Below are 55,710 nucleotides of genomic sequence, written 5' to 3' on the forward strand. Positions count from 1 at the left end.
TTACCGGTGGAAATCGACATTTACTAAATCATTATAGGCCCTCTTATGACCACAGCTCTCGATGACAGACGAATGAACGATTTCTGGGTTTTCGGTTATGGCTCGCTGATGTGGCGACCGGGCTTTGCACATGTGGAAACGGTCCGCGCCCGCCTTTATGGTTATAGGCGCAGCCTGTGCATCTATTCGCACGTTCATCGAGGAACACCCGATCATCCGGGCCTGGTCCTCGGGCTCGATGCCGGCGGCTCCTGCCTTGGCATGGCTTTTCGTGTGCCGGGCGACATGACCGACGAAGTGATGACCTACCTGCGCGAACGTGAAATGTCGAACCAGGTCTATCACGAAAAGCACCTCCGCCTGCGCCTCGCCGACGGTCGCAGTGTTGATGCGGTCACCTATGTCGCCGACCGCCGCCACATCCAGTATGCAGGGTCGCTTTCAGCGGAGAATGCCGCGGCAATCGTCGCGTCGGCTCGCGGCGATTCCGGTGCCAATGTGGATTATGTCGCCAATACGCTCCAGCATCTGCGCAATATGCGTGTCCGCGATCACTGGCTGGAACACGTCAACGATCTCATTCACCGCAACATCAATGACCGTTCGACAATTTAAGCGCTGAAAGCGAGCGCTACGCTCCTCAAAAATTCCAGCGTTCGGTGCTCAGCCCTTGTTCTTGCCCGATGCAACCGCTACATCTCCGCCAATTGCCAAGGAGGCCTCCATGATCGCATTGTTCCGCACCATTGATCTGGCGCTTGATATCTACACCTATATCATTATTGCGAGTGCCATCTTCTCGTGGCTCTATGCGTTCAATGTCGTCAATTCCGGCAACCGGTTTGTGGCCTCAATCGGTGAGTTCCTCTACAAGGTAACGGAACCTGCTTTGCGGCCTATCCGCAATCTTCTGCCCAATCTTGGCGGCATCGATATTTCACCGATCATCCTGCTGCTGATTATCTTCTTCATCCGCCAGTTCATGTGGACGACGCTGCTGCCGCTTTTCCTTTAAGCGCATCAATAGAGCGGCTCCGCTTAAAACGGAGTCGCCGGAACCGCTCCATTTGTTTTTCCGCGCACCTTGTTCCGAAAACCGCTTCGCACTTTTCGGGATGCGCTCTGAAAACAATAGCGCCCGGACATTGCCGGGCGCTTTTGTCTAGACGGATCGAGAAGCTGCCGCTTACTTGTTCTTGGCGCGTTCGATAGCTTCGACGATGAACTTGCGTGCGTAATCTTCGTCGCCCCAGTCACCGATCTTGACCCACTTGCCGGGTTCCAGATCCTTGTAGTGCTCGAAGAAGTGCGCGATCTGCTTCAGAGTGATCTCCGGCATATCGGTATAGTCGTGGATCTTCTCGTAGCGGCGCGTCAGGTGCGGCGACGGCACAGCGATGATCTTCTCGTCCTTGCCGGAATTGTCTTCCATGACCAGAACGCCGATCGGGCGGACATTGATCACGCAGCCGGGAACCAGCGGACGGGTGTTGCAGACGAGGACGTCAATCGGATCGCCATCTTCCGAAAGCGTATGCGGCACGAAGCCGTAATTGCCCGGATAGGTCATTGGCGTATAAAGGAAGCGGTCGACGATGAGAGCGCCGGCCTTCTTGTCCATCTCGTACTTGATCGGCTGGCCGCCGACAGGCACTTCAATGATGACGTTGACGTCTTCAGGAGGATTGGAGCCGATGGAGATGGCATCAATATTCATGATGTGTCCTTTCGTGTCGGGCTCTGATAACGGGTTTCAAGGTTGCACGCAAGAAAAACGAAAGTTCTAGAAAACGCGGCGAATTGTCGTTCTCGCAACGCAATTGAACGTGATCAGGCCGTTAACATGCTGTGAGGGTTAAACGCCGAGTTCGTTCAGTCGTTGAACGGCTGTCGGCGGCATCGGGGGAGGATTGGGATCTCGGCTGGCGGCGATCAGGAATTCGTCGCAGGCCGTTTCCGTCGTTTCGATCAATCTCTTGAGGAATTCTTCTTTCGGCAGGCCTGGCGGAATGGGCGGCAGAATGCGGGCGCGAATGGTTCCTGGATAACGCAGGAACTTGCGGCGCGGCCAGTAGAGGCCTGCATTATGCGCGATCGGGACAACCGGAATATTGAGCGCTTCGTAGAGATGAACGATGCCGTACTTATATTGTGGCGGAGCGCCCGGCGCCCGGCGCGTGCCCTCGGGATAAATGAGAATCTGGCGCCCTTCCGCAATCGCCTTTTCCGCTCCCGTGGTGATGGAGTGCAACGCCTTGACGCGTGAACCGCGATCGACCGGGATCATCTGCATCTTGGCGATATACCAGCCGAAAAGCGGGATGCGCATCAGTTCCCGCTTCAGGATCAGCACCGGATCATCGAGATAGGGCAGGAAAGCATAGGTATCCCAGGCGGATTGGTGCTTCGGGGCGCAGATATAGGCACCTTCGGGGATATTCTCCAATCCGTCGACAACATAGTCGGTGCCGGCAATGTGCCTCTGCAGCCAGAGATTGACCCGCGCCCACAGCTTCGGCACGATCCAGGCCTTCTTGCGGGGCAACAGGAAATAAAAGGGCGTGTAGACGATCATCTGGACCAGCGTGCAGATATAAAACGCCGCATTGAACAGGATAGAGCGCAGGTAGAGAAGCATCAGTCGGCGGAGACCCTGGCTAAAGCATTTTCGTTCCCGGCTTCCGGAAAACGAACACGCGCGAATTCTGGACTTTCTTCAGAAAGCTTCGGCACCGATATATCAGGAAGATCGGGCATTTCCATCAGGAAATTGTAATCCGTACGAGAGATCAGCTCCCCGCCGTCGCGCTCTGCCTGGGCTGTGTTCCAAACAGCTCGCTCGTGCCAACACGCACGGCGGCGCCCAGATATTTCACATATTCGATGAAGAGCACGCGCAACGTATCGCCTTCAGCCACCCAGCTATGTTCGCGACGCTCCCCGCTCACCACCGGATAGGGGATGAATTCCACATCCTTCATGAGATAGGACATTTCCAGCGTGCTGCGCGGAATATGGTAGTTGTTGGTGACCAGGATTACGCGGCGATAATTATTGGTACGGATCCAGCGTTCGCTTTCCGCGGCATTGCCGACGGTGTTGAGCGCCGACCGGTCGAGATCGACGCAGCAGTCGAACAGGCTTTGATCGGCATGTGTGGTGCGCTGCAGCACCTTTTCGTTGGTCGACGGATGAACGCCGCTTATCAAAAGCCGCTTTCCACGCTTGTCTTTCAGAAGATCGACCGCAGCCTGAATTCGGGACTGGCCGCCGGTCAGAACGATGATCGCATCGGCAGGCTCATCGATAGACGGAGGCTGCATGCTGGTGACCTTCTCGCCGAACACAACGAATCCGACGAGGAACACCAGAAGAATGATAAACAGAATGATGGAAACAGGCTGGAAACGTCTGAACATGCGCATCATGACAGACCACAGGAAATTGCGGGATGCAACTGTAAAGGATTGCAGGGAAACGCTGTTCCGACGCCGGCGCCAGACGACATCCCCTGTACTAAGTCCGTTTGCTGTCTGCCTCTGTGCCACTGCATCGTTATTTGACCGGTGCCCGCCCGATAGCGCTCGCGGGATTCGCATATCATCTCTTCTTCCATCATAGCCAGCATTGCGGCGAGAAGTCGGAGAAGCAGCCGAAAATCGTGGCTTGAAAGCGCCCGTATCGGAAAAGGTCTTCATTCGGAGCGCACCCCCGGACCGTCCATAGTTGCAAGCTGGCGGATCACCGTCAGGCGGCTGGTCAGCATGGTCAGGAAACTGACCAGAATGATGATGACGGCAGCACCGATATAGCCGCTGCGTCCGATAGCGAAGTTGCCGAACATGGCCGCCGCCTGATCGCCTTCGGGCGTCGCCATATGGCTCGATGCCCACCAGGAAAAGATCAGGAACACCAGCATCGCAGCAGCTCCGCCGCACAGAGCTCCCTTCAATGCCGTGCGGAAGAAATGCCATTCGAACTCGCGCGCCACAAATTTCGATTCCGCGCCTATGAAATGCAGCACCTCGATAATATGTCCGTTGCCAGACATTGCGCCCCGCGTGGCAAAGATCACGGTTAAGACGGTCGCCGCGACCACAAGCGAGAGAACGCCCGTCCCCACGAACACCGTCGTATGCGCCATGGAGACAAGCCTGTCGACCCAGGTGCGATGATCATCGAAAGTCGCAGCCGGAATTGCGCGTGTGATTTCAGCGCGCATGGTTTCAAAATCAGGCGGTGCATTTTCGTCAATGGTAACGACGACAAGGCGCGGCACGGGCAGTTCATCGATATTCAGGCCGCTGCCGAGCCATGGTTCGAGCAGCCGCGCAGTCGCATCCTTATCGATGATGCTCGTGCCTTTGACGCCAGCAAAACCGCGGGCGATCTCGCTGGCCTGAGCCAGCGCCTTTTCCATATCCTGGCCATCGACTGGCCTGATCTGAATCGTGGCTTCACGCGCGATCTGGCTCTGCCAGGCTGCGGCCGAGGCGCGAACCAGCGTCACGCCTCCCATCGTCAGGCATGCCAGAAAGGTCATGATGGCGATCACGATGACAAGCGCGGTGCCCGTAACACTACCATCGGGCACAATCGGGCTCGGTCCCTGACGTTTCCGGCGCTTGCCGATACGGACAAGCAGCATGTCCTTGAGGTCTTCCAGGCGCACCCGGACATCATCGAGCTTACGTTGCAAGGCGTTCTTTGCATCAATCATAGATGTCGAGCCGCCCATGTTCGAGGATCATGCGCCGCGCATCGACCTGATCCATCAGGGAAAGGTCGTGTGTCGCGATAATGACGGCCGTGCCCGACCGGTTCAGCTCGGTGAAAAGGCGCAGGAGACGCTTTGCGAGCGGCGGGTCGACATTACCGGTCGGCTCGTCCGCCAGAAGCAGTTCCGGCTGATCGATAAGCGCCCGGGCAATTGCGGCACGCTGCTTTTCACCGCCGGAAAGAACCGGCGGCAGCACATTCATGCGATCGCCGAGCCCGACCCAGTGGAGAAGCTCTTCCACCTCGTGACGGTAGGTAGCCTCTTCCTTTCCACGCACCCGCAGCGGGAGCGCCACATTCTCATAGGTGGTCATATGGTCGAGCAGGCGAAAATCCTGAAACACGATGCCGATGCGACGGCGTAGAAGTGGAATCTCCGCATGATTGAGCCGCGCGACGTCCTTGCCGAAAATATTGATAAGGCCGCGCGTCGGCTTCAGCGCCATGAACAGAAGGCGCATGAGCGAAGTTTTTCCCGCCCCGGAAGGGCCGGTCAGAAACTGGAATGAACGCGGCGGAATATGGAAACTGACATCGCGCAGGATTTCAGGACCCATTCCATATCGCAGGCCGACATTCTCGAAACGTATCACCGGGCTGTTTCTCTTCAATTGTCCGCGCGTTTGAAGACGAACGGATGCATCGACATCAGATCGACCTTTATCCTCTATGGTTAATGTTGAGTTAAAAACCCGCCTCACAGGCTTCAAAAAAGCTCCGAACGAAGCTGCGCCCATGAAACGTTAACCATTACAGACGAGTATGCGGCACTGGTCGAAGGGGCGAAAAACGCAAAGGAAGATGACGTCATGATGGCGAAACGACCATCGGCAGCGCATATGTCGCGTACAGCTTCGCGCGAAAGCCGCCCGACCGCATGGTTTGCTTCGGATGCCGGCCCCGTCGAGGATGCCGAATTCGAAACCATCGTTCCGCCTTCACCTAAAAGGAAATACTGCTCCTCTGACATTGCAGAAAAGCCGTTCGTATCGCGCAACCTCGTGTCGGAAACAGGTTCGGCCAGCGAATGGCCGGGTTTCGGATATTGGGTCTTCGTCGCACTTTGCGCGACCACCGCTTTCTGGATGGCGGGCGGATACGCACTGCTCGCCGAAAAGCCCCTCGCCGGCGGACAGCCTATGCTGCCGCTGGTTTCGGCGCTTCAGCTTACCGATCTGAAAACCAGTGTCGGAATACACGACAAGGGTGATGTCTTGAGTGTCGGTGGCCGTATCCGAAACACCACATCCGAGGAACGCGCTGCGCCGCCGCTGATCGTCATGATCACCTATAGCGACGGCAGCAAACGCGAACGCCGCGTGGATTCGGGAAAAATGTTGCTGAAACCTGGCGGATATATCGACTTCGAGACGATGCTGCCTGCCCTGCGCGGTACAATCGAAAAAGTTGACGTTCGACTGGCGAACCGGGCTTAGCAGGCGCGGCCCATAAATCCCGGCCTGACGTGTTTGGCTACTGCCAGCAGCCGAGATTGCGACCCTTGAGATTGTGCGAGTCGATTTCGACCACAAGGCGCGGATCTTCACGCAGGAGAACCAGTGTCGTGCGCTGTTTGAGGTCTATCTTCTGCCAGCCAGTGCATTCAGTCGGCATCGGGGTGCTGTCGATCTTTACCTTTTCCGTCCAGGCTGTCGCCGTGCAGCCGGACAGAGCTGCAACGATCGGAACGACTTTGGCCGCTCCAGAAGCGAGCCTTTGCGCTTTCGTTCCACGATAAGTGTTCAAGGCTGACAACTCCAATCTGCCCCGCGAAATCACCTGCCAATCGCTCCTGCGCTGGCGAGGGTCGCCCGTTCGACCTCCTTGCTTATAACGTGCCATAGTCCCTTTCCGCAATATAGCGGGACGCGTTTGGCGGCTTTTTAAAAGTCCGATCGACCACTCTGACAATCCACCGAAACCGATGAGGAAGAGATATAAAAGCAAAATCGAATATAGGAAGAATAGCCTTCTTGTTTACTGAATTACCGGCGCGAATCCACAGGAAACAAACGCCATCCTTCAAGTTAAACATGGCTGTCGGAAGAAAAAGACGATTATATGCTTCATGCTAAATGATTCGCATGCGGCAGTTTCACTACACCAACCCTGGGGATTTCCATGCTGAATAAATTGTCGGCTGAATTTTTCGGAACATTCTGGCTTGTTTTCGGAGGCTGTGGCAGCGCAGTCCTCGCTGCGGCCTTCCCTGAACTGGGCATCGGCTTTCTTGGCGTAGCCTTCGCCTTCGGTCTGACGGTCCTTACGATGGCTTATGCCGTCGGCGGCATTTCCGGTGGCCATTTCAACCCCGCCGTCTCGTTGGGTCTCATGGTGGCGGGCCGTCTTCCGGCCAAGGACCTGATCCCTTATTGGGTTGCGCAGGTTCTGGGCGCCATCGCGGCTGCGGCCGTACTCTTCCTCATCGCTTCTGGCAAGGATGGCTTCACCGCCGGAGGATTTGCGTCGAACGGTTATGGTGAGCTTTCGCCAGGCGGCTACAGCATGATGGCAGCTCTGCTCATCGAAGTCGTCCTGACCGCCTTCTTCATCATCATCATTCTGGGGTCAACCTCTTCGCTGGCTCCGGCTGGCTTTGCCCCGATTGCCATCGGTCTCGGCCTGACCCTGATCCACCTGATTTCGATCCCGGTCACCAATACGTCGGTCAACCCGGCTCGCTCGACCGGCGTCGCTCTCTTTGCCGAAACGGCAGCCCTCGGTCAGCTCTGGCTGTTCTGGGTTGCACCGCTCGTCGGCGCCGCCATTGGCGCGATCATCTGGAAAGGCCTGCTCGGCAAGGATTGATCCGGAACGACAACCCGCGACAACAACAAGGAAAGGCCGGTTTCAACCGGCCTTTCCTGCTTTCAGGGCCGCGCCGAAATTATCTGGGGCAGCGGTTTACGAAATAGTTCACAAAAGGTGGTTCCGATCATGGGAAGGATGCTGTAAGTAACGTCCATCTTCTTGTTGTCACGCATTGTCCAACGCAAGGCCGCTTCGCACTTTTGTCGGAAATGCTTCAGATGTTATGAGCAATGTCCCCCACAAACGATGCTTCTTCCGCTGATCGTTACGCAGCGTTCCGGCATTCTGCCTTCAAAAAATATTGGGGCGCCCGTTTCCTGAGCGCTTTTGCGGTCCAGATCGTCAGTGTGTCGGTCGGCTGGCAGATTTACGATCTGACCCGCGACGCGTTCAATCTGGGCATGGTCGGGCTGGCGCAGTTTCTGCCATCTCTGCTGCTCGTTCTGGTAACCGGTGCCGCCGCCGACCGTTTCGGCAGACGCTTCATCATGGGCCTTTCGCTCATTCTGGAAAGCATCGTGACAGCATTGCTGCTCGGTCTGACGCTCGCAGGCCTTTTTGAGCCCCTTACCGTCTTTGCGGCACTGACACTTTTTGGCGTAGCGCGTGCATTTCTCGGCCCTTCTTCCGCATCGCTTGTTGTCAACCTCGTACCGACTGAGGATTTTGCCAACGCCGTTTCATGGAATTCATCCGCGTGGCAGGTGGCGACAATCGTCGGTCCGGTTGCGGGCGGCCTGCTTTACGGCATTTCGCCTGTGGCAGCCTACTCGGTCGCAACTGTCTTCCTGCTGATCGGTTCGGTCCTGATCTTCTCCATTCCAAAGCCCAGGCAGCACACACTTGCCGAGCAACGCTCGCTGACGAGCATGCTGGCTGGCTTTCGCTACATCTGGAAGGAAAAGATCGTCCTTGGCGCGATATCGCTCGACCTGTTCGCCGTTCTCCTCGGGGGAACAGTTGCCCTGCTGCCGATTTATGCGCGCGATATCCTTGATCTCGGTCCCTGGGGACTGGGACTGCTACGCTCCGCTCCGGGCATCGGCGCGGTTTTGACCGCCGTCTGGCTGGCCGGGCATCCGATCCGCGATCATGCTGGCCGCGTGATGTTCGTCTTTGTCGGCCTCTTCGGTTTCTTCAATATCATTTTCGGCGTTTCGACCCTGACATGGCTGTCTGTCGTTGCCTTGGCGCTTGCGGGCGCCGCTGACATGATCAGCGTCTATATCCGGGAAACGCTGATGCAGTTGTGGACGCCCGATCACGTGCGCGGTCGCGTCAATGCGGTGAATATGGTCTTTGTCGGCGCATCGAACGAACTGGGCGAGTTCCGCGCCGGTCTGATGGCTGCGGCTATCGGCGCAGTTCCCGCCGTTGTCATCGGCGGACTGGGATCGATCGCCGTTGCCGTTGCCTGGGCTGCAATGTTCCCGCAATTGCGCAAGGCCCGGCACCTGCAGGGGCGGACCTGATTATTCGAAACCCGATCCGGGATCGTCAGGACGCGGAGGCACCGCGATTCGCCTTGTCCATGCGATCCTCTATGGCGTTCCGGTCATCGTGCCGGATGCCGACCAGTTCGGCCACGCGCCACATCACGTCTGCCTCGACTTCGCTCACCTTACCGTCGGCGTAAACCATTTCCCACATCAGGCCGATCAGATCGAGACGGGCCTGATAGTCGAGCTGCCGCTTGAGAACAGACGTGAAATCCGACAGATCGATTGCTTCCTGGTCGGCCTTTTCGGCTGCACGGATCAGCCGCTTCAGACTGTCGCCCTTCAGACCATATTTCAGCGACAACATTGAAGAGAGCTTCTTGCGCTCGCTTTCACGCGTTTCACCGTCAGCATCCATGATGTGATACAGGAGAGCGGCGGCAGCCAGTCGCGGGTCGTCATTGGAAAATTTTTCATTCCGGTCACGAAAACCGCTGGCCGGAAGTTCCTTTAAAAAATCCAGAAGACGATCGAACATTCAACCTCGCTGCCATATTCACTGCTTGCCGCCATATCAGGGGGATATTTTTCTCAGCAAGTTTGAAGGTAACGGGCTGGATACGTCGCGCAAGGCGGTAAACGACCATACACAACCGTTTACCGTCCAAGAGTTGCGCTGCGTTGTTTTTCGGCAACGATTAGCGGGGAGGATCAGAAAAGACGCATTCCGCCCGGTGCCTTTTGCGCAGGTTTGCTTTCATCGACGCCCGGATCATCCACCACGATATGCGCGTGGTGTGGCTCTTCCTGTGGATCATCATCGCCCGCAGGATCATCGGCCACAGGCGGCTTCATCTCGTGGAGCTTAGGCGCCGGAGGCACTGAGGGCGCTTTGACCGGCTCGGCTGCAGGCACGATAACTTCGGCTTCCTCAACATCGCGGACGAAGGGCTTGTTTTCTGCCCCTGCGGTTGCAGCCATCGTGTCAGCCTTCTCAATCGGCTCGGCCAGAACAATCTGATTGGCCTGTCTCGCTTCGACCGGCCCCTTGATTTCAGGCTTTTCCTCTTCAATAGCCGGTGCCAGCTCCACGACAGGAACCTTCCACTCGAAACTGTTCAGCCGCCCAGTGACCGGCGATACAGGCGACCATTGTGCGGAGACATAACCATCGGCAGTCCATGCGGGGTCGCGCGGTGCCTTGACGGCACGCGCCAGCCATTCACGAACCTTGCCCTGATCGCCGGTTTCGGCTTCCTCGATGTCGGCGAGCAGAAGATAGGCACTCTCGCGCGGCGACGCGCGCAAAACCTGTTCGGCATTGTCGCGTGCAAGACGATAATCGCCCGCCTCATAAGCCGCACGTGCCAGAGCAAGACTGCCCTCGGCATTGTTGGAGCGCAGCGATACGAGATGCTTCGCACGCTTCAGGCGGTCCTGCGCCGTATCTCCGGACCGGGCATAGACATAAGTCGAAGCGATGTCAGGATGCGGGAAACGTTTCCACGCCGCTTCCAGAATTTTCGAGCCTTTCCGCACATCGCCATCGGCGAAAAGCGCGCGCGCGGCAACCACGGCAGCGGGCACCAGATCGGGCGCGAGCTTGTTCGCCTCCAGCGCCAGCGTCTTTGCCTGCGCATGATCCACGTCGACGACTGCCATCGCCTTGGCGGTCAAAAGCGCGGCGCGCTCCTTCTTCACCACATCCTTGCCATGGGCAAGCGCCTGCTTGCGCGCATCGACAAGCTTCAACGCGGCATCCCAGTCGCCCTCGGCGCAGAGCTGGCCCATCATCGCCGACGAAGCCCATTCGAGTTGTGGGGCTTGGGCGGCAGCTTCCGCGGCATAATGACGGGCGGCATCGCGAGCGCCCACGCGCTGGGCTTCGATATACAGTCCGCGCAAGCCCAGCAACCGTGTCTCGGGATCGTCCACCATCGCCTCGAAGCCCTTGCGGGCATCTTCCGTGCGCCCTTCCAGCATGGCGGTCTGCGCCTCAAGAAGCTTTATCAGCGGCTCCTGATCGGAACTCAGCAACTTGCCTGCCTGGTTGGTCATGCGGCGCGCTGCTTCCGCATCGCCGGCGCCAGCTGCGATCAATCCGGTCGAAAGCGACTGATAGCCCCGATCGCGCTTGCGCGCACGGAAATGCCGGCGCAACGTATAAGGCGACTGGATGATGCTCTTGATCAGCCACCACAGGATGAGAATGGCCGCGACAATGGCAACGATCCCCGCAACGGCGGTTATCAGCGGCACATTGTAGTGGTTGCCAGCAAAGGTGACATCAAGTTCGCCCGGACGGTCCGCGAGCCAGGCAAAGCCGAAGCCAAGGGCAGCAACGATGACGAGATAGAACAGAACCCGCAGCATCGGCTCGCCTCCTATTGACCGGAAGAGGCCGGAGCCCCGCCGGTTTCATCCGCAGACGCCTTGGGTTTCAGGCTGTCGGCGACGAGCCGCTGCACAAGTGCATCGGCATCACGCCTCGCCCGCATCTGGTCGGCAAATTCCTGCGAGGCTGCCTTGGCATCAGCGGGTAACTGTTCCCACTCGCTGAGCGCACGCTCCAGGTCGCCGGCCTGAAGCGCCGCTTCCATACGAGCGGTAATCGGGCCGACGCCCACGCCGCTGACATTGCCCGCAACCGGGCGTACGCTCACCAGGCCCTTTGCGCTGGCGACAAGCTGGTCCCAAATACCGGCATCGGAAGACAGCTTGTTCTCCGTCGCAACAATCCGGTTTGCGACGGCACCGAACCAAGCATTCAGGTCAGCGACGGTCGGAACCCCCTTATCCGCAAAGCTACGCAACCGTTCGATGGATCCCTCATCCGGCGCAATTGACGCATAGGTGTCCAGTTCAGCCTTGAACGAGCCGCCGCGATCAATCGCCATTTTCAATGCATTGGCCGCTATCAGCACCGTCGCGTCGGGCTGGCGAGAAGCCTGAGTGACCTTTTCCTGCAAGGAGGTCAGTTTCGATTCGAGCGATGAAATCGTGCCGGTGTTTCCCGTGACTCCGGCTGTCGCCTCATCGGCCCTGTTTTGCGCCGCTGAAAGCTTGCTCTCCAGTGCATCAAGCCGCTCGGTCAGGGCGGTGGTATCCGCTGCGGCTTGCTGTCCTGCTTCCTTTGGCAAGGCTGCCACTTGCTGCTGGAGATCGTCGAAGGAACCTGCGACTGCCTCCGCCTTGATTTCGGCTGCCTGCACATTCTTTTCCAGTGCCGCAAGCTGCGCACGGCTCGCATCGTCGAGCGGCGCAGGCGTCGGATTGCTCCGCAAATCGGCGATCTGCTGTTCCATATGCGCCAGCTGTTCCGCCGTCACTTTCGCGCCCGGAGAGGGAATGACATTACCCCATTGCAGCGCCAGCAAACCGCCAAGCGCGATAACACCACCCGCAACACCAGCCAGAAGATGCGACGCACCCGCACTGCCCTTTTGGACAGGCTGCTGGGTTTCTGGTTTCACACCTGAGGTAAAGGGCGGCTTGGCATAAGTGGAACTTTCCGGCTTTTCCGCTTTCGCGGTTTTTTCGGCGGATGTTGATTCCGTCTTGGGCGGCACCGGCTTTGCGGCTTCCGGCTTTGGGCTCCCGGATTCTGGAAAATTTCCCACCGGCTCCGCCTCTGGCGTCGCCTTCGCTGCTTCGTCAACCCGCTTCACATCCGATGGATCGAGATTGATCGTCACAGGATTACGGGCCGGTTTGGAATGTCGCGGAGTGCCGGATTTCGCCATGGATCCTCTCGAAAGTACCGATTGGTTGCCTCAGACTCTAGCAGATAAAATCGCCAGATGAAGGAAGGTTGCGCCAAAATGAGTCAAAGTTTGGCAAACAGCCGGAAAAGTCCTTCTTCATCCGGATGGTCTGCAACAAGCGCATTTGCCCGCCAGAGCGGCGGCAACCGGTCTGCTACACGGGCGGAAATGCACAGAAAACGCGTTTTCTCATCAAAAGGCGGTTCGATTTCGCGCATTGCTTCCACAAAGCTCGTCGCCGCAACGCCGGAATAAAGCATGACTGCGGCAAAAGGCGTATCACCCAGTGCATTTTGAAGCGCCGCGCTCGTATGGGCAATCGTCTCGCTATCATAGACATCAACGACATGCATATCGAGTTTAGCGGCCCGCATCTCATCTTCAAAAACCGGCTGGCGCACCCGCCCGGCGAGATAAAGAACGCGGGATCCTTCGGGAAGATCACGCTGCATGGTCGCCGCCAGGCGAACCGCATCGCCGCCGCCGTCGATCACTTGCCCGAATCCGGCCTTCCGTGCCGCCTGCGCTGTTCCCTGTCCGACAGCAAAGAGCGGCAGACTAAGGAACGGCTTCAGCCGTTCCATGTCTATATGGCGAAAGGCATTGGCGCTCGTCACTGTTAAAGCCGCGAACGGGCCATCGGGGAAAGCGAAGAGAAGCGCAACAGTTCGGCTCAGCGGAAGCAGAACGGGCTCATAGCCCCTCGACGTCAGTTTTGCGGCAGTCGCGGAGCCAGCCGGCTGTGGCCGCGTCACCAGAACGCGACCGAGCGAAATGGGTTGTTCCCGCCCCGGCAAGTCTACTCCCAACCTTCGAAAAACCGCGGACCGGCCTTGGCGCGCAGTTGCTCTGCGGCTTCGCTGCCCAGTGCGGCGGCATTCGATACCGCACCTTCCGCTCTTATCTCATGTGCCTCCGACCCGTCCGGCTTCAAGATCATGCCGTGGAATGAAACCATATCGCCATTGACTGTGGCAAGCCCGGCAATCGGCGTACGGCAGGAACCGTCAAGGGCAGCCAGAAATGCCCGTTCGCAGGCAAGGGCTATGCTTGTCTCGCGATGCGCGAGCGGCGCCAGCAGCGCATCGATGCGGGTATCCCCGATACGGGTTTCGATGCCGATGGCACCTTGTCCCGGCGCGGGCGGAAAGCTTTCCGGATCGGCCAGATCGGTAATGACATCGCCAAGGCCCAAACGTCGCAATCCGGCGCAGGCGAGAAACGTCCCGTCGACTTCCCCGGCTTCCAGCTTGCGCAAACGGGTATCGACATTTCCGCGGAAAATCACCACCTGAATGTCAGGACGAAGGCGGCGGATCAACGCCTGACGACGCAATGAGGACGATCCGACCGTCGCGCCCTGCGGCAAGTCGAGAAGACGGGAAGCCGTGCGGCCGATGAAGGCATCGCGCGGATCTTCACGCTCAAGGAAAACGGAAAGATGAAGACCATCGGGCAGAACCGTCGGCATATCCTTGGTCGAATGGACGGCAAGATCGATTCGAGCGTCCGTCAGCGCCTGCTCGATTTCTTCGGTAAAGAGCCCCTTGCCGCCGATTTCGGAAAGCGCGCGATCCTGAATGCGGTCGCCAGCCGTCGACATGGGAATGATTTCGATGGCCTCTTCCGGCAGATCATGCGCCTCCATCAGGCGGCGACGTGTCTCGTAAGCCTGGGCGAGAGCAAGCTTGCTGCCCCGCGTGCCTATCTTCAACGTGCCATTCTTCAAGGATGCTGTTTGCATATTGCGCCGTCCATGGTACCGGATTTTTCAATGAATTATGAGACAGGCAGGGTCTAACCGCAAATGCGCATTCTTGGAATAGAAACAAGTTGCGACGAAACAGCCGCCGCAATCGTCGAACGGGACGATCAGGGCGAAGGACGGATTCTGTCCAATGTGGTTCTGAGCCAGATCGCCGAGCATGAACCCTATGGCGGCGTGGTGCCGGAGATTGCCGCACGCGCCCATGTCGAAGCGCTGGACCGGCTGGTTGCCCGCGCGCTGGACGATGCCAACATGAAGCTTGCCGATGTCGATGCGATTGCGGCCACGGCGGGACCGGGGCTGATCGGCGGGCTGATCGTCGGGCTGATGACCGCCAAGGCATTGGCCATGGCGGCACAAAAGCCGTTTTATGCCGTCAATCATCTGGAGGGCCATGCCTTGACGGCGCGGCTGACTGACGGCTTGCCATTCCCCTATCTGTTGCTGCTCGTTTCCGGCGGCCACACGCAGATGGTGCTGGTACGCGGCATCGGCGACTATGAACGCCTTGGCACCACGATTGACGATGCGCTGGGCGAAGCTTTTGACAAGACAGCAAAGCTACTGGGTCTTCCTTATCCCGGTGGCCCCGCCGTGGAACGCATGGCGCTTGAGGGCGATCCGAAGCGATTCGCGCTGCCGCGCCCACTGAAAGGCGAAGCACGGCTTGATTTTTCCTTTTCCGGCCTCAAGACGGCGGTGCGCCAGACGGCCACCGAATTGGTGCCGCTGTCGGATCAGGACGTTGCCGACATCTGCGCCTCGTTTCAGGCGGCGGTCGCCGATACGCTGTCCGACCGGGTGGGTCGTTCGCTCGAACGTTTCAGAAATGAGTTTCCCGATTGTGAAACGCCGGCGCTTGTCGTTGCCGGTGGGGTTGCGGCTAACAAGACGTTGCGTGCTGCGCTCGAAAATCTTTGCGCCCGGCATGGTTTCAGCTTCATTGCCCCACCGCTTGATCTGTGCACCGACAATGCCGCGATGATCGCCTGGGCTGGTGCGGAACGGGCAGCAACCGAGGCTCCCGATTCGCTCAGTCTGGCACCGCGCTCGCGCTGGCCGCTTGACGAGAAGTCGGCGCCGGTGATTGGAACCGGACGACGTGGAGCGAAGGCATGAGCGGTCGGGGCATGAGCGGAAAAACTAGCAAGATCGCCATTCTGGGTGGCGGCGCCTGGGGCACAGCTCTGGCAACGATGACGTGCAGCAGCGGCCACGACACATGGCTTTATGCCCGCGACGACGAAACAGTCGAAGCCATCAATCAAACACACCGCAATCCGCGTTATCTGGGCGAGATCGAGCTTCCATCCGCTCTCAACGCAAGCACGGACGTCGCCGCTGTCGTCGAGGGCGCAGATGCCGTTCTGGCGGTCATTCCGGCACAAGCCATGCGCGGCGGGCTGGCGCAATTGAGCAGCCTCATTCCGCAAAGTGCACCTGTGGTGCTCTGCGCGAAGGGTATCGAGCGCAGTACGGGACGGCTGATGTCGGAAGTCGTGGCCGAAGTCCTGCCGGACCATCGGATTGCCGCGCTTTCCGGTCCGAGTTTTGCAACGGATGTCGCGCGCGGACTTCCAACCGCCGTAACCGTTGCCTGCGAGGATGCGGCAATCGCCGATCAGCTCGCAGCACTTTTGTCAGGCCCCGCTTTCCGGTGCTATTCGACAACAGATCTAAAGGGCGTCGAAATCGGCGGTGCCTTGAAAAATGTTCTGGCCATTGCCGCCGGCGCTGCCGTCGGGCGCGGCTTTGGCGCCAGCGCACAGGCCGCACTCGTCACGCGCGGGTTTGCCGAGCTGCGCCGGATCGGTCAGGCCATGGGGGCAAGACCTGAAACCATCATGGGGCTTTCCGGCCTCGGCGACCTGATGCTGACCTGCTCGTCTTGCCAGTCGCGAAATTATTCCTATGGGTTGGCGTTGGGACGCGGAGAAGACCTCACCAATCGTCCGCTCGCCGAAGGCGTGGCCACTGCGCCGATTGCTGCCGAATTATGCCGCAAGCACGCTATTTCCGCGCCCATCATCGATGCGACGGGTGCGCTGCTTGACGGTACGATCACCATTGACGAAGCCGTGACGGCTCTGCTCAATCGACCACTCAAGACCGAAGATTAGAGGACTAGACGATGCTTTTTGCCCTTCTGTGCAACGACAAGCCGGACCATCTGCAAGTGCGCCTCGATACGCGCCCTGCGCATCTCGACTATCTCAAGGGTCTTGGTGACGGGCTGAAGTTCGCAGGCCCCTTCCTCGGCGAAGATGGCAAGCCAAACGGCAGTCTGGTGGTTGTCGAAGCCGCTGACAAGGCGGCGGCAGAAAAGATCGCGGCCAACGATCCCTATGCACTGGCAGGTCTGTTCCAGGATGTGACCGTGCGTCCGTGGAATTGGGCGATCAACAATCCCGCCAACGCTTGAGGTTTGTGACTGATGGCTTACTGGCTGTTCAAATCCGAACCGTTCAAATGGTCATGGGAAATGCAGAAAGCTCGTGGCGAAAAAGGCGAGCAATGGGACGGTGTGCGCAATTATCAGGCGCGCAACAACATGCGCGCCATGAAACTGGGTGACAAAGGCTTCTTCTACCATTCCAATGAAGGGCTGGAAGTGGTCGGCATTGTCGAAGTTTGTGCTCTGGCACACCCCGACAGCACGACGGACGATCCCCGCTGGGAATGCGTGGATATCAAGGCTGTGCGCGACATGCCGAAGCCGGTAACGCTGAAGGACGTGAAAGCCAACCCGAAGCTCGAAAAGATGGCGCTCGTCACCTCGATGCGACTTTCGGTGCAGCCGGTGACGGAAGACGAATGGATCGAGGTCTGCCGCATGGGCGGGCTCGATGCTAAAGGCATCTGATGCTCAATCCGGCCCATAAAAGCGCGCGCGATTTCATTCTGGCCAATACGAGCCTGCAAGCGCCGCCGCATGTGCCGGAAATTCTTTTGCATCTGGCCGATGAAGCGCATGACCTCTGGCATAAGACAGAGGAAGAGCTTGCCACGATCGGCCTGCCGCCGCCCTTCTGGGCATTCGCCTGGGCCGGCGGTCAGGGTGTGGCGCGCTATATTCTGGACCATCCCGAAACGGTGAAGAACAAGTCCGTGCTCGATTTCGCATCGGGTTCGGGCCTTGTCGCGATTGCCGCCATGCAGGCAGGTGCATCAAGCGTGCTTGCTTCGGACATCGATCCTTTCGCGCTTCCCGCCATCGAGATCAATGCATTGGCCAATGGCGTGTCTGTTGCCCCATCTCTGGATGACCTCATCGGGCAGGATGGTGGCTGGGACGTGGTTCTGGCTGGCGATGTCTTTTACGAAAAGCCACTCGCCGGGCGGCTTATTCCCTGGTTCTCAGAGCTGGCTCAACGCGGTGCCCACATCATCGTCGGTGATCCGGGCCGCGCCTATCTGCCGAAGGAACGGTTGCAGCAGCTCGCCGTCTATACCGTTCCGGTGACGCGTGCGCTTGAAGATGCAGAAGTGAAGCGCACGACCGTCTGGGCATTTATTTAAGCGAAGCGCTTGGCACCCGCCACGCAGACGACAACCACCGCTGCGGTCGCGACCATGCCCATACTGACAGGTTCTCCCGCAATACCGGCGGCGAGCATGAGCCCAAAGAACGGCTGGAGAAGCTGCAACTGGCCGACAGTGGCAGCACCGCCTTGCGCCAGGCCGCGATACCAGAAGAAGAAGCCAATCAGCATGGAAAACAGAGAGACGTAGCCAAGGCTTATCCAGGCCGGTGTGCCGATGCCTGCCCATGTCTCAGGCCGCGTCATCACGCTTAGCGGCAGCATGACCGGCAGCGAAAACGCCAGCGCCCAGCAGATCACTTGCCAGCCGCCGAGCCTGCGCGAGAGTTGGGCTCCTTCCGCGTAGCCCAGGCCGCAAACGATAATTGCCGCAAGCATCAGCATATCGCCCAGAAGCGTGGACTGGCTTCCCTGTCCATAGGCGTAGGAAGCAACGATGAGACTTCCAACCACTGAAAACAGCCAGAACATCGGTCGCGGACGTTCGCCGCCGCGGAGGACAGCAAAAATTGCCGTGGCGAGCGGAAGCAGCCCGATAAATACAATCGCATGAGCAGAGGTCATATGCTGGAGCGCCAATCCAGTCAGAAGCGGAAAACCGACGACCACGCCAAGCGCTACCACAATCAACGAAATGGCGTCGTTGCGGCGGGGAAAGGGTTCGCGAAAAGCCAGCAGCAGCACCAGCCCCAGCACACCGGCAATCGTGGCGCGCGCCATTGTCAGGAATGTCGGATCGATATCGATCACCGCCAGCCGTGTTGCCGGCAGCGAGCCGGAAAAAATCAATACGCCCAAAAACCCGTTAATCCATCCAGCGGTCTTGCTCATTGTGTCTTTTCGGCTTTCTCTAAAATCGTATAAGGATTTACGAAACAATGCCGTGAAATCGTTCGAATAATCAGGGACAGTTTCCGGACAATTCTGATAAACTGTACTGGTACGAAGGGTAGTACAGATGATTTCGACGGGCCTGCTGCGCAGCCTCGAAGCTGTTGAAGCCGCCTATGCAGGCGGGGACATCGAACGTGGAGAACAAAGCGCCACAGTCGACAGGATGCCGCTCGTCGAAAAGGTGATGGGCATTATTCGCGGACGCATTACCGCAATGAGCCTCGCACCGGGCGCTCGGCTGCCCTCCATCCGGCGTCTGGCCGAAGCGATGAACGTGTCTAAATCCACCGTCGTCGAAGCTTATGACCGACTGGTGGCAGAAGGCATCATCCAGTCACGGCGCGGCGCGGGTTTCTATGTATCGGAGCGAGCGCGCCAGCCGTTTTCGCTCGCCGCCACTGCGCCGCACAAGGAGCGCCAGATTGATCCTTTCTGGGTCATGCGGCAATCGCTTGAGGCGGACGACACCACACTCAAACCGGGATGCGGCTGGCTGCCCGATGCGTGGCTTCCGCAGGACGCGATCCGCCGCGCGATGCGTGTGGTCGCCCGCGACGAGACAAGCAACCTCGCCACCTATGGCGAACCGCTCGGCTTCCGTCCCCTGCGCCAGCATCTGGCCCACCGGCTTGGCGAACAGGGCATTGACGTTTCGAGCGGAGAGATACTGCTGGCAGATTCCGGCACACACGCCATCGATCTCATCTGCCGCTACCTTCTGCAGCCGGGCGATACGGTTCTGGTGGACGACCCCTGTTATTTCAACTTTCAGGCCGTGCTCCTGACCCATCGCGTAAAGCTCGTCGGCGTAGCCTATACCCATACCGGCCCCGACCTCGAAGCCTTTGCCCAAGCCGCCGGCGAACATGCGCCGAAACTCTATATATCCAATGCCGGCCTGCATAACCCCACCGGCGGCTCGATGACACCGGCCACCGCGCACCGGCTTCTGAAGCTGGCTGAAGCGCAAGGCATCACACTGGTCGAAGATAATATCTTCGGCGACTTCCATCCTTCGCCTGCGCCGCTGCTGGCCGAGCTCGACGGATTCGATCGCGTCCTGCATATCGGCAGCTTCTCCAAGACGCTCTCTGCCGCTGCCCGTGTCGGCTATATCGCTGGACGCCGCGACTGGATCGAAGGGCTCACCGACCTCAAGCTCGCAACAAGCTTCGGCGGCAACGCATTGTCGCCGCAGATCGTGCATGCGCTCCTGACCGACGGCACCTATCGCCGCCATGTAGACAGCCTGCGCGCCAAGCTGGCCGACGCCATGACGCTGACTGCCAGCCGCCTGAAAGCCGAGGGCCTCACGCTTTGGACCGAACCGCAGGGCGGCATGTTCCTTTGGGCAAAATTGCCGGACGGTCTGGACTCTGGCCGGATTGCCCGGCATGCTCTGGAAAAGGGTGTGTTGCTGGCGCCAGGCGACGTCTTCAGCCCCTCTCGCACCGCGAGCGGCTTCCTGCGCTTCAACGTCGCGCAATCGCTGGAACCGTATGTTTTTGCGGTGCTGCGCGAGGCAATACGAGAGCTTGGCAGCAAAACCCACGGCTGAAATCGCCTCCAGCATTAGTGCTTCCTCATCGAAAACAATTTCAAGCAAAAGAGACACAGTCATCCGGACAGCTCCGGTTATACTCCTGCGACATGTCTTTGGAGGAGACATCGCGCATTGCATTGTCGGTCCGGCGTCGAATGACAGGATGACACGACGATCCAGCGCAGGGAGAACGGAGAGAGCAGGCAGTCGATGCGTTCGCGCCTGCTGGGAGGGAGTATCATTGAATACGCACCAGTCCGGGGCGGATGCGCTTTCGCGTCCCGAAGATGAAAAATTGTCTGTTACCGCCAATCTGGCTTACGGCTTCCAGCATGTGCTGACCATGTATGGCGGCATCGTCGCGGTTCCGCTGATCATCGGCCAGGCGGCCGGTCTAAGCCCGACCGAAATCGGCCTGCTGATTACCGCATCCCTGTTCGCAGGTGGCGTTGCAACCGTCCTGCAAACCATCGGGATACCTTTTTTCGGCTGCCAGCTGCCCCTGGTTCAGGGCGTCTCCTTTTCGGGCGTCGCAACCATGGTGGCCATTGTCACGTCGAGCCAGACGGGTGAGGCAGGCCTTCAGGTCGTGCTGGGAGCCGTCATCGCAGCTGCCGTGATCGGCCTTATCATCACGCCGATATTCTCGCGCATCACACGTTTCTTCCCGCCGCTCGTCACCGGCATCGTCATCACCACGATCGGCCTGACGCTGATGCCCGTTGCGGCGCGGTGGGCCATGGGCGGAGACAGCAACAGCCCTGAATTCGGCAGCATGGCCAATATCGGCCTTGCAGGCCTTACATTGGTCATCGTCCTCATCCTCAGCAAGATGGGCAATGCCACGATTTCGCGGCTTTCGATCCTGCTCGCCATGGTGATCGGAACGTTCATCGCCTGGGCGCTGGGCATGACGGACTTTTCCCGGGTAGGCGAAGGTTCGATGGTGGCGCTGCCTGAAATCTTTCACTTCGGCATGCCGGTGTTCAGCCTTGCGGCAACGTTCTCGATGTTCATCGTGATCATGGTTACGCTGGTCGAGACTTCCGCCGATATTCTGGCTGTCGGTGAAATCATCGGTACGAAAGTGGATTCGCGCCGCCTCGCCAATGGCCTGCGCGCGGACATGCTTTCAAGCATCCTGTCGCCGGTTGTGGGCTCCTTCACGCAGAGCGCTTTCGCGCAGAATGTCGGCCTTGTTGCGGTGACGGGCGTGAAAAGCCGTTACGTGGTGGCAACCGGCGGGCTGATCCTCATAACGCTCGGCCTCCTGCCAGTGATGGGCCGGGTGATTGCCTGTGTTCCACCGGCGGTTCTGGGCGGAGCAGGTATCGTGCTGTTCGGCACGGTGGCTGCAAGCGGCATCCGCACGCTTGCGAAGGTGGATTACGAGAACAATATCAATCTCATCATCGTGGCAACCTCCATCGGCTTCGGCATGATCCCGATTGCCGCGCCGCAGTTCTATCACCATTTTCCGACCTGGTTCGAAACCATCTTTCATTCCGGTATCAGCTCGGCAGCGTTGATGGCCATTGCGCTCAACCTGATGTTCAACGAGATCAAGCTTGGCAACAGCAACCAGATGTCGGTCTTTGCGGAAGGTACGGAGCGCATCATCCGCCACCACAACATCGCAGAGCTGCATGACGGGGATTATTTCCTGAACGGCAAGCTCTACGACGCCAATGGCAATGAGGTCAAAGTCACCGTAGCACATTGAAATGGTTATCTCAGGACACGGATTACGGTCCGGTCCGTCAGATGAGGCAGGAGGCGCGCCATATCGGCGCGCCTCAATGCTATGCAGCCTTCGGTGGGTGTATAGCCGGGCCGCGCCAGATGGAAGAAAATTGCGCTGCCGCATCCGCGGCGGCGCGGCGCGATGTTCCAATCCATGACGATGCAGACATCGTAGAGATCGTCGCGCCGCCACATATCCTCATGGCTTGCTGCATAGGGCAGCCTTACCGGTCGGTTGTAATTGGCATCGGACGGCGCATCGCACCACCCGTCGAGACGGCGGACGCGACCGAGCGGCAGCCGCGATGACGGCAGCAAACCCTTGTCGCCGCGGCGGTATCCATAGAGCAGCCGCATGGCTGCCAGAGGCGTTGCACCGTCACCTTCGCGCTTGAAAGCGCTGATACCCCCCTTGCCAAGAGCGCATTCCAGCACCAAATTGCCGGCAACAAGCAAGCCGCGAGTCTTGTGGCCCGGCTTGGCACGTACATCAATGACGCCAATTCCCCGGCTAATTCCGTATCTGGCCAAGCTCTGCCTCCGTGACATGCATGTTTCAAACCGTTGTCGGCGGGAGCAAAAACCTCTTTCGCGTTTCGCCGCTTCAACTTGCCTTCATTAAATGTCATAAAACACCAAGAGCCATTTAAATCAAAGAGTAACGAGGACAGGCATGACAGGCCGTACAATACTGATTGTGGACGATGACGAAGATCTCCGTTCCATCCTCGTCGAGCAGCTCGAGCTGTGCGAAGAATTCCAGATACTGCAGGAAGACAATGCCACGAAGGGCATCCAGACTGCGCGAAACGGCATTGTAGACCTCCTGATCATGGATGTCGGCCTGCCGGATATGGATGGCCGGGAAGCGGTAAAACTGCTGCGCAAGGGCGGTTTCAAGGCGCCGATCATCATGCTCACCGGTCACGATACGGAATCGGACACGATTCTCGGGCTCGAATCAGGCGCCAACGATTACGTCACCAAGCCCTTCAAATTCGCGGTGCTTCTGGCGCGCGTGCGCGCGCAGCTGCGCCAGCACGAGCAGAGCGAGGATGCGACCTTCATCGTCGGTCCCTATACGTTCAAGCCGGGCCAGAAACTGCTCATCGACGAGAAGGGCAGCAAGATTCGCCTCACCGAAAAGGAAGCGGCGATTATCAAGTACCTCTATCGCGCCGGCGACAAGGTCATCGGCCGCGATGTCCTGCTGGAAGAAGTGTGGGGCTACAATTCGGGCGTCACCACGCATACGCTGGAAACCCATGTCTATCGTCTGCGTCAGAAAATAGAAAAAGATCCGTCCAATGCGGCGCTTCTGGTCACAGAAAGCGGGGGATACAAGCTTGTCCCATGATGGACAGCGCCCGACGCAGGTGTATTGACGATCCATGGCGCTTGATGACGATATTCGCATTCTCGGCACGGTAGGCCTGTTCGAGTCTTTCACGGCCGAACAGCTGCGGTTGCTCGCCTTCGGTGCGGAACGGCTCGTTCTCAGGACCGGGCGCGAACTATTCCGTGAAGGACAAAGCGCCGACTGCGCCTATATCGTCGTGTCAGGCAATATTACCCTGTTTCACGAACAGGACGAGGGGCGGGTTGCCATCCGCCCCGTCGGTCCCGGCGCCATGATCGGTGAAATGGCGTTGATCGCGCAGACCTCGCGTCTTACCGGCGCAGTCGCCGAGGTGGAAACCGAGGTCATCCGCATCAGCCGCGCAATCTTCCGGCGCATCCTGGAAGAATATCCAGAAGCGGCAGCAGCCCTTCACTCCCATATCAGCCGCAATCTGCTCGAACTGATCGGCGAAATCGAAAAGGTCGCGCCGCGCCTGAACGGCGATTAAAGCTCGATCACCCTTTCCATACCGATAGCGTCAAGAAAAGTCTGGTCGTGGCTTACGACGACCAGCGCCCCCTCATAGGCATTGAGAGCGATTTCCAGCGCCTCGATGGAATCGAGGTCGAGATGATTTGTCGGTTCATCGAGGATCAGGAGTTCCGGAAACTCCGTACCGCCCAGAACGCAGGCAAGTGCTGCGCGCAGCAGTTCACCCCCGCTGAGGCTGCCAGCAAGACGTGAAGCACCTTCGCCCCGAAACGAAAAACGCGCCAGCGCAGCGCGAGCTTCGTTGTCGTTCGATCCCGGATTAAGACGGCGATAATTTTCATAAAGGGTTTGACCGCGATCCATCAGGCTCATTTGCTGGTCGAACATCGCGACCCGCGCCGGGCGCATGACGGTTCCAGCCACCGGCTGAATATCTCCCGTCATCAGCCGCAACAGGCTGGTCTTGCCTGCGCCGTTTGCCCCTGCGACGACCACTCGCTCAGCTCCCACGATCTTCAAGGACAGATTACGGATGACCGGTCGGTCAGCCTGAGGGCCACCAGAGACATTCTGCATATCCAGCATCACACGGCCGGAAGGCGGAACAGCGCCCGCTACATCGAAATGCATCGGCTTCACGCGCTCGACTTTTGCCTCGGCCTCCCGAAGCTGCTCGCTGGCTCGATTGGACTGTCGTTCCGCCAGTGCCGCGCCCCGGCTCTTCGACTGTTGCGCACGGTCTTCCCGTGCGTCGAGCAAAAGCTTGCTCATGCCTGCGTCAGCGCGCGACTTGTGACCGCGCGCGTCGCTGCGCGCCTGTCTTTCGGCTGCGGCCTGCGCCTTGCGTTCGACCTGCTTGACCTCGCGCCGCGCTGTGGCGAGATCGCGTGCCGCCGTCTCACGCTCCTCAGCCCTCTTCCCCTGATAGAAATCCCAGTTGCCGCCATAAAGCCGCAGCCCGTCGGGAGATAGTTCGGCTATCGCATCCATGGCTTGCAACAGCTCGCGGTCATGGCTGACCACAATAGCCGCGCCATGCCAGGCGGTGAGCAAGCCGACTACGGCCAAACGACCGGCGCGATCAAGATTATTGGTCGGTTCGTCCAGCAGAATCAGGTCGGGTTTATGAAAGATCAGCGCTGCGAGCGCCGCCCGCGTTTGCTGGCCTCCGCTCAAGGCTGAAAGTGGGGTGTCGGGAGCCATATCGGGCAGGCCAAGTCCCTGCAGTGCGTCCGTAAAGCGCTGCGGCAAGAGCCAGTCGGCTTCATCCAGATCGCTCTCGCTGGCCAAGCCCTGTTCGACACGTGCCAGAATGTCGAAGCCCGTTCGCACATCGAAAAGATCGGCCAGCGTCTCGGTATCACCACCGCCGACATTCTGCCGCAACATGCCGATGTTTCCGGTTGCGGTCACACTTCCGTTTGTCGGAGGCAGTATTCCACTCATGATACGCAACAGCGTCGATTTGCCGACGCCATTGCGCCCGACCAGACCGATTCGGCCTCCGGTTACACTGAGATTGATGGATTCAAAGAGAGTACGGCCATCAGCCGTGACGAAGGAAACATCCTGAAGTGTCAGAAGAGAAGACATAGCAAGCCATGGAAATGTTGAAAACACTGGTCATTTGAAACAGTGCTGCACAATCCATTGCTCTTGGCTCCTTGTCTTAACTCGCCCCTATATAGATGTTGCCATCCAATTAATCCAGATTGAATGTCGCAATGACCGGCACGTGATCGGACGGTCGGTCCCAGCCGCGCGCATCGCGGAGAATTTGCAGGCCTTGAATATGGCCCTCCAGATCAGCCGAACCCCAGACATGGTCGAGCCTGCGGCCACGATCCGATTCATCCCAGTCCTTGGCGCGATAGCTCCACCACGTATATATTTTCTGGTCTGCCGGAATCAGATGCCGCATCAAGTCGCTCCAGCCGCCCTTCACGCGCAGGTCTTCCAGCGTTTCGGTTTCGATCGGCGTATGGCTGACGATCTTCAAAAGCTGCTTGTGCGACCAGACATCGTTTTCGAGCGGAGCGATGTTGAGATCGCCAACGAGAACCGATGAATGCCCGTCCTGCCGGTCGGCAACGATAGCGCGCATTTCCTCGAGAAAAGCCAGCTTGTGCGCAAATTTCGGGTTGATCTGCGGGTCCGGTTCGTCACCACCGGCGGGTACATAGAAATTATGGATGCGAAGTTTCTTGCCACCCGCTTCGACCACCGCGCTCAAGTGCCGACAATCGCCCATATCGCAGAAACCGATCTTTTCTACGCTCGCCAGCGGACGCTTGGAAACCGTTGCCACGCCGTGATAGCCCTTCTGACCGCTGATCGCGATATGTTCATAGCCGAGAGCTCGGAAACCCTTCGACGGAAACAGGTTGTCAGGGCATTTCGTTTCCTGAAGACAAAGAACATCCGGCTGGTAATCGCGCAGAAACTGTTCGACCAGCGGCATGCGCAGGCGAACGGAATTGATGTTCCAGGTAGCAACGGAAAAAGCCATGAAGATAGGACTCGCAGCAACGAAAAAGATGCCGCGAACCTAATCATTTATCCGGTAAATGCAAACGGATTGCCTGTCACAAACTGACGGCTACTGACCTTTACGCTTCATGGCGATGCGCTGATAGTCGATTTTGAACATATCGTCGGTAAAACGCACGCCGCTGCGCACGTTGAAGATCATGACAGTGGTGTCGAGCTTTTGCGCGTCGGTGATGGTCCACTGCTTAAGCTCGTAGGATTTGGGGTCGAACATCATGGTGATTTTCGAATCGCCGAAGATCGACTTGTCGCCCAGCACCAGCGTGGTCATGTCCGGCTCCTGCTTCACATTCTGAAGTCGGCCGCCGCCAAGATCGATGCGGTCTGCCAGAAGCAGTTTCAGCGGCGTTTTGGAAAGCGGATAGAGGTCCCAGGTGTCCAGCTTACGATTGTTGATGACGACCGATTCACCATCGGAAATCACACGGATCGGAGAATTGTTGTAGTTGAAGCGAATCTTGCCCGGACGTTCGATATAGAAAGTACCACCCGTCTGCTCGCCCTTGGGGCCGAACTGCACGAATTCACCGGTCATTGTGCGAACCGATGAGAAATGATCGGCGATCTGCTGTGCAGCCGCGCCGCCGCCAGCGCCTTGTGCCAGCGCGGCGACCGGAGCCAGAATCAGCGACGTCATGCCAAGCCCGAGCGCTCCCATTCCCAGCACGGCTGCAAGACGGCCAGCTTTCGCGACGGCGGAGAAACGGGAGAACATCATCGACAAACTTTCTCTTTTCATCATTCTGTTAAACTACGCCACCAGTTGGGCGCGAGTATGGCGTCCGGCCATCACAGGGGCGATGAGATTTTGGCTGTGGCATGACGAAAATGGTGGGGTTCGAGAACCGGAGCGGAGTGTACTTGAGGTACATGAGCACCGGAAGCGCAGATCCACGCCATTTGCAGGCTGCCAGAGCCGAAATATCCCGCCCCTAGAAATCATCGTCACCGGTCGGCACCAAAATTTCACGCTTGCCTGCATGGTTGGCAGGGCCGACAATACCCTCCTCTTCCATACGTTCGATGATCGAGGCGGCCCGGTTATAGCCGATGCCAAGACGACGCTGGATATAGGAGGTCGAAGCCTTCTTGTCCCGCAACACCACGGCGACGGCCTGATCATAAGGATCGTCGGAATCCTCAAGGTTGCCGGTTCCAGCCGGGCCGCTGCCACCCTCGTCGTCGTCTTCATCCTCAGTGATCGCATCGAGATATTCCGGCACGCCCTGAAGCTTCAGATGCTGCACGATGCGTTCCACCTCGTCGTCACCGACGAAAGGCCCGTGCACGCGCTGGATGCGCCCGCCGCCTGCCATGAAGAGCATGTCGCCCTGGCCGAGAAGCTGTTCGGCGCCCTGCTCGCCCAGAATGGTGCGGCTGTCGATCTTCGACGTCACCTGGAAGGAAATGCGGGTCGGGAAATTCGCCTTGATCGTGCCGGTGATGACATCGACCGAAGGACGCTGGGTGGCCATGATGACGTGGATACCAGCCGCACGCGCCATCTGCGCCAGACGCTGCACTGCGCCTTCGATATCCTTGCCCGCGACCATCATCAGGTCGGCCATTTCGTCGATGATCACGACGATATAGGGCATTGGCGCCAGATCGAGCTCTTCCGTCTCGTAGATCGCCTCACCGGTATTGCGGTCGAAACCGGTCTGCACGGTGCGCGCGATCGGCTCACCCTTCTTCTGCGCAAGGCCAACACGCTGATTGAAGCCGTCAATATTGCGCACGCCGACCTTGGACATTTTCCGGTAGCGGTCCTCCATCTCGCGCACGGTCCATTTCAAGGCCACCACGGCCTTCTTCGGATCGGTCACGACCGGGGTCAGCAGATGCGGGATGCCGTCATAGACGGAAAGCTCCAGCATTTTCGGATCGATCATGATCAGGCGGCATTCCTGCGGCGTCATGCGGTAGAGCAGCGACAGGATCATGGTGTTGATCGCCACCGACTTACCCGAACCGGTCGTACCGGCCACGAGGACGTGGGGCATCTTCGCGATATCGGCAATCACCGGTTCGCCATTGATGGTCTTGCCAAGCGCCAGCGCCAGTTTCGCCTTCGACTGTTCGAAGTCGCGGCTTGCCAGCATTTCGCGCAAGTAAACCATTTCGCGCTTCGGGTTCGGCAGTTCGATGCCGATGGCGTTGCGACCCGGAATGACGGCCACACGCGCCGCGATCGCGCTCATGGAGCGGGCGATGTCGTCGGCAAGGCCGATGACGCGCGACGACTTGATGCCCGGTGCGGGTTCCAGCTCGTAAAGCGTGACCACCGGGCCGGGCTTCACATTGATGATTTCGCCGCGCACGCCGAAATCTTCCAGCACGCCTTCAAGCAGACGGGCATTCTGTTCCAGCGCATCCTTGGAAAGCGCCGGATCGCGCTGGACGAGCTTCGGTTCGGCAAGGAAATGCAGCGACGGCATTTCAAAAACGCCATTATCCTTGAGGAAGGATGGCTGTGCTTCACGCTGGGCACGCGGGCCAGGCTTCGGCGAAGGAGCGGCCTGTTCCACACGGGCCTTGCGGCTGCGGGGCGGCGGCGCATCGTGCCATTCCTGACCGGCGAGCGGCGCGCCGTCATCCATATCGTCCATATCGAAAGGCGGCTCATCATCGGCAGCGGCAGGTCCCCCGAAGCCGGGCTCACGACGCGGCGCGCCCCGTGTTTCGGCGTTGCGCCGCACAACGCGCATATCGTCGAAATCGTCCTCGCGGGGGCGGCGGCGGCCAAGTCCCGTCAGGCGCCTGAAATTCGCGGTCGTGGTCAGCGCCAGATGGGTGAGAGCCCCCATAAGCTGGAAACCACCGCCGGTTGATGCTTCATCGTCCTCGTCATCCGCAACAAAATCATCTTCGGCACCGCGACGGGCCGAGACTTGCGCAGGATTGACGATCCCTGTCCCGCGTCCGACGATGCCGCTGGCAAAGAGGCAGAGCCAGAAGGCCGGTACTGCGAGGATGAGCGCAATGCCCGATGCAACAGCACCTTGCGGGAAACTTCCTAGGAAAAGGCCGGGAAATTTCAGGATCATATCGCCGAAGACGCCACCGAGGCCAATCGGCATCGGCCAGCTTTCCGGCACGGCAAAGCAGCTGGCGATGGCCGCGAACAACAATGCGGCGCCGAGCCATGCGAAACTGCGCTTGGCCACGCGCCCGATGCCTCCGCGCGTCATCAGCAGCAGCGACCAGACAGCAAGCGGAAGCAGGGCCGGAACGCTCGCCAGTCCGAAAAACTGCATGGCAATGTCGGAGAACACGGCGCCCGGATACCCAAGCGCATTCGTTACCGGATTGTCGGTCGCATGGCTGAAACTCGGGTCAGCCACATTCCATGTCGCCAGCGCGCCAACAGCCATGCCGGTGAGCGCCAGAAGCCCCAGACCGAACAGGATATAGAACTGCCTGCGGAAGAGATTGGCCAGTTTCAGCCTGTCTTCCGTAATCCGCTCGTCACGCAGCGGGTATGAGGGCGAATATCCTTGCCGCATATAGCCTGTCCCGAACCGAATATCTTTGCTGGCCCGTGAGCGAAAATGCTTCGGGCACATTGAATCGGGCCGATCCTAATCGCCGGATGGTTAATTCCTCATTAACCATGCAAGGACCGCGAACAAATCCGGTGGACGAAATGAAAAAGGCGCGGTTTCCCGCGCCTTTTTCCGCTTGAGACAATCCCGTTCTATTGAACGGATTCGCCGTGCAAAGCGATGTCGAGGCCCTCGATCTCGGCCTGCTTGCTGGGCCGCAGGCCCATGATGGCCTTGACCACGTAGAGAATGATCGCGGTGGCAATCGCAGTGTAGACGATGGTGATGGCCGCGCCGAAGAACTGCTTGCTGATGGTCGCCCCTTCGCCCGCCGGGTTGATCGCTGCATCGGCAAAGAGTCCGGTCAAAACAGCACCGACGAAGCCGCCGACCCCATGGACGCCGAACGCATCGAGCGAATCGTCATAGCCGAGCGCGTGCTTGATCTTGACCGCCGCCACGTAGCAGACCGCACCGGCGACGACGCCGATGATGAGCGCCCCCGTCGGGTTGACGAAGCCGGCAGCTGGCGTGACGGCGACAAGGCCTGCAACGGCGCCCGAAATGATACCAAGCACGCTTGGCTTGCCTGCAACCGCCCATTCGACGAACATCCAGGCCAAAGCCGCACCGGCGGTCGCAACCTGCGTGTTGAGCATGGCAACGCCAGCGAGCGCATTGGCGCCGACAGCAGAGCCGGCATTGAAGCCGAACCAGCCAACCCACAGCAGAGCGGCACCGATGACCGACAGGACGAGATTATGCGGCGCCATGTTTGTATGGCCGTAACCATCGCGCTTGCCGATGATGAGCGCTGCAACCAGACCGGCTACACCGGCATTGATATGGACAACCGTCCCTCCCGCAAAATCAAGCACGCCATCCGACGCCATGAAGCCGCCGCCCCAGACCCAGTGCGCGACCGGGATATAGACGATGAACAGCCACAGAGTCAGGAAGACCAGCATGGAGGAAAACTTCATCCGCTCGGCAAAGGATCCGGCGATGAGCGCAGGCGTGATGACGGCAAAGGTCATCTGGAAGGTGATGAACACATATTCCGGAATGGTTCCCGTCAGCGATTGCATCGTGACGCCCGAGAAGAACGCCTTGGAAAGACCGCCAATATAGGAATTGAGCGAGCCGCCATCGGTGAAGGCCAGCGAATAGCCTGCGATCATCCACAGAATGGACATGAGACAGGTGATGGCAAAGCTCTGCATCACCGTGGACAGCACGTTCTTCTTGCGCACCATGCCGCCATAGAACAGCGCGAGACCCGGTATGGTCATCATCAACACAAGCGCGGTTGAGGTCAGCATCCACGCCGTATCGCCCGTATCGAGGGTTGGTGTTGGAGCGGCGTCCTGCGCCATTGCCGTCCCGGCCATGGCGACGAGCGCAGGCAAGGTAGCCAGAAGGGCCGTTTGCTTGTTTCTTCCTGTTATGAGCATCGAATATCTCCGTCGAAGGGCGGTTTCAAACGCGGCTGCGCTGGAAAGACCGGTTCAAACAGAGAGAAACAAAATTCATGCCAGTTGGCCGAAGCAGGCAAATTAACTGCAAATTTTATGCGATTCGCCACGCCGATTGCGGAAACGCCGGGCTATGGAAAAGTTGGAACGAATGCAGCTTCAAACCGAGTGATGCCTTAACTGGTTCATTCGATTCATTTTTACGCTTTGGCATCGGGGCAGCAGCCACTAATGAATGCCCTATATTTAATCACGCCTCCACCCTTCGATTAAAAAGTAATCACTTCTTTTCGTCATGAACGCGGATCAATCCCTCCTGCGCCACCGATGCGATCAGCAGGCCGTCGCGGGTATAAAGCGCACCACGGTTGAAGCCGCGCGCGCCGGAGGCGCTCGGCGTATCCTGCGTGTAGAGCAGCCAGTCATCAAGCCTGCATGGGCGATGGAACCACATGGCGTGATCCAGACTCGCCACCTGCATGTCGCGGTCGAAAATGAAACGGCCATGCGGGTGAAGTGATGTATCGAGGAGCGTCATGTCGGAGAGATAAGCGAGAATGGCTGCCTGCAATGCGCGATCATCTGGAACGAGCCCCCTCGCCCGCACCCATACATGCTGCACCGGCTCCAGCTTCTCGCGCGAGAAATAATGCGTGAGAGAGACCGGCTTGATTTCGATCGGACGCTCCCGCTCCCAATATTTGCGAACGCTGGGCGGAGCCATATCGAGGTATTTTTCCTTGATGTCATGATCGCCTATGAGCTGCTCCGGTTGCGGCAGTCCTTCCGGCATCGGCATCTGATGATCGAGCCCGTCTTCGTCGATCTGGAACGAAGCGGAGAGCGAGAAAATCGCCTTGCCGTGCTGCATGGCCAGAACGCGCCGCGTGCTGAAGCTGGAACCATCGCGGATGCGGTCCACCTCATAGACGATGGGAATCGCCGGATCGCCGGGCCGCACGAAATAGGCATGGAGCGAATGTACATGGCGTTCGGACTCGACAGTGCGTTGCGCGGCGATCAGTGCCTGTCCGATCACCTGTCCGCCGAACACCCGCTGCCAGCCGACCTGCGGACTGTTGCCACGGAACAGGTCCACCTCAAGTGTTTCCAGATCGAGGATGGAAAGAAGCTCACGCATTGCATCAGTCTGGGTGCCGATTTGGGTGTTAGCCGGGGCTCCAGCGGACTTTTCTTGATCGGTCATGGACAGCCTGTCTCCTGCAACCATATATATGCTTTGGGTTCTTGTTTGAGCCGGAGCATTGGAACCTGTCAAGAACTGCGCGGAAAAAGCCCTGTCGGCAGAGATCCGGACAGCGCGCTGCGGAAGTTCGTTTCGATATGCGCCGCGGCAAAATATCGGGTTCCCTGACCGGCGATATATGCCAAAACAGCGCTCGTGAGATGGATTCTCGAAAGGAAATGGTAAATGGCCGCCCCGAAGAAGCAGGAAGCAGCACGCAATAACGATGTGGTGATTGCAGGCGGCGGCTATGTCGGGCTTGTCACGGCGGTAGCGATCAAGTCGGCAGCACCACATCTTGTCCTGACCGTAATCGATGGCGCACCGGCGGGTGCCTGGAAAAATGACCCGCGCGCCTCCTCCATCGCCGCCGCTGCCTCACGCATGCTCGACCAGCTCGGCTGCTGGCAGGAAATTCTCCCCGAAGCACAACCCATAACGGAAATGGTCATCACGGATTCGCGCACTTCCGATCCCGTGCGCCCGGTGTTCCTTACCTTTGAAGGTGAAGTCGAGCCGGGCGAACCCTTTGCCCATATGGTGGAAAACCGCGTGCTCAACACGGCCCTGCACAACAAGGCGGAAGCACTGGGTATCACCTTCCTCGAAGCCACCAGCGTGGATAATTTCAATACGCTCCCCGAAGGGGTTACAGTCACGCTTTCCAACGGAGATACGCTCGAAACGCGGCTGCTGATCGCCGCAGATGGCGCACGCTCCCGCCTGCGCGATCTGGCTGGCATCAAGACGGTCAACTGGGATTACGGCCAATCCGGGATTGTCTGCAATGTCGCCCATGAACTGCCGCATGGCGGCCGCGCGGACGAGCATTTTCTTCCAGCCGGTCCCTTTGCCATCCTTCCGTTGAAGGGCAATCGCAGCTCACTCGTCTGGACCGAGCGCACGTCGGATGCCGAACGCCTCATTCGCGAAGACGACTTCGTATTCGAAGCGGAACTGGAACAGCGCTTCGGTCATCGTCTGGGCGCCCTTCGTGTCGAAGGCCCCCGTCGCGCCTTTCCGCTCGGCCTGACGCTGGCGCGTGAATTCGTGAAACCACGCTTCGTGCTGGTGGGCGATGCGGCGCACCGTATCCATCCTATTGCCGGTCAGGGCCTCAATCTCGGTTTCCGCGATGCTGCCGCGATTGCCGAAGTGGTGGTCGAAACAGACCGGCTCGGCCTCGACATTGGCTCATTTGCCGCGCTGGAGCGTTATCAGTCCTGGCGTCGTTTCGACACTGTACAGATGGGCGTGACGACGGATATCTTGACCCGGCTTTTCTCCAACGACCATCCGGCGGTCCGCTCGATCCGCGATATCGGCCTGGGTCTCGTCGACCGGGTGCCATCCCTGAAATCCTTCTTCATCAAGCAGGCAGCCGGTCTTTCCGGCGATACGCCGCGTCTGTTGAAGGGGCAGTCCATCTGAGCGCTGGACCCGCTCTGCGGATGCCCTATATCGGAAGCGGAAAACCCAACCGAGAGGAGAGCTTCCCATGGACAGAAAAGCAACGGCCGTCTGGCAAGGCACGCTGAAGGAAGGCAAGGGCACCCTCAACACGCAAAGCGGCGCGTTGAAGGATCTGCCCTATGATTTCAAGGCCCGTTTTCAGGATGAAAGCGGACGCTCGGGCACCAACCCGGAGGAACTTCTGGGCGCTGCGCACGCAGGCTGCTTCGCCATGCAGCTCTCGGCACTTTTGACCGAACACGGAACCCCGCCGGAAAAGCTGGAAGCGACTGCGGCGGTCACTGTCGGCCCCGCAGCTGGAGGCGGCTTTGAAATCAGCCGCAGCGCGCTGACGCTCAATGCCACGATCCCCGGCATCTCGACGGAGGATTTCGAGGCCCTCGCGAACAAGGCCAAGCAGTCCTGCCCGCTTTCGAAAGCCTTGGGCGCTATTGAAGTGACACTGGACGCAAAACTAGTCTGAACGACTTCACATCAGGGAAATGATGAGCGGGTGCAAGCCCGCTTTTCTATTCGGGCAGGTGGCAGACCGCCTCGATATTGTGGCCGTCCGGATCAATGACAAAGGCGGCATAATAGTCGGGATGATAGCCAGTGCGCAGGCCGGGCTTGCCATTGTCTGTACCACCGGCAGCGATAGCCGCTTCATAAAAGCGGTCGACCTCGGAGCGGGTCCCGGCCGAAAAAGCGACATGAAGCACGCCCTCAAGCTTCGCGCCCTTCTGCTTGCCAATCCAGAATTCGGGCTTGCCGTTACGGCCGTAGCCCACCCAATCGCCGAATTCCATGGCGCGGCTGATACCGAGCGGCGCCAGCGCCGCATCATAGAAAGCCCGCGACTTGGGCATGCTGGAAATGTTGAATCCGATATGATCGAGCATGATTGCCCTGTCTCCGATTATCTGTTCTCTCCAATGAGATATCGGCACTTCCATAAAGATCAAGCCTTGGCGAAGGCAGCCGGAGCCCCGATAATGAAAAAGGGGAAGATACAGATCTTCCCCTTTTTCAAAATTCCAGATCAGTCACGCTACTAGACGCGGCGCTCGACCATCATTTTCTTGATTTCGGCAATCGCCTTGGCCGGATTCAGCCCCTTCGGGCAAGTCTGAGCGCAGTTCATGATCGTGTGGCAGCGATAGAGCCGGAACGGGTCCTCGAGATTGTCGAGGCGTTCGCCCTTGGCTTCATCGCGGCTATCGATCAGCCAGCGATAGGCCTGCAGCAGCACGGCGGGCCCGAGATAACGGTCGCCGTTCCACCAGTAGCTCGGGCACGAGGTCGAGCAGCAGGCGCACAGGATGCACTCATAAAGGCCGTCGAGCTTCTGGCGGTCCTCATGGCTCTGCAGCCATTCCTTCTGCGGTTCCGGCGAAACCGTCTTGAGCCAGGGCTCGATGGAACGGTGCTGGGCGTAGAAATTGTTGAGGTCCGGCACGAGGTCCTTCACCACCGGCATATGCGGCAGCGGATAGACCTTGATGACGCCCTTGATGTCGTCCATGCCCTTGGTGCAGGCCAGCGTGTTCGCACCATCGATATTCATGGCGCAGGAACCGCAAATGCCTTCACGGCACGAACGGCGCAGCGTCAGCGTCGGGTCGATCTTGTTCTTGATATAGAGAAGACCATCCAGCACCATCGGGCCGCAATCGTCGCGATCGACATAATAGGTGTCGATGCTCGGATTGGCGTCGTCGTCCGGCGACCAGCGATAGATGCGGAATTCCGTGACGCGCTTGGCGCCATCAGGACGGGGCCAGATCTTGCCCTCCTGAATGCGGGAATTCTTGGGAAGTGCGAGTTCAACCATTGCTCTTTCCCTTGATTAGTAAACGCGCTTCTTCGGCGCAATCTTGGCGAGGCTGATGCCGCCTTCCTCTTCCGTCGTCAACGGATCGAGATGGACCGGGCGGTAGTCAAGCTTGACCTTGCCGTCCGGCGACAGCCAGGACAGGGTGTGCTTGCGCCATTCGGCATCGTTGCGGTCCGGGAAATCCTCATGCGCGTGGGCGCCGCGGCTTTCCTGGCGCGCTTCCGCCGAAACAACCGTCGTCAGCGCATTCGCCATCAGGTTTTCGAGTTCCAGCGTTTCCACGAGATCCGAATTCCAGATCATCGAACGGTCGGTGACCTTGATGTCCGGCAGTTCATGCCAGAGCTTTTCCATGCGCTCGACGCCCTGCTTGAGCGATTCCGACGTGCGGAACACGGCGGCGTCTTCCTGCATGGTGCGCTGCATCTTTTCGCGCAGTTCCGCGGTCGGCTGGGAGCCATTGGCGAAACGCAGACGATCGAAGCGCTCCATGATCTTGTCGCAGGCAGCGAGGTCGAGATCGGGAATCTTCGACTTGCGATCGATGACCTGACCGGCGCGGATTGCAGCCGCACGGCCGAACACCACCAGGTCGATCAGCGAGTTGGAGCCGAGACGGTTCGCACCGTGCACCGAAGCGCAGCCCGCTTCGCCGACGGCCATCAGGCCCGGCTGCACGCGATCCGGATCGTCTGCGGTCGGGTTCAGCACTTCACCCCAGTAATTGGTCGGAATGCCGCCCATATTGTAGTGAACGGTCGGCAGAACCGGGATCGGTTCCTTGGTCACATCCACGCCCGCGAAAATCTTGGCCGATTCCGAAATACCCGGCAGGCGCTCATGAAGGACAGCCGGATCGAGATGGTCGAGATGCAGGAAGATGTGGTCCTTGTTCTTGCCGACGCCGCGACCAGCACGGATTTCCATGGTCATGCAGCGCGAAACAACGTCACGCGAGGCAAGGTCCTTGGCCGATGGCGCATAGCGTTCCATGAAGCGCTCGCCTTCGGAATTGACCAGATAACCGCCTTCGCCGCGCGCGCCTTCGGTAATGAGGCAGCCCGCGCCGTAAATGCCGGTCGGGTGGAACTGCACGAATTCCATGTCCTGCAGCGGCAGGCCGGCACGCGCCACCATGCCGCCACCGTCGCCGGTGCAGGTATGGGCGGAAGTTGCCGAGAAATAGGCGCGTCCATAGCCGCCGGTCGCCAGAACCACCATCTTGGCGGAGAAGCGATGGATCGTGCCGTCATCGAGGTTCCACGCCACGACGCCGGTGCACACACCGTCGGTCATGATGAGATCAAGCGCGAAATATTCGATGAAGAACTGCGCGTTGTTTTTCAGCGACTGGCCGTAAAGCGTGTGCAGGATCGCGTGGCCGGTACGGTCGGCGGCAGCGCAGGTGCGCTGTACCGGAGGACCGTCGCCGAAATTCTGCATATGACCGCCGAACGGGCGCTGATAGATCTTGCCTTCTTCGGTACGCGAGAACGGCACGCCATAGTGCTCAAGCTCATAGACGGCGGCAGGCGCTTCACGCGCCAGATATTCCATGGCGTCGGTATCGCCGAGCCAGTCCGATCCCTTCACGGTATCGTACATGTGCCACTGCCAGCTGTCCGGACCCATATTCTTGAGCGAAGCAGCGATGCCGCCCTGCGCGGCAACCGTGTGCGAACGGGTCGGGAAAACCTTGGTGATGCAAGCCGTCTTCAGGCCCTGCTCGGCCATGCCGAGCGTTGCGCGCAAGCCCGCACCGCCAGCCCCGACCACCACCACGTCGAACTTGTGATCGACATAGGTGTACTTGCTTGCAGCGGCAGGCGCCGCATTGTTTACTGCACTAGCCATCGGGCTATCAACCTCCGAAGCTCAGCTTGAGGATCGCAAAGATACAGGCAAAGCCGACAACAGCCGTAAAGAAGCTGTTCAGCATCACCAGCACGACCTTCATGCCTTCGCCATGCACATAATCTTCGATAATGACCTGCATCCCGAGACGCATATGGTAGACACCGGTCAGGACGAACAACGCCATGACGATGGCCGTCAGGGGATGCGAAAGAGCGGCCCGGACTTCCGCGAAGCTTGCGCCATTGAGCGAAATCACGAGGCCGATGAAAAACAGGACCAGCGGTACCAGAGCCACAGCCGTCACGCGCTGATACCAGAAATGGGCGGTACCTTCCTTGGCGGAGCCAAGACCGCGGACCTTGCCGAGCGGGGTACGCATATCATTGTTCATACCGTTCATGGGATGAGCCTCCTAGCGCACCGAATAAGCGACGACCCAGACGAGGATCGTGGCAATGACGGAGAAAACGACGGTCGCCCAGGCAATCTTCGAAGCTGTGTGCTTTTCCAGCCCCGCGCCCGTATCCCAGATCAGGTGGCGAACCCCGCCGGCCAGATGATGCAGAAGCGCCCATGTATAGCCGAACAGGATCAGGCGGCCGATCCAGGACGAGAACAATGCATTGACGGTGTTGAAGCACTCTTCGCTGACAGCAGCCGAGATCAGCCACGCCGCCAGCAACAAGGTGCCGAAGTAAAGTGCGCCGCCTGTGATGCGATGGACGATGGACATCGTCATCGTAATGACCGGCTTGTAGATAGACAGGTGCGGCGACAAAGGACGCTGGCGCGTTACAGTCGGTTGTGTCATGGCTCTGTAGGCTTCCCTGACGTTTCTCTCCGGCCACACCCCGCTGACGATCATCAGCAAGGCAGCCGGGTTGCGGGTTCTCCCGAACCCTGGTTCGACGTCGTCCGAGGCACAGGGAACCGGACTTTACGATCCCGCGCCGGTACGACCCAAGAAAATAAGGCTGGACCGTGGCGTACGGCCCTATGTGGCGCTTTCTACTGCGCTTTTACCATCACGTCAAAGAAGCTTTTTCACGAAAAGACTAACAATTGGTCGCACCTGCGCGACACATTCGCGTGATTGCGGCATTCAAACGATTGAAGACCGCAACCGGCAAAAACATGTGTAATTTCATCCACTTTTGGAAAATCGATCAGTTGCCGAATCGAATCACATAGCTCGACCAGTCGGCAGCCGTGGCGATCTGCTCATAGAGCTTGCGCCCGTCTTCGGGCACACGCGGGGCATTCAGCACCAGCTTGGACCAGCTGCGCTCCTCGGCCTTGTCGGCCAGCACGTCGATCAGCGCCTTGGCGATGCCCTTCCCGCGATGATCGTGATGCACATAGATATGATCGACCTGCCCTGCACGCAGGCCCGTTACCGGCTCGGGCAGATCGTAGAAGATCACGAAGCCGACCAGATTTCCGTCAACCCGCGCCCCCAGCGTTTCAGCGGCGCGATCCTGAAGCAGGTGCTCGGCATAAAAATCGTCGGGGCGGCGAGGCGCGCCGCGCTTCAGCGCCTGCGCGTAGCTTGCCAGCAGCGGCGCGAATTCGTGGGCATCACGCAGATGGAGGAGCGCAATATCGACGGCATGATCTTTGGTCATTGGACGTTCCTTGGCGTTTCCAGCTCTTTCCACGCGCCACATGCAAAGGCAGGAGCGCTTGGGAAGACCGGTTCCATTGTAGCCAGCACGGATGACAAAGGTAAAGAAAGAGTTAAAATGATCCTCATTCTCTTGGTGATCACGGACGATGAGGCTCGAACGACGATGGCTAAATGCGAATGGACGATGCTTGGCGTCATCGGGGCTCTTGCGTTGACCAGCCCTACACTTGCCGACCCTGCGATACGTTCCATCGATGCCTCGGGAAATCTCGTGATCCAGATGCCCGATAATGGCGCCAAGATCATCCGGGTCGGAGCGGCGCAGCCCGTTTCTTCGCCGCCGCAGCACTTGAGGATAATTTCTGCGCCACGCGACAATGCCATCGCCTACATCGTGGCAAAGCCCAACAGCAATTGCGAAAGCGCGGTCGTGCTGCGTGGACGCTCTTTCATGCATGGGATCGACCGCGGGGAAACGCCGGTTCTGGACCATCCTGGCTGCGGCTACGAATAGGCTTCGTTCAGCGCCCGGTCATTGAACGAAATTCGAGAACGTTTTCATCCACCAATATTGGCAGGGCGCTGCGGACACAGTTGCGTCCGCCTTTCTTCGCTTCATATAGCGCACCATCGGCGCGTTTATAGAGATCGGAAAACACATCATCGAATTCCATTTCCGCGATGCCGAAGCTCGCGGTGAAAACAATGACGCCGTTGCGTCCAGGAATATGGATATCGCGGCAGACAAGCCGCGCCTTATCCGCAAACCGCCACGCCGACTGAATCGTGTTTCCCGGCAGGATGATCGCGAATTCCTCACCGCCTATGCGGGCCGAAATTCCGTTCTTACCGTTCGCCGCCTTGCGCAGTTCGGCGGAAAAAGCGGCGATGACGCGATCTCCAAGCGCGTGGCCGTGCGTATCGTTGATCGCCTTGAAATGATCGATGTCGCAGAGAACCAGCGACAGAGCCTGCCGCATGCGCTTCGACTTTTCAATTGCGGCCTCGGCGCGAAACTCGAAACCGCGCCGGTTGAGCAGTCCCGATAGCTGGTCGGTCTCGGAGCGGATCAGCATATTGGCGATCAGTTCCCGCATCAGGCTCAACAGCAGAAGCAACCCGCCAGCAACGGACAGAGCAGCGCCTATCGACTGTGAAAACATCGCATAGGTCGTATCGATATAATCGCTGGGTTCGACACCCGCTCCTCCCGCAGTCACCGCGATGACCGGCTTGAACAGGAAATGAACGGCACTGATCCCGAACAGCACCGCCATCAAGGTATCGATGCCGTTGCGATCTCTCCGCAGGATCACCCGCACCGCAAGGAGCAGAACAAGGAAATAGGGTGTCTGATAGAGGAGCATGCCAATCATGTGGCTGCGGGCAATATCATATATGCCGTAAATCATGGTGACGGATGCAATGGTCAGCAGGCCGAGTGCGATCCACGGCACAGGCCGGGCATACATGCGTGCAAGACCGATGACCAGGCAGGACAGCGCCAGATAATAGGTCGTGAAGGCGAGCATATAGCCCATGCGGGGATTGGGAATGGAAGGCATGGCAAGTTCTGCCAGGAAATAGAGCATTGCGAAAATGAAGCCGAAGGCGAAGACGGGCGCTGCCGTATTATCCCGCGCGTAAACGGCTATGCCGAGAAACGCGAAAGCAAACAGACCTGAAACGGTCATGTTGATCAGAAGGATAAAGTCGGCTCCATTCATTCGATTCTCTTCCCGTGCCGGCTGCCAAACTCTTCACGACGCCAGCCACCCTGCCCCTCCATACAATCAAAGCGTGAAAAAGCTGCTAATATACACCAAAGAAAAACCGCCGGGATGAACCGGCGGTTTGATCTTCTGGAAGCCTTCAGGAACGCTTCATCTGTTTTGGAGCCTTAGTTCCACTCGCGAATGTCAACGAAATGTCCAGCAATCGCGGCGGCAGCGGCCATGGCCGGCGACACGAGATGCGTGCGGCCCTTGAAGCCCTGACGCCCCTCGAAATTGCGATTCGAGGTCGAAGCGCAGCGTTCGCCCGGCTTCAGGCGGTCGTCATTCATGGCAAGGCACATGGAGCAGCCCGGCTCGCGCCAGTCGAAGCCGGCTTCGATGAAGATCTTGTCGAGGCCTTCGGCCTCCGCCTGCTCCTTCACCAGACCGGACCCCGGAACGATCATGGCGCTCACGCCGGCGGCAACCTTCTTGCCAGCGGCCATGCGGGCCGCGTCGCGAAGGTCCTCGATGCGGCCATTGGTGCAGGAGCCGATGAAGACACGGTCGATCTTGATGTCGGTCATCCTGGTGCCCGGCTTCAGGCCCATATAATCGAGCGCGCGCCACTTCGATGCACGCTTGGTCTCGTCCTTGATCTCGTCGGGATTGGGCACAATGTCGGTGACAAAGACGACGTCTTCCGGCGAAGAGCCCCAGGAAACAACCGGCGAAATCTTGGCCGCGTCAAGTTCGACGATCTTGTCGAAATGCGCGCCTTCATCCGAATGCAGCGTCTTCCAGTAGGAAATCGCCTGTTCCAGCGCTTCGCCCTTCGGCGCGCGCGGCTTGTCCTTGATATAGGCAAAGGTCGTTTCGTCCGGCGCGATCAGGCCGGCGCGGGCGCCGCCCTCGATCGACATGTTGCAGACCGTCATTCGGCCTTCCATCGACAGCGAGCGAATGGCGCTGCCTGCATATTCGATCACGTAACCGGTGCCGCCCGCAGTGCCGATTTCGCCGATGATGGCGAGCGTGATGTCCTTGGCGGTAACGCCGGGAGCCAGCTTGCCATTCACACGCACCAGCATGTTCTTGGCCTTTTTCTGGATCAGCGTCTGGGTGGCCAGAACATGTTCCACCTCGGACGTGCCGATACCATGCGCCAGCGAACCGAAAGCGCCATGCGTGGAGGTATGGCTGTCGCCGCAGACGATGGTCATGCCCGGAAGGGTGAAGCCCTGCTCCGGCCCGACGATGTGCACGACGCCCTGACGCTTGTCGCGCTCGGAATAATATTCGACGCCGAAATCAGCGGCATTCTTGGCCAGAGCCTCGACCTGAATGCGGCTTTCCTCGTTCTTGATGCCGTTGATGCGGTCCGGCGAGGTCGGAACGTTGTGATCGACCACCGCCAGCGTCTTTTCAGGGTGGCGCACCTTGCGGCCAGCCATGCGCAGGCCTTCGAAAGCCTGCGGGCTCGTCACTTCGTGCACAAGATGGCGATCAATATAAAGGAGGCAGGTTCCGTCTTCCTGCTGATCCACTACATGGTCGTCCCAGATCTTGTCGTAAAGTGTACGCGGCGCGCTCATTGCGAGAGGTCCCTTGAATGGTCTTAACTTGAATAGTTCTTAACTGGCTGTCATATGCACCCGCCCGCACAGTTCGTCAAGAAACTGAAACCGCAACAGGGTGTCGCAGTAACAATCTTGCGAGATGTGGGCGAAATTATGCAGTATGTTACGCAGGCTTTCGCATTTAGCAAATAAAAAAGGCGACCTGTGGCCGCCTTTTTCAAACAGAGTGCTGTGAAGCTTATTCAGCAGCAGCCTTGGCAGCTTCGGCCTTGGCAGCGGCAGCCTTGTCGGCTTCGCGCTCGACCTTGGTGCGGTTGTCTTTCTTTTCAGCAATACGGGCAGCCTTACCCGTGAGGCCGCGCAGGTAGTAAAGCTTCGCGCGACGAACCTTGCCGCGGCGAACGAGTTCAACGCCTTCAACGATCGGCGAGTAAACCGGGAATACGCGCTCCACGCCTTCGCCGTAGGAAATCTTGCGAACGGTGAAGTTTTCATTGAGGCCAGCGCCGGAACGGGCAATGCAAACGCCTTCATAGGCCTGCACGCGGGTACGCGTACCTTCGGTGACGCGAACCTGAACGCGAACCGTGTCGCCCGGCTGGAAATCTGGAAGCTTGCGCTTTTCTTCAATCTTTGCTGCCTGTTCGGCTTCAAGCTGACGAATGATATCGGTCATCGTCTTTCTCCTTCTGAATTCTTCTCAAACAGTCAGAGCGCTCTGCACTTGCCACCAAGCAATCCTTGGCCCTGTGGCTATGCCTTCAAATTCAGGCAGGAGCGGTACACCATTTATTGGTTTAGGACGTCTGGGCTTCGCCCAAACGGGATATTACAATGTCGGGACCAGCCCGAACTGGCGCGGCAATACACCATTGCCGCCGATGAATCAATATCAGGACGCCAAAATCGCCTCAGATACGGCCCAGATGCGTATCCTTGAAACCCGTGCCATATTTGAGCCCGAAGCCAAGCGCGCGGTCGACGCCGATATGCACGGCCCAGATCAGCGCGATCGCAAAGCAGAACGACCAGCTCATCGCCCAACCCAGCACCGCCACGAACACAACGCCGATCCAGCTATGGGCCATATTATAGACCACGGCGCCGGTGCGCGGCCCCTTCATATAGCCGAAGAAGGAAAGATCGGGTGCAAGGATGAGGATGGCGAACAGCCACCAGCTCGCGCCGCTGACCCAATAGGCTCCGAGCGCCAGCAGCGCGAGAGAAAGACTTTCGAACCGCTGGATCAGATTCATTTGCGCTTGCCCTCGCTATAGGCTTCCCATAGATCGGGACGCCGTTCCCTGGTGATACGTTCCGCCTGCTCGTGCCGCCATTTATCGATAGCGCCATGATTGCCGGAGGTCAGGATTTCCGGAATCGATCTTCCTTCCCAAACCTGCGGGCGGGTAAAATGCGGATGTTCGAGCAGGCCGGTCTCGAAGCTTTCCGTCTCTCCGGATTCGCGATTGCCCATCACGCCCGGCAAAAGTCGCACGATGGCATCGAGCAGCACGATGGCCGCAGTCTCTCCGCCCGACAGGATGTAGTCGCCAATCGAAACTTCCTCGAGATTGCGCGCCTCGATGACGCGCTCATCCACGCCCTCGAATCGTCCGCAGAGAATGATCGCGCCCGGCCCGTCGGCAAGCTCGCGCACGCGCTTTTGCGTCAGCGGTTTTCCGCGCGGGCTCATCAGAAGCATCGGGCGGTGGCCGTCGGCAACGGAATCGAGCGCGCGGGCAATAACATCCGGCTTCATCACCATGCCGGCGCCCCCGCCAGAGGGCGTGTCATCCACCATACGGTGTTTACCCTCGGCAAAATCGCGAATCTGCACCGCATCCAGCCGCCATTTCGCTTCCCCGAGCGCCTTGCCGGCAAGCGAAGTGCCCAGCGGTCCGGGGAACATTTCCGGATAAAGCGTCAGCACGGATGCATGAAAGAAACCGGTCTCGTCTGCGACCTTTGAAACTTCGGTCATCACTTCTTCGGCTTTTTCTTTTCGCTTTGCTGGCGCTCGTCCTCATCCTCGGCGATCAACCCGGCGGCATAGGGTTCGACCAGCAGTGTTCCCTTGTCGAAATCGATCTCCGGGACGGCCGCTTCCGTGAACGGAATGAGCATCGGACGCTTGCCCTTCTCGGAAAGCTCGATGAGGTCACCGCCGCCGAAATCGAACAGGGCGCTCACCACACCATAGGTTTTGCCTTCCGCATCGACCGCCAGCAAGCCGATCAGATCGGTCTGGTAAAATTCGTCTTCGTCCAGCTCGTCATCCGGCAGCTGTGAGCGGTCGATGAAAAGCTCGATCCCGTTCAGCGCCTCGGCTGCATTGCGGTCATTGACGCCCTTGAAACGCACGACCACGACCGTCTTGGCGGGACGCGCTTCCAGAACTTCGTAGCTCTTGCCCTGTTCGTCATAAAGCAGGCCGTAATCGGCGATGGCCAGCGGATCGCCGGTAAAGGTCTTCACTCGCACTTCACCGCGCGTGCCATGTGCGGCACCGATAACGGCGAGCTGGATCGGGTTTTCTGGACGCGGCATTGCCAACCTTGTTTCTGCTGAACGGATAGAACTATTTTTCGTTCAATAGCTCTTTCCTTGGTCTTTTTCACGTTATTTCGTCACAAAAGCACTCTTCGGCCCACGAAAACCAGCCGGTAACCTATCGCTGGCAGACTGCCTTGCGAATCCAGAGTGAACGAGCGGCCCGATTTATGACGACAAACAGCGAGTTTCTGATCCCTGCCCGCGCCGATCTCGCAGCCGCGAGGGAAGAATGGCTGAAGACGCTGAAAGATGCGCGCCGCCTGTCGGAAAATACGCTTGATGCCTATGAGCGCGATACGCGTCAGTTTCTCAATTTTCTGACCGGCCATCTGGGCGAACCGCCGTCGCTGAAAGATGTCGGCAATCTGCGGATCGCCGATCTGCGCTCGTTTCTTGCCAGCCGCCGCAACGAAGGTGTCGGCGCGCGAACGCTGGGGCGCGGACTTGCCGGCGTGCGCTCGCTGCTGCGCCATCTGGAAAAACGCGGCCTTGCCAATGCAGCGGGAGCAAGCGCCATGCGCGCGCCGCGGCAGCCGAAATCACTGCCGAAGCCGCTGACCGCCGAAGACGCCCGTCGCGTGGTTGCCGCAGACGGGCAACTGGCGGAGGAACCATGGATAGCCGCGCGCAACGCCGCCGTTCTGACCTTGCTCTATGGTTGCGGCCTGCGCATCTCCGAAGCGCTTGGCCTTATGGGTGACGCGTTATCCGACAGCAGTGCCCTTTCGATCACGATTACCGGCAAGGGCAACAAAGCTCGTCTCGTGCCGTTGCTGCCGGTCGTGCACCGCGCAATCGCGCAATACAGGGCGCTTTGCCCCTTCGATCTTTCCGCCGACAAACCGCTGTTTCGCGGCACCAAGGGCGGTATTCTTCATGCGGCGATCATCCAGCGCGAAATGCAGAAACTGCGCGCTGGCCTGGGTCTGCCCGACAGTGCGACGCCGCATGCGCTGCGCCACTCCTTCGCAACGCATCTTCTGGGACGAGGCGGCGATCTGCGCACCATCCAGGAACTGCTTGGCCATGCCAGTCTTTCCACAACGCAGGTCTATACCGGCGTCGATACCGAGCGATTGCTGGAAATCTACGACAAGGCGCACCCGCGCGCTTGATATTGGTCTCGCATCCGCGAAGAACGTCCTTATATTGCCCTCATGAAAAAGCTGTTTCTGACCCTTCTCTTTGCCTGTCTTGCAGGCTCCATCCCCGCTCGCGCCGACAATGCCCCGGCCGCTGCTGCTTGTACCCCACACGGCGTCAACCTCATGGAGGGACTTGCGACGAAAGACCCGGCAAGCTGGCAGGAGTTGCAGCGCGAAGCCGATAAGGTTCCCAATCGCACAGGGCTCCTCTGGAAAATCGAGAAGGAGGGCGTCGAGCCGTCCTATCTCTTCGGCACGATGCACTTTTCCGATCCCCGCGTCATGACATTGCCGAAAGCCACCGACGAAGCCTATCGATCGGCGAACACGGTCGTCGTGGAAACGGCAGATATATTGGACCCGAAGTTTCTCCTGCGCGCCAGGCTCGAACATCCCGACCTGCTGCTCTTCACCGATGGCACCACGCTGAAATCGCACCTTCCCGCCGAACGACGTGAAGAAATCGAACGGAAGCTTGCAGAACGCGGTATCGTTCTCGACGCGGTCGCCAAAATGAAGCCATGGGTGCTGTCCAGTCTTCTGGCACTTCCCAAATGCGAGCGGGAGCGGCAAAGCGAGGGCGAGAAATCGCTCGATGAAAAGCTTGCACTCGATGCACAGGCCGAAGGCCGCAATGTTCAGGGCCTTGAAAGTGCGGAAGAACAGCTTCTGGCGATGAACCGGATGCCGCTCGATTTCCATCTGCGCAGCCTTGTCGCCACCATCGATTATGGCGACGATATCGAGGATGCCATGGAGACGACAACTGCCCTCTATCTCAAGGGTGAGATCGGGATGATCATGCCGGCGCTCCGGAAGATTGTTCCCGACAGCCTTTCCGACGATGACTATGATTTGTTTCTAAAATATCTCATTTCGGATCGCAATCACGTCATGGCTGATCGCGCCGTCCCGATCATCGACAAGGGAAATGCTTTTATTGCCGTCGGCGCGCTGCATCTGCCGGGCACGGATGGGGTAATCGAATTGCTGCGTGCAAAGGGTTATCGGGTGGTTCCGCTCTAAGTCGTCGAGAGAGCATTTCCAAGGATTCAGGAAATGCTCTAGCCGGCTTTCAGGTCCGTGATGCTGTTTTCAACGGCCGTTATATTGAGTTCAAGTTCGGCAATCTGTCTCAGTATGGATTTTCCCGGAAGTGCTTCTTCCCGAGCCGCTTCATCCAGAAGCTTGAACTGTTCATCGCGCAAAAGCGACGAGAGTTTCTCGAAGCGCTCAATGGTTTTCAGGTTTTCTTTCGACGGCATAATGTCATTCCTCAAATTTCGGCGTCGTCTCTGATCGCTTATAACGATCCTGCCCTATCAGGGCTTTACAGTGATAAAGCCCTGATAGCCAGTTGATCGATCATAATTTCGATCAGCAGGCCGCTCCCATGATTGAATATACATAAATGATGTGCAGTTTCTCTTGCGTTAACACCAGCACCAGCGCCCCGCTCCGCACCGCTATTCGTGCGTGCTCCTTCGCATATTAGCGCTTTGGGAACTATCTCCTCCATTTCTCATTGATATACACCGGGTTTGTTATCGCACCGCATGACAGCACGCGGTTGGAGCATCGATTGCCCGATGAGCAACAGCAAGTACCCGGCTGACTGTCACTTCCCGACTGTCGTTTCGATGGCGGAAGGGACCATTGGAGGAACCCGATATGGTTGATCCCCTTGATCCGAGGAACAACGAGCCGCGCACGACAACAGACCCGCGTCTTTCAGATCCATCCGGAATGCCGCCGCCACCGCCACCGCGCGGCGGAAGCGGCTATTTGCTTGGCGCGGTGCTTCTGGTTGCGATCATCGTTCTTGGCTACTTCTTTTACCGAAATGGCAGCGGAACCGACACGGCCGCGCCGCCCCCGCCACCAGCGACACAGAGCGAGCCCGCAAGCCCAGCTCCAGCTCCGCCGGCCAACCCGCCAGCGCAGAATTAAATAGCAATGAAAAAGGCCCGCATCTGCGGGCCTTTTTACAAATATGGAAATCTGCCGATTACATATGGATCGGCTTGGCGAAGGTCGCCAGAGCGGACTCGCGCACGGCTTCCGACATGGTCGGATGCGCATGGCAGGTGCGGGCCAGATCTTCCGAAGAACCGCCAAATTCCATCAGGACGGCCAGTTCGTGGATCATTTCACCAGCATTGTAGCCGAGGATATGTGCACCCAGAACGCGATCCGTTGCCTTGTCGGCAAGGATCTTCACGAAACCGTCGGTGTGCAGCATGGCGCGCGCGCGGCCATTGGCCGTGAACGGGAACTTGCCGACCTTGTATTCGATACCGGCGGCTTTCAGCTCTTCCTCGGTCTTGCCGACGGAAGCGACTTCCGGCTGCGTGTAGACAACGCTCGGGATGACATCGAAGTTCACATGACCGGCCTGACCGGCAATGATTTCGGCAACCGCGATGCCTTCGTCCTCAGCCTTGTGCGCCAGCATGGGGCCTTGCACCACGTCACCGATGGCATAGATGCCTTCGACATTGGTGCGCCAGTGACCGTCGATCGCAACGCGGCCGCGATCATCGACATTGACGCCAGCCTCCTGAAGGCCGAGACCGTCGGTGTAAGGACGACGGCCGGTGGCGATGAGAACCGCATCGGCTTCCAGCGTTTCAGCCGCGCCGCCCTTGACCGGCTCAAAGGTCACTTTCGCGCCCTTGCCCGACTTTTCAACGCCCGTCACTTTCGCGCTGAGCTTGAAGGCGATGCCCTGCTTTTCGAGGAGGCGCTGGAACTGCTTGGACACTTCGCCGTCCATGGGGCCGAGCACCTTGTCGAGATATTCGACCACCGTGACCTTCGCCCCGAGACGCGCCCAGACGGAACCGAGTTCCAGGCCGATCACGCCGCCGCCGACCACGATCAGGCTGCCCGGAACTTTGTCGAAAGAAAGCGCGCCGGTCGAGGAAACGATGACTTTCTCGTCAATATCGACCTTGACGCCCGGAATGCCGGCCACGTCCGAGCCGGTGGCGATGATGATGTTCTTCGCTTCGATTTCCTCGACCTTGCCGTCTTCGGCGGTCACGGAAACCTTGCCCTTGCCGATAATCTTGCCGGTGCCGATGAAGGCCGTGATCTTGTTCTTCTTGAACAGGAATTCAACGCCGGTGACGTTGGCCTTCACGGTCGCATCCTTATGCGCCAGCATCTTCGTGAGATTGAGCTTCGGCGTCACTTCCACGCCGAGCGTATCGAAGGAATGACCGGCTTCGGCAAAGACTTCCGATGCATGCAGCAGCGCCTTGGAAGGGATGCAGCCAATATTCAGGCAGGTGCCACCGAAGGTCTTGCGCTTCTCCACAACAGCAACGGAAAGACCAAGCTGTGCGGCCTTGATCGCGGCGACATAACCGCCGGGGCCCGTACCGATGACAACCACATCGTATGACATTGAACTATCCTTCTTCAGTCTGTCCTGAACGTTTTCGGGCGACACGGTTCATCCGGCCAGCCCTTCTTTCGCATGTTCTCATAAAACCGGCGTCCTCCGGGACAGCCGGTCATTCCTCGTCGGGCGTGCATCCCTGAAAGCGGAACACTTCCCACTGCAGCGGCTTTTCAGGTTTTGCCGCTCCAAAATCATAACCGTCGAGCGCCGTCACCAGATCGGGCAGCAGGATCGCCTGCGCCGCCGGTTCTTCCGCCTTGGGCAGCACCTCGGCTTCCGCGCCTTCCTTCAGTGCATAGATGACGCTCTGCCAGATGCTGCAATCGTCGAGGTCTTCCGGATTGGAACCATCGCCCTTGCAGTTGAAGGTCAGCAAAGCATAGGGGCGAGCCACGCCTTCCTCCGGCCAGATGACCATGCCGCTCAGCTTGAACTCCGGCTTGTCATTGGCCGTGATCGTGAACTCGTTCGTCGGTGCCGGCGTCATTTTCAGATCATTCGGCTGTTCCGGGCGGAAGGTCAGCGTATAGGCGTCGTCGCGATCCCGATATATCGCTCGGTTCTGCGTGCAGGCCGCCTGAACGGCGGTCGAGAACAGGGTGAGCGCGAGCACCGAAACGGCGGCGGTCGTGAAAAGCTTGGGTGCTGTATGCATCTGTCGGTTCTCCCTGAGTGTTCCGGCTGAGTGTTCCGGCTGAGCTTTTCCGGCAGCGAATCTTCGACCGCCCGAAGATAAGGATTACATAGCCTTTTCGGTGGCAAGTTTAAGCCCCAGCGCGATGAAGACAACACCGCTGGCACGATCGATCCATTTCGAGGCACGCGAGAAAGCTGCGCGCATCTTCGGCGTCGTCATGAAAAGGCTGACGCCGACGAACCAGCATATGAGCGCGGTCGCCATCACGACGCCATAGCCAAGCTTCACCTCGGTGGGCGTATGGGCATGAACAACCGTCGAGAAAATCGACAGGAAGAAGAACACGGCCTTGGGGTTCAGCGCATTGGCGGCAAAGCCGAGGCCGAAAGCCTTGGCGAAGCTCTGCTGCTTATGCGGTTCCTTTGTCGAAGCTTCCACGTCGATCTTCGTCGTTCCAGCCCGCAGCGCCTTGATGCCGATATAGACCAGATAGGCCACACCGCACCATTTGACGATATTGAACAGATAGATCGACTTGGAAATGATGAGACCGAGCCCAAGCACCGTATAGGTGACATGCATCATCAAAGCGGTGCCGATGCCGAAGCTCGTAATGATCGCCTCGCGGCGGCCATGCAGCAGCGACTGCCGGATGACCATGGCAAGATCGGCGCCGGGGGAAACGATGGCAAAGACGAAAATCGCCATCAGGGACGCAAGTTCGAACAGATAGGGATGCATCGCGTTTCCTTCGTTGCGCGTTTCACGCGCAGGCTGTCATCACAGAACCAAAGCCAGAAGCATGATACCGAGCCCCACCAGACTGATCAGCCAGACAAAGGACCGGAAGTAGGGAATGCCCGCCAGATAAAGCGGGATATAGACGATGCGACTGACAAACCAGAGCCACGCCCCGAGGATGCCCCATCCGGATGGGTCGCCTTTCAGCGCGAGCGCCAGCGCCAGCCCGACGAATGCCGGATAGGTTTCGCGAAAATTGGCGGAGGCCCGCTCCGCGCGACCGGCAAACCTGCCGGAAGGTTTTAAACCTTCGTCGCGCGGACCGGCATTCCATCGGGAGCCGAGTTCCTTCGTTGCCGCAAAGCCCTGCAGGAGGATATGAACCACCAGCAGGACGGCGCTCCAGCCGACCAGCGGCAGGAACGGGGATGCGGAGAAGAGGCCCGGCTCCATCGTTCTTCCTTAGAGATCGAGAACCAGACGTTCCGGATCTTCCAGGCTTTCCTTGACGCGCACGAGGAAGGTCACGGCTTCCTTGCCGTCCACGATGCGGTGATCGTAGGAAAGCGCCAGATACATCATCGGGCGGATCACGATCTGGCCGCCGACGACAACCGGACGTTCCTGGATCTTGTGCATGCCGAGAATGCCCGACTGCGGAGCGTTCAGGATCGGCGAAGACATCAGCGAACCATAAACGCCGCCATTGGTGATGGTGAACGTGCCGCCCTGCATGTCGGCCATGGACAGCGAACCGTCGCGAGCGGCCTTGGCCAGACGTCCCAGTTCCTTTTCGATTTCCGCGATCGACATGCTGTCGGCATCGCGGATAACCGGAACCACAAGGCCCTTGTCCGTGCCGACAGCCATGCCGACATGGGCGAAGTTCTTGTAGATGATGTCGGTGCCGTCGATCTCGGCATTGACCGCCGGGATTTCCTTCAGCGCATGGGTCACGGCCTTGGTGAAGAAGCCCATGAAGCCGAGCTTCACGCCATGCTTCTTCTCGAAGATGTCCTTGTACTTGGCGCGCAGTTCCATCACCGCAGACATGTCGACCTCGTTGTAGGTCGTCAGCATGGCGGCAGTGTTCTGGGCATCCTTCAGACGCTTGGCGATCGTCTGGCGCAGACGGGTCATCTTCACACGTTCTTCACGCGAGGCGTCGTCAGCAGGCGATGCCGGACGGGCAGCCGCCGCAGCGACCGGAGCCGGAGCAGCCGAAACACCCTTGGCGATGGCGTCGAGAACATCGCCCTTCAGCACCTGACCGCGCTTGCCGGAACCTTCCACCTGATCGGCGGAGAGGTTGTTTTCTGAAAGCAGCTTGGAAGCGGCAGGGGCTGGCTGCATAGCCGGGCCGGACGAAGCGGATGCGACCGGAGCAGGGGCAGCGGCAGCAGGCTTGGCTTCTTCCTTCTTCGCAGCCGGAGCAGCGGCAACGGCAGCGCCATCGGTGGAAATCTGGCCGAGAAGCGCATTGACCTCGACCGTGTCGCCTTCCTTGGCCGTGATTTCAGCCAGTACGCCAGCAGCAGCAGCCGGAACTTCCACTGTCACCTTGTCGGTTTCCAGTTCCACCAGCGGTTCGTCGGCAGCGACAGCATCGCCGACTTTCTTGAACCATTTTCCGATGGTTGCCTCAGTAACGGACTCCCCAAGCGTGGGAACGCGAATTTCGGTGGCCATGGTTTTTTCTTCCGTTGATCTTCGAATTTTGAATTTGTGTTCAAGTGCTGGAGCCGCCCGCAAGGCGGCTCCAAAACCGGTTAGCTGCCGAGCGCATCCTCAAGGAAAGCGGCGAGCTGCGCAAGATGCTTCGACATCAGGCCCGTTGCAGGCGATGCTGCGGCCGGACGGCCCGCATAGCGCACGCGCTGATGCTTGGCGTCGATATGCGCCAGCACCCATTCCAGATACGGGTCGATGAACGACCATGCGCCCATGTTCTTCGGCTCTTCCTGGCACCAGACCATTTCCGCCTGACGGAACCGCGACAGCTCGTTGATGAGCGCCTTGGCCGGGAAAGGATAGAGCTGTTCCACGCGCAGCAGATAGACATCATCGATGCCGCGCTTTTCGCGCTCTTCGTAAAGGTCGTAATAGACCTTGCCCGAGCAGAGAACGACGCGACGGATCTTTGCATCCTTCTGGAGCTTGATGCCTTCATCCTTGTTGTACTGCGCATCGTCCCACAGCAGGCGGTGGAACGAAGATTCGCCCGACATTTCGGCCAGCGTCGAAACGGCGCGCTTGTGGCGCAGCAGCGACTTCGGCGTCATCATGATGAGCGGCTTGCGGAAGTCGCGCTTCATCTGGCGGCGCAGGATGTGGAAGTAGTTGGCAGGCGTCGTGACATTGGCCACCTGCATGTTGTCTTCGGCGCAGAGCTGGAGATAGCGCTCCAGACGAGCGGAAGAGTGTTCCGGACCCTGGCCTTCATAGCCGTGCGGCAGAAGGCAGACGAGGCCGGACATGCGCAGCCACTTGCGTTCGCCCGACGAGATGAACTGGTCGAACACCACCTGCGCGCCGTTGGCGAAATCGCCAAACTGCGCTTCCCACAGCACTAGCGCGCGCGGGTCGGACAGCGAATAGCCGTATTCGTAGCCCAGCACCGCTTCTTCCGAGAGCATCGAGTTGATGGCCTCATAGATCGCCTGGCCCTTCTGGATATTGTTGAGCGGGATATAGCGGTTCTGGGTTTCCTGATCGTAGAGAACGGTGTGACGCTGCGAGAAAGTGCCGCGCTCGACGTCCTGACCGGACAGGCGAACAGGGCTGCCTTCGGCAACCAGCGAACCGAACGCCAGCGATTCAGCCGTCGCCCAGTCGATCCCCTCGCCCGTTTCCATCATCTTGGCACGGTTGTCGAGGAAGCGCTGGATCGTGCGGTGGACATGGAAGTCCTTCGGCACTTCAACCAGCTTCTTGCCGATTTCCTTCAGCGTCTTCATCGGCACGGCAGTCTTGCCGCGACGCTGTTCGTCGGCATTGTCGGCAGTGCGCAGGCCAGCCCACGCGCCGTCAAGCCAGTCAGCCTTGTTCGGCTTGTAGCTCTGTCCGGCTTCAAATTCGGTTTCCAGATTTTCGCGCCACTGCGCTTTCATCTGGTCGATTTCTTCCTGCTTGATGAGGCCTTCCGCAATCAGCTTTTCGCTGTAGAGCTGAACGGTCGTCTTGTGCGCACGAATCGCCTTGTACATCAGCGGCTGCGTGAAGGACGGTTCGTCGCCTTCGTTGTGACCGAAGCGGCGATAGCAGAACATGTCGATGACCACCGGCTTGTGGAAGGTCATGCGGAACTCGGTCGCAACCTTGGCGGCAAACACCACGGCTTCCGGATCGTCGCCATTGACGTGGAAGATCGGCGCTTCGATCATCTTCGCCACATCCGACGGATAAGGCGACGACCGCGAGAAGGCCGGATTGGTGGTGAAACCGATCTGGTTGTTGATGATGAAATGCACCGTACCGGCAACGCGGTGGCCCTTCAGTCCCGAAAGGCCAAGGCACTCGGCCACGACGCCCTGACCGGCAAAAGCAGCATCGCCATGCAGCAGCAGCGGCAGAACCTTGGCACGGGTTGCAAGCGGAACCATGTCGTCGCGGGTGCGACCGGCCAGCAGGTCCTGCTTGGCGCGGGCCTTGCCCATCACGACCGGGTTGACGATTTCAAGGTGCGACGGGTTGGCGGTGAGCGACAGGTGGACCTTGTTGCCGTCGAACTCACGGTCCGACGAAGCGCCCAGATGGTACTTCACGTCGCCCGAGCCTTCCACGTCGTCGGGCGCGTAGGAACCGCCTTTGAACTCGTGGAAGATGGCGCGGTGCGGCTTGCCCATGACCTGGCTAAGCACGTTCAGACGGCCACGGTGGGCCATGCCGAAGATGATTTCCTTGACGCCCATGGCGCCGCCGCGCTTGACGATCTGTTCCAGCGCCGGGATCAGCGATTCACCGCCATCGAGACCGAAACGCTTGGTGCCCTTGTACTTGACGTCGATGAACTGCTCGAAGCCTTCCGCTTCAATGAGCTTCGACAGAATGGCCTTCTTGCCTTCCGGCGTGAAAGCAACCTTTTTGTCCGGCCCTTCGATGCGCTCCTGAATCCAGGCCTTTTCAGCCGGATCGGAGATATGCATGAATTCGACGCCGATCGTGCCGCAATAGGTGCGCTTCAAGATGTCGAGCATTTCCGGCACGGTCGCGTATTCGAGG

General features: G+C 58.9%; 58 protein-coding genes (1 of these 58 cut by a window edge). 20 read left to right on the forward strand and 38 right to left on the reverse strand.

Going from position 1 to position 55,710, the window contains the following annotated elements:
- Positions 1–72: 72 nt before the first annotated feature.
- Both J9800_RS18110 and J9800_RS18115 read left to right on the forward strand, forming a co-directional pair.
- On the forward strand, positions 73–615 hold the full coding sequence (locus tag J9800_RS18110; RefSeq protein WP_502696694.1) for a gamma-glutamylcyclotransferase: 543 nt from the start codon (positions 73–75) through the stop codon (positions 613–615).
- A gap of 109 nt (positions 616–724) precedes the next feature.
- A complete protein-coding gene (locus tag J9800_RS18115) occupies positions 725–1,015 on the forward strand; it encodes a YggT family protein (protein WP_112592804.1) in 291 nt (96 codons plus the stop codon).
- 171 nt (positions 1,016–1,186) lie between these two features.
- On the opposite strand, the gene ppa is transcribed toward J9800_RS18115, so the two are convergent.
- The 5 genes from ppa to ftsE form a co-directional block, all read right to left on the reverse strand.
- Positions 1,187–1,717, reverse strand: a complete 531-nt coding sequence (gene ppa / locus J9800_RS18120) for an inorganic diphosphatase (protein WP_006467934.1) — start codon at positions 1,715–1,717, stop codon at positions 1,187–1,189.
- Between the two features lie 138 nt (positions 1,718–1,855).
- Positions 1,856–2,638 (reverse strand): lysophospholipid acyltransferase family protein, encoded by a 783-nt coding sequence (locus tag J9800_RS18125; RefSeq protein ID WP_112586606.1) that lies wholly within the window; start codon positions 2,636–2,638, stop codon positions 1,856–1,858.
- 151 nt (positions 2,639–2,789) lie between these two features.
- The gene (locus J9800_RS18130) at positions 2,790–3,698 is read right to left on the reverse strand and encodes a YdcF family protein (protein ID WP_112586608.1); all 909 of its coding nucleotides are present in this window, start codon (positions 3,696–3,698) and stop codon (positions 2,790–2,792) included.
- A complete protein-coding gene (locus J9800_RS18135; protein WP_286167400.1) occupies positions 3,695–4,720 on the reverse strand; it encodes a cell division protein FtsX in 1,026 nt (341 codons plus the stop codon). Before J9800_RS18135 ends, J9800_RS18130 begins: the two co-directional genes overlap by 4 nt.
- Positions 4,713–5,336 carry a cell division ATP-binding protein FtsE gene (ftsE, locus tag J9800_RS18140; protein ID WP_235925422.1) on the reverse strand — a complete coding sequence of 208 codons (624 nt, stop codon included), beginning with the start codon at positions 5,334–5,336 and terminating at the stop codon, positions 4,713–4,715. The genes J9800_RS18135 and ftsE overlap by 8 nt, the downstream gene beginning before the upstream one ends.
- Before the next feature lie 252 nt (positions 5,337–5,588).
- On the opposite strand from ftsE, the gene J9800_RS18145 reads away from it, so the two are divergent.
- Positions 5,589–6,215 (forward strand): hypothetical protein, encoded by a 627-nt coding sequence (locus J9800_RS18145; protein ID WP_114214577.1) that lies wholly within the window; start codon positions 5,589–5,591, stop codon positions 6,213–6,215.
- A 37-nt stretch (positions 6,216–6,252) separates the two neighbouring features.
- Here J9800_RS18145 and J9800_RS18150 read toward each other — a convergent pair whose 3' ends face one another.
- Positions 6,253–6,525 carry a hypothetical protein gene (locus tag J9800_RS18150; RefSeq protein ID WP_112586953.1) on the reverse strand — a complete coding sequence of 91 codons (273 nt, stop codon included), beginning with the start codon at positions 6,523–6,525 and terminating at the stop codon, positions 6,253–6,255.
- Between the two features lie 375 nt (positions 6,526–6,900).
- Here J9800_RS18150 and aqpZ point away from each other — a divergent pair, with 375 nt between their 5' ends.
- Both aqpZ and J9800_RS18160 read left to right on the forward strand, forming a co-directional pair.
- Positions 6,901–7,587, forward strand: a complete 687-nt coding sequence (gene aqpZ, locus J9800_RS18155) for an aquaporin Z (RefSeq protein ID WP_112586614.1) — start codon at positions 6,901–6,903, stop codon at positions 7,585–7,587.
- A gap of 233 nt (positions 7,588–7,820) precedes the next feature.
- Positions 7,821–9,062, forward strand: coding sequence for an MFS transporter (locus J9800_RS18160; RefSeq protein WP_114214576.1), 1,242 nt, complete (start codon positions 7,821–7,823; stop codon positions 9,060–9,062).
- A 25-nt stretch (positions 9,063–9,087) separates the two neighbouring features.
- Here J9800_RS18160 and J9800_RS18165 read toward each other — a convergent pair whose 3' ends face one another.
- The 5 genes from J9800_RS18165 to hemC all read right to left on the reverse strand — a co-directional run bounded on the left by J9800_RS18165 (position 9,088) and on the right by hemC (position 14,537).
- Positions 9,088–9,567: a tellurite resistance TerB family protein gene (locus tag J9800_RS18165; RefSeq protein WP_114214575.1), complete on the reverse strand. Its 480-nt coding sequence runs from the start codon at positions 9,565–9,567 to the stop codon at positions 9,088–9,090.
- 173 nt (positions 9,568–9,740) lie between these two features.
- Positions 9,741–11,402, reverse strand: coding sequence for a heme biosynthesis protein HemY (locus tag J9800_RS18170; protein WP_114214574.1), 1,662 nt, complete (start codon positions 11,400–11,402; stop codon positions 9,741–9,743).
- An 11-nt stretch (positions 11,403–11,413) separates the two neighbouring features.
- Entirely contained in the window at positions 11,414–12,772 is a 1,359-nt protein-coding gene (locus J9800_RS18175) for a COG4223 family protein (protein ID WP_114214573.1), read from the reverse strand.
- An 83-nt stretch (positions 12,773–12,855) separates the two neighbouring features.
- The gene (locus J9800_RS18180; RefSeq protein ID WP_114214572.1) at positions 12,856–13,590 is read right to left on the reverse strand and encodes a uroporphyrinogen-III synthase; all 735 of its coding nucleotides are present in this window, start codon (positions 13,588–13,590) and stop codon (positions 12,856–12,858) included.
- 2 nt (positions 13,591–13,592) lie between these two features.
- On the reverse strand, positions 13,593–14,537 hold the full coding sequence (hemC, locus tag J9800_RS18185) for a hydroxymethylbilane synthase (protein ID WP_114214571.1): 945 nt from the start codon (positions 14,535–14,537) through the stop codon (positions 13,593–13,595).
- Positions 14,538–14,600: 63 nt separating this feature from the next.
- Between hemC and tsaD the strand changes: the two genes are divergently transcribed.
- The 5 genes from tsaD to J9800_RS18210 are packed head-to-tail and all read left to right on the forward strand — an operon-like array spanning position 14,601 to position 18,080.
- The gene (gene tsaD / locus J9800_RS18190) at positions 14,601–15,680 is read left to right on the forward strand and encodes a tRNA (adenosine(37)-N6)-threonylcarbamoyltransferase complex transferase subunit TsaD (RefSeq protein WP_114214570.1); all 1,080 of its coding nucleotides are present in this window, start codon (positions 14,601–14,603) and stop codon (positions 15,678–15,680) included.
- 11 nt (positions 15,681–15,691) lie between these two features.
- Complete coding sequence (locus tag J9800_RS18195) at positions 15,692–16,681, forward strand: NAD(P)H-dependent glycerol-3-phosphate dehydrogenase (RefSeq protein ID WP_114214660.1); 990 nt, start codon at positions 15,692–15,694, stop codon at positions 16,679–16,681.
- Positions 16,682–16,692: 11 nt separating this feature from the next.
- Entirely contained in the window at positions 16,693–16,983 is a 291-nt protein-coding gene (locus J9800_RS18200; protein WP_104755016.1) for a YciI-like protein, read from the forward strand.
- Positions 16,984–16,995: 12 nt separating this feature from the next.
- A complete protein-coding gene (locus tag J9800_RS18205) occupies positions 16,996–17,424 on the forward strand; it encodes an EVE domain-containing protein (RefSeq protein WP_114214569.1) in 429 nt (142 codons plus the stop codon).
- Positions 17,424–18,080, forward strand: a complete 657-nt coding sequence (locus tag J9800_RS18210; RefSeq protein WP_114214568.1) for a class I SAM-dependent methyltransferase — start codon at positions 17,424–17,426, stop codon at positions 18,078–18,080. The genes J9800_RS18205 and J9800_RS18210 overlap by 1 nt, the downstream gene beginning before the upstream one ends.
- Here the strand turns inward: J9800_RS18210 and J9800_RS18215 are convergent.
- Positions 18,077–18,934, reverse strand: coding sequence for a DMT family transporter (locus tag J9800_RS18215; protein WP_114214567.1), 858 nt, complete (start codon positions 18,932–18,934; stop codon positions 18,077–18,079). The genes J9800_RS18210 and J9800_RS18215 overlap by 4 nt on opposite strands.
- Before the next feature lie 127 nt (positions 18,935–19,061).
- On the opposite strand from J9800_RS18215, the gene J9800_RS18220 reads away from it, so the two are divergent.
- Entirely contained in the window at positions 19,062–20,555 is a 1,494-nt protein-coding gene (locus tag J9800_RS18220) for an aminotransferase-like domain-containing protein (protein ID WP_114214566.1), read from the forward strand.
- Between the two features lie 226 nt (positions 20,556–20,781).
- The gene (locus J9800_RS18225; protein WP_114214565.1) at positions 20,782–22,263 is read left to right on the forward strand and encodes a nucleobase:cation symporter-2 family protein; all 1,482 of its coding nucleotides are present in this window, start codon (positions 20,782–20,784) and stop codon (positions 22,261–22,263) included.
- 5 nt (positions 22,264–22,268) lie between these two features.
- Here the strand turns inward: J9800_RS18225 and J9800_RS18230 are convergent, their stop codons facing one another.
- Positions 22,269–22,814, reverse strand: coding sequence for a L,D-transpeptidase family protein (locus tag J9800_RS18230; protein WP_114214564.1), 546 nt, complete (start codon positions 22,812–22,814; stop codon positions 22,269–22,271).
- A 142-nt stretch (positions 22,815–22,956) separates the two neighbouring features.
- On the opposite strand from J9800_RS18230, the gene optR reads away from it, so the two are divergent.
- A complete protein-coding gene (gene optR, locus J9800_RS18235) occupies positions 22,957–23,640 on the forward strand; it encodes a response regulator OptR (protein WP_006467959.1) in 684 nt (227 codons plus the stop codon).
- Positions 23,641–23,674: 34 nt separating this feature from the next.
- Complete coding sequence (locus J9800_RS18240; RefSeq protein ID WP_114214563.1) at positions 23,675–24,133, forward strand: cyclic nucleotide-binding domain-containing protein; 459 nt, start codon at positions 23,675–23,677, stop codon at positions 24,131–24,133.
- Here J9800_RS18240 and J9800_RS18245 read toward each other — a convergent pair.
- From J9800_RS18245 to tesB, 6 genes are all read right to left on the reverse strand, one after another.
- Complete coding sequence (locus J9800_RS18245) at positions 24,130–25,710, reverse strand: ABC-F family ATP-binding cassette domain-containing protein (RefSeq protein WP_114214562.1); 1,581 nt, start codon at positions 25,708–25,710, stop codon at positions 24,130–24,132. The genes J9800_RS18240 and J9800_RS18245 overlap by 4 nt on opposite strands.
- A 109-nt stretch (positions 25,711–25,819) precedes the next feature.
- Positions 25,820–26,626, reverse strand: a complete 807-nt coding sequence (xth, locus tag J9800_RS18250) for an exodeoxyribonuclease III (protein ID WP_114214561.1) — start codon at positions 26,624–26,626, stop codon at positions 25,820–25,822.
- Positions 26,627–26,716: 90 nt separating this feature from the next.
- The gene (locus tag J9800_RS18255; RefSeq protein ID WP_205315874.1) at positions 26,717–27,385 is read right to left on the reverse strand and encodes an outer membrane lipoprotein carrier protein LolA; all 669 of its coding nucleotides are present in this window, start codon (positions 27,383–27,385) and stop codon (positions 26,717–26,719) included.
- Positions 27,386–27,599: 214 nt separating this feature from the next.
- A complete protein-coding gene (locus J9800_RS18260) occupies positions 27,600–30,173 on the reverse strand; it encodes a DNA translocase FtsK (protein ID WP_114214659.1) in 2,574 nt (857 codons plus the stop codon).
- 191 nt (positions 30,174–30,364) lie between these two features.
- Positions 30,365–31,666 (reverse strand): ammonium transporter, encoded by a 1,302-nt coding sequence (locus tag J9800_RS18265; protein ID WP_112586652.1) that lies wholly within the window; start codon positions 31,664–31,666, stop codon positions 30,365–30,367.
- Positions 31,667–31,967: 301 nt separating this feature from the next.
- On the reverse strand, positions 31,968–32,894 hold the full coding sequence (tesB, locus tag J9800_RS18270; protein WP_114214558.1) for an acyl-CoA thioesterase II: 927 nt from the start codon (positions 32,892–32,894) through the stop codon (positions 31,968–31,970).
- A gap of 225 nt (positions 32,895–33,119) precedes the next feature.
- On the opposite strand from tesB, the gene J9800_RS18275 reads away from it, so the two are divergent.
- Entirely contained in the window at positions 33,120–34,364 is a 1,245-nt protein-coding gene (locus J9800_RS18275) for a ubiquinone biosynthesis hydroxylase (protein WP_114214556.1), read from the forward strand.
- Positions 34,365–34,431: 67 nt separating this feature from the next.
- Positions 34,432–34,869 carry an OsmC family protein gene (locus J9800_RS18280; protein ID WP_112586660.1) on the forward strand — a complete coding sequence of 146 codons (438 nt, stop codon included), beginning with the start codon at positions 34,432–34,434 and terminating at the stop codon, positions 34,867–34,869.
- Positions 34,870–34,915: 46 nt separating this feature from the next.
- On the opposite strand, the gene J9800_RS18285 is transcribed toward J9800_RS18280, so the two are convergent.
- The 6 genes from J9800_RS18285 to J9800_RS18310 all read right to left on the reverse strand — a co-directional run bounded on the left by J9800_RS18285 (position 34,916) and on the right by J9800_RS18310 (position 39,704).
- Entirely contained in the window at positions 34,916–35,287 is a 372-nt protein-coding gene (locus J9800_RS18285) for a VOC family protein (protein WP_112586662.1), read from the reverse strand.
- 152 nt (positions 35,288–35,439) lie between these two features.
- On the reverse strand, positions 35,440–36,219 hold the full coding sequence (locus tag J9800_RS18290) for a succinate dehydrogenase iron-sulfur subunit (protein ID WP_114214555.1): 780 nt from the start codon (positions 36,217–36,219) through the stop codon (positions 35,440–35,442).
- Between the two features lie 15 nt (positions 36,220–36,234).
- Entirely contained in the window at positions 36,235–38,076 is a 1,842-nt protein-coding gene (sdhA, locus tag J9800_RS18295) for a succinate dehydrogenase flavoprotein subunit (protein WP_114214554.1), read from the reverse strand.
- 7 nt (positions 38,077–38,083) lie between these two features.
- On the reverse strand, positions 38,084–38,479 hold the full coding sequence (gene sdhD, locus J9800_RS18300) for a succinate dehydrogenase, hydrophobic membrane anchor protein (RefSeq protein WP_210845904.1): 396 nt from the start codon (positions 38,477–38,479) through the stop codon (positions 38,084–38,086).
- Positions 38,480–38,491: 12 nt separating this feature from the next.
- The gene (sdhC, locus tag J9800_RS18305) at positions 38,492–38,890 is read right to left on the reverse strand and encodes a succinate dehydrogenase, cytochrome b556 subunit (RefSeq protein WP_061344524.1); all 399 of its coding nucleotides are present in this window, start codon (positions 38,888–38,890) and stop codon (positions 38,492–38,494) included.
- Positions 38,891–39,245: 355 nt separating this feature from the next.
- Positions 39,246–39,704: a GNAT family N-acetyltransferase gene (locus J9800_RS18310; protein ID WP_006470954.1), complete on the reverse strand. Its 459-nt coding sequence runs from the start codon at positions 39,702–39,704 to the stop codon at positions 39,246–39,248.
- A 117-nt stretch (positions 39,705–39,821) separates the two neighbouring features.
- Here J9800_RS18310 and J9800_RS18315 point away from each other — a divergent pair, with 117 nt between their 5' ends.
- The gene (locus J9800_RS18315; protein WP_286167397.1) at positions 39,822–40,220 is read left to right on the forward strand and encodes a hypothetical protein; all 399 of its coding nucleotides are present in this window, start codon (positions 39,822–39,824) and stop codon (positions 40,218–40,220) included.
- A 7-nt stretch (positions 40,221–40,227) separates the two neighbouring features.
- On the opposite strand, the gene J9800_RS18320 is transcribed toward J9800_RS18315, so the two are convergent.
- The 6 genes from J9800_RS18320 to rimM form a co-directional block, all read right to left on the reverse strand.
- Positions 40,228–41,433: a GGDEF domain-containing protein gene (locus J9800_RS18320; RefSeq protein ID WP_114214552.1), complete on the reverse strand. Its 1,206-nt coding sequence runs from the start codon at positions 41,431–41,433 to the stop codon at positions 40,228–40,230.
- 173 nt (positions 41,434–41,606) lie between these two features.
- A complete protein-coding gene (gene leuC, locus J9800_RS18325) occupies positions 41,607–43,016 on the reverse strand; it encodes a 3-isopropylmalate dehydratase large subunit (RefSeq protein ID WP_114214551.1) in 1,410 nt (469 codons plus the stop codon).
- Positions 43,017–43,239: 223 nt separating this feature from the next.
- Positions 43,240–43,677, reverse strand: coding sequence for a 50S ribosomal protein L19 (gene rplS, locus J9800_RS18330; RefSeq protein WP_114214549.1), 438 nt, complete (start codon positions 43,675–43,677; stop codon positions 43,240–43,242).
- Positions 43,678–43,912: 235 nt separating this feature from the next.
- Positions 43,913–44,257, reverse strand: coding sequence for a DUF4260 domain-containing protein (locus tag J9800_RS18335; protein ID WP_114214548.1), 345 nt, complete (start codon positions 44,255–44,257; stop codon positions 43,913–43,915).
- Positions 44,254–44,985, reverse strand: coding sequence for a tRNA (guanosine(37)-N1)-methyltransferase TrmD (gene trmD / locus J9800_RS18340; RefSeq protein ID WP_114214547.1), 732 nt, complete (start codon positions 44,983–44,985; stop codon positions 44,254–44,256). The genes J9800_RS18335 and trmD overlap by 4 nt, the downstream gene beginning before the upstream one ends.
- Positions 44,985–45,551 (reverse strand): ribosome maturation factor RimM, encoded by a 567-nt coding sequence (gene rimM / locus J9800_RS18345; RefSeq protein WP_114214546.1) that lies wholly within the window; start codon positions 45,549–45,551, stop codon positions 44,985–44,987. The genes trmD and rimM overlap by 1 nt, the downstream gene beginning before the upstream one ends.
- Before the next feature lie 173 nt (positions 45,552–45,724).
- On the opposite strand from rimM, the gene J9800_RS18350 reads away from it, so the two are divergent.
- Positions 45,725–46,672, forward strand: coding sequence for a tyrosine recombinase XerC (locus J9800_RS18350; RefSeq protein ID WP_114214545.1), 948 nt, complete (start codon positions 45,725–45,727; stop codon positions 46,670–46,672).
- A 42-nt stretch (positions 46,673–46,714) separates the two neighbouring features.
- Positions 46,715–47,728, forward strand: a complete 1,014-nt coding sequence (locus J9800_RS18355; protein WP_114214544.1) for a TraB/GumN family protein — start codon at positions 46,715–46,717, stop codon at positions 47,726–47,728.
- Between the two features lie 38 nt (positions 47,729–47,766).
- On the opposite strand, the gene J9800_RS18360 is transcribed toward J9800_RS18355, so the two are convergent.
- A complete protein-coding gene (locus tag J9800_RS18360) occupies positions 47,767–47,967 on the reverse strand; it encodes a hypothetical protein (protein WP_112586685.1) in 201 nt (66 codons plus the stop codon).
- A gap of 406 nt (positions 47,968–48,373) precedes the next feature.
- Here J9800_RS18360 and J9800_RS18365 point away from each other — a divergent pair, with 406 nt between their 5' ends.
- Positions 48,374–48,652 carry a hypothetical protein gene (locus J9800_RS18365; RefSeq protein WP_112586687.1) on the forward strand — a complete coding sequence of 93 codons (279 nt, stop codon included), beginning with the start codon at positions 48,374–48,376 and terminating at the stop codon, positions 48,650–48,652.
- 58 nt (positions 48,653–48,710) lie between these two features.
- Here the strand turns inward: J9800_RS18365 and lpdA are convergent, their stop codons facing one another.
- The 6 genes from lpdA to J9800_RS18395 all read right to left on the reverse strand — a co-directional run.
- Positions 48,711–50,114 carry a dihydrolipoyl dehydrogenase gene (gene lpdA, locus J9800_RS18370; RefSeq protein WP_114214543.1) on the reverse strand — a complete coding sequence of 468 codons (1,404 nt, stop codon included), beginning with the start codon at positions 50,112–50,114 and terminating at the stop codon, positions 48,711–48,713.
- A gap of 109 nt (positions 50,115–50,223) precedes the next feature.
- Positions 50,224–50,766 (reverse strand): hypothetical protein, encoded by a 543-nt coding sequence (locus J9800_RS18375; protein WP_114214542.1) that lies wholly within the window; start codon positions 50,764–50,766, stop codon positions 50,224–50,226.
- 84 nt (positions 50,767–50,850) lie between these two features.
- Entirely contained in the window at positions 50,851–51,489 is a 639-nt protein-coding gene (locus J9800_RS18380) for a LysE family transporter (RefSeq protein WP_114214541.1), read from the reverse strand.
- Positions 51,490–51,528: 39 nt separating this feature from the next.
- Positions 51,529–51,942 carry an MAPEG family protein gene (locus J9800_RS18385; RefSeq protein ID WP_114214540.1) on the reverse strand — a complete coding sequence of 138 codons (414 nt, stop codon included), beginning with the start codon at positions 51,940–51,942 and terminating at the stop codon, positions 51,529–51,531.
- 9 nt (positions 51,943–51,951) lie between these two features.
- A complete protein-coding gene (gene odhB / locus J9800_RS18390; protein ID WP_114214539.1) occupies positions 51,952–53,178 on the reverse strand; it encodes a 2-oxoglutarate dehydrogenase complex dihydrolipoyllysine-residue succinyltransferase in 1,227 nt (408 codons plus the stop codon).
- 80 nt (positions 53,179–53,258) lie between these two features.
- On the reverse strand, positions 53,259–55,710 hold the 3' portion of the coding sequence (locus J9800_RS18395; protein WP_112586696.1) for a 2-oxoglutarate dehydrogenase E1 component. The gene runs 554 nt beyond the window's last position; 2,452 of the gene's 3,006 nt are visible here — the last part of the coding sequence; its start codon lies beyond the right edge, outside the window — the gene reads right to left on this strand; it ends in the stop codon at positions 53,259–53,261.

This window comes from Ochrobactrum sp. AP1BH01-1 (genome assembly GCF_018066705.1).
Classification (GTDB): domain Bacteria; phylum Pseudomonadota; class Alphaproteobacteria; order Rhizobiales; family Rhizobiaceae; genus Brucella.

Excerpts from the sequence above, each read along its gene's own strand:
- J9800_RS18195 (WP_114214660.1), top strand. The coding sequence starts at position 15,692 with ATGAGCGGAAAAACTAGCAAGATCGCCATTCTGGGTGGCGGCGCCTGG.
- J9800_RS18220 (WP_114214566.1), top strand. The coding sequence starts at position 19,062 with ATGATTTCGACGGGCCTGCTGCGCAGCCTCGAAGCTGTTGAAGCCGCC.
- J9800_RS18265 (WP_112586652.1), bottom strand. The coding sequence starts at position 31,666 with ATGCTCATAACAGGAAGAAACAAGCAAACGGCCCTTCTGGCTACCTTG.
- J9800_RS18145 (WP_114214577.1), top strand. The coding sequence starts at position 5,589 with ATGATGGCGAAACGACCATCGGCAGCGCATATGTCGCGTACAGCTTCG.
- leuC (WP_114214551.1), bottom strand. The coding sequence starts at position 43,016 with ATGAGCGCGCCGCGTACACTTTACGACAAGATCTGGGACGACCATGTA.
- rimM (WP_114214546.1), bottom strand. The coding sequence starts at position 45,551 with ATGCCGCGTCCAGAAAACCCGATCCAGCTCGCCGTTATCGGTGCCGCA.
- J9800_RS18360 (WP_112586685.1), bottom strand. The coding sequence starts at position 47,967 with ATGCCGTCGAAAGAAAACCTGAAAACCATTGAGCGCTTCGAGAAACTC.
- J9800_RS18380 (WP_114214541.1), bottom strand. The coding sequence starts at position 51,489 with ATGCATCCCTATCTGTTCGAACTTGCGTCCCTGATGGCGATTTTCGTC.
- J9800_RS18255 (WP_205315874.1), bottom strand. The coding sequence starts at position 27,385 with ATGATGTTCTCCCGTTTCTCCGCCGTCGCGAAAGCTGGCCGTCTTGCA.
- trmD (WP_114214547.1), bottom strand. The coding sequence starts at position 44,985 with ATGACCGAAGTTTCAAAGGTCGCAGACGAGACCGGTTTCTTTCATGCA.
- J9800_RS18310 (WP_006470954.1), bottom strand. The coding sequence starts at position 39,704 with ATGACCAAAGATCATGCCGTCGATATTGCGCTCCTCCATCTGCGTGAT.
- J9800_RS18175 (WP_114214573.1), bottom strand. The coding sequence starts at position 12,772 with ATGGCGAAATCCGGCACTCCGCGACATTCCAAACCGGCCCGTAATCCT.
- J9800_RS18215 (WP_114214567.1), bottom strand. The coding sequence starts at position 18,934 with ATGAGCAAGACCGCTGGATGGATTAACGGGTTTTTGGGCGTATTGATT.
- sdhA (WP_114214554.1), bottom strand. The coding sequence starts at position 38,076 with ATGGCTAGTGCAGTAAACAATGCGGCGCCTGCCGCTGCAAGCAAGTAC.
- J9800_RS18130 (WP_112586608.1), bottom strand. The coding sequence starts at position 3,698 with ATGAAGACCTTTTCCGATACGGGCGCTTTCAAGCCACGATTTTCGGCT.
- J9800_RS18285 (WP_112586662.1), bottom strand. The coding sequence starts at position 35,287 with ATGCTCGATCATATCGGATTCAACATTTCCAGCATGCCCAAGTCGCGG.
- ppa (WP_006467934.1), bottom strand. The coding sequence starts at position 1,717 with ATGAATATTGATGCCATCTCCATCGGCTCCAATCCTCCTGAAGACGTC.
- J9800_RS18315 (WP_286167397.1), top strand. The coding sequence starts at position 39,822 with ATGATCCTCATTCTCTTGGTGATCACGGACGATGAGGCTCGAACGACG.
- J9800_RS18365 (WP_112586687.1), top strand. The coding sequence starts at position 48,374 with ATGGTTGATCCCCTTGATCCGAGGAACAACGAGCCGCGCACGACAACA.
- lpdA (WP_114214543.1), bottom strand. The coding sequence starts at position 50,114 with ATGTCATACGATGTGGTTGTCATCGGTACGGGCCCCGGCGGTTATGTC.
- xth (WP_114214561.1), bottom strand. The coding sequence starts at position 26,626 with ATGGCTTTTTCCGTTGCTACCTGGAACATCAATTCCGTTCGCCTGCGC.
- J9800_RS18355 (WP_114214544.1), top strand. The coding sequence starts at position 46,715 with ATGAAAAAGCTGTTTCTGACCCTTCTCTTTGCCTGTCTTGCAGGCTCC.
- J9800_RS18245 (WP_114214562.1), bottom strand. The coding sequence starts at position 25,710 with ATGTCTTCTCTTCTGACACTTCAGGATGTTTCCTTCGTCACGGCTGAT.
- tsaD (WP_114214570.1), top strand. The coding sequence starts at position 14,601 with ATGCGCATTCTTGGAATAGAAACAAGTTGCGACGAAACAGCCGCCGCA.
- odhB (WP_114214539.1), bottom strand. The coding sequence starts at position 53,178 with ATGGCCACCGAAATTCGCGTTCCCACGCTTGGGGAGTCCGTTACTGAG.
- J9800_RS18280 (WP_112586660.1), top strand. The coding sequence starts at position 34,432 with ATGGACAGAAAAGCAACGGCCGTCTGGCAAGGCACGCTGAAGGAAGGC.
- J9800_RS18205 (WP_114214569.1), top strand. The coding sequence starts at position 16,996 with ATGGCTTACTGGCTGTTCAAATCCGAACCGTTCAAATGGTCATGGGAA.
- J9800_RS18165 (WP_114214575.1), bottom strand. The coding sequence starts at position 9,567 with ATGTTCGATCGTCTTCTGGATTTTTTAAAGGAACTTCCGGCCAGCGGT.
- J9800_RS18135 (WP_286167400.1), bottom strand. The coding sequence starts at position 4,720 with ATGATTGATGCAAAGAACGCCTTGCAACGTAAGCTCGATGATGTCCGG.
- J9800_RS18385 (WP_114214540.1), bottom strand. The coding sequence starts at position 51,942 with ATGGAGCCGGGCCTCTTCTCCGCATCCCCGTTCCTGCCGCTGGTCGGC.
- aqpZ (WP_112586614.1), top strand. The coding sequence starts at position 6,901 with ATGCTGAATAAATTGTCGGCTGAATTTTTCGGAACATTCTGGCTTGTT.
- J9800_RS18375 (WP_114214542.1), bottom strand. The coding sequence starts at position 50,766 with ATGCATACAGCACCCAAGCTTTTCACGACCGCCGCCGTTTCGGTGCTC.
- J9800_RS18110 (WP_502696694.1), top strand. The coding sequence starts at position 73 with ATGAACGATTTCTGGGTTTTCGGTTATGGCTCGCTGATGTGGCGACCG.
- J9800_RS18335 (WP_114214548.1), bottom strand. The coding sequence starts at position 44,257 with ATGAATCTGATCCAGCGGTTCGAAAGTCTTTCTCTCGCGCTGCTGGCG.
- J9800_RS18115 (WP_112592804.1), top strand. The coding sequence starts at position 725 with ATGATCGCATTGTTCCGCACCATTGATCTGGCGCTTGATATCTACACC.
- hemC (WP_114214571.1), bottom strand. The coding sequence starts at position 14,537 with ATGCAAACAGCATCCTTGAAGAATGGCACGTTGAAGATAGGCACGCGG.
- J9800_RS18350 (WP_114214545.1), top strand. The coding sequence starts at position 45,725 with ATGACGACAAACAGCGAGTTTCTGATCCCTGCCCGCGCCGATCTCGCA.
- tesB (WP_114214558.1), bottom strand. The coding sequence starts at position 32,894 with ATGACCGATCAAGAAAAGTCCGCTGGAGCCCCGGCTAACACCCAAATC.
- J9800_RS18160 (WP_114214576.1), top strand. The coding sequence starts at position 7,821 with ATGTCCCCCACAAACGATGCTTCTTCCGCTGATCGTTACGCAGCGTTC.
- J9800_RS18290 (WP_114214555.1), bottom strand. The coding sequence starts at position 36,219 with ATGGTTGAACTCGCACTTCCCAAGAATTCCCGCATTCAGGAGGGCAAG.
- sdhD (WP_210845904.1), bottom strand. The coding sequence starts at position 38,479 with ATGAACGGTATGAACAATGATATGCGTACCCCGCTCGGCAAGGTCCGC.
- optR (WP_006467959.1), top strand. The coding sequence starts at position 22,957 with ATGACAGGCCGTACAATACTGATTGTGGACGATGACGAAGATCTCCGT.
- sdhC (WP_061344524.1), bottom strand. The coding sequence starts at position 38,890 with ATGACACAACCGACTGTAACGCGCCAGCGTCCTTTGTCGCCGCACCTG.
- J9800_RS18260 (WP_114214659.1), bottom strand. The coding sequence starts at position 30,173 with ATGCGGCAAGGATATTCGCCCTCATACCCGCTGCGTGACGAGCGGATT.
- J9800_RS18210 (WP_114214568.1), top strand. The coding sequence starts at position 17,424 with ATGCTCAATCCGGCCCATAAAAGCGCGCGCGATTTCATTCTGGCCAAT.
- J9800_RS18240 (WP_114214563.1), top strand. The coding sequence starts at position 23,675 with ATGGCGCTTGATGACGATATTCGCATTCTCGGCACGGTAGGCCTGTTC.
- ftsE (WP_235925422.1), bottom strand. The coding sequence starts at position 5,336 with ATGGGTCCTGAAATCCTGCGCGATGTCAGTTTCCATATTCCGCCGCGT.
- J9800_RS18125 (WP_112586606.1), bottom strand. The coding sequence starts at position 2,638 with ATGCTTCTCTACCTGCGCTCTATCCTGTTCAATGCGGCGTTTTATATC.
- rplS (WP_114214549.1), bottom strand. The coding sequence starts at position 43,677 with ATGACCGATATCATTCGTCAGCTTGAAGCCGAACAGGCAGCAAAGATT.
- J9800_RS18320 (WP_114214552.1), bottom strand. The coding sequence starts at position 41,433 with ATGAATGGAGCCGACTTTATCCTTCTGATCAACATGACCGTTTCAGGT.
- J9800_RS18200 (WP_104755016.1), top strand. The coding sequence starts at position 16,693 with ATGCTTTTTGCCCTTCTGTGCAACGACAAGCCGGACCATCTGCAAGTG.
- J9800_RS18275 (WP_114214556.1), top strand. The coding sequence starts at position 33,120 with ATGGCCGCCCCGAAGAAGCAGGAAGCAGCACGCAATAACGATGTGGTG.
- J9800_RS18170 (WP_114214574.1), bottom strand. The coding sequence starts at position 11,402 with ATGCTGCGGGTTCTGTTCTATCTCGTCATCGTTGCTGCCCTTGGCTTC.